Genomic DNA, 57,671 nt, shown 5'->3' with positions numbered 1-57,671 from the left:
AAATGGTACAGAAATTTCCTTCGTACCGGATGGTGATATATTCTTGCATTTCAAATACAGAAAAGAGTATATCGAAAGAATGCTCCGGAATTATGCATACCTGAATCCTGGGCTTAAAATTCTTTTCAACGGAGAAACCTATTTCTCTGAAAACGGTCTTAAAGATCTCCTTGAAGAAGAGCTGGAAAGTGAAACACTTTATCCTATTGTTCATTTGAAAGATGATGATATTGAAGTGGCAATTACCCATACTGACAAATCTCAGATGGAAACCTATTTCTCCTTTGTAAACGGACAGAATACCACGCAGGGTGGTACTCATCTTAATGCATTCCGTGAAGCTTATGTGAAGACGATCCGTGAGTTTTTTAATAAAAGTTTTGAAGCTTCTGATATCAGAAAGTCTATCATTGCTGCTATCTCCATCAATGTAGAAGAACCTGTTTTTGAGTCCCAGACCAAAACAAAACTGGGATCTAATGATATGGGTCCGAACGGACCTACCGTAAGAACTTTCATCATTGATTTCCTAAAAAGCAAACTGGATAACTTCTTACACAGGAACCCGGAAATTGCGGAAGCCATCCAACGAAAAATATTGATTTCCGAGAGAGAAAGAAAAGAACTTTCCGGAATTCAGAAACTGGCAAGGGAAAGAGCTAAAAAGGTTTCTCTGCACAACAAAAAACTTCGTGACTGCAGACAGCATTATAACGATCAGAAAGCCGAAAGAAAAGGAGATACTCAGATCTTCATTACCGAGGGAGATTCCGCATCAGGATCTATCACAAAATCCAGAGATGTAGAAACACAGGCTGTATTCTCATTGAAAGGTAAGCCATTGAACTGCTATGGTCTTACCAAGAAGGTGGTATATGAAAATGAAGAATTTAACCTTCTTCAGGCTGCTTTAAATATTGAAGAAAGTCTGGAAGACCTGAGATACAACCAGGTGATTATTGCGACCGATGCCGATGTTGATGGAATGCACATCCGTTTGCTGATGATTACTTTCTTCCTGCAGTTCTTCCCGGATCTGATTAAAAACGGACACCTGTACATTCTTCAGACTCCTTTATTCAGGGTAAGAAACAAGAAAGAAACAAGATACTGTTATTCAGAAGCCGAAAGAGTAAAAGCATTGAATGATCTGGGGAAAAATCCTGAAATCACACGATTTAAGGGATTAGGAGAAATTTCTCCGGATGAATTCAAGCATTTTATAGGTCAGGATATCAGATTGGAACCTGTAGTGTTAGGGAAAGACCAAACCATTGAACAGCTTCTGGAGTTTTATATGGGAAAAAATACTCCGGACAGACAAACTTTCATTCTTGAAAACCTTGTTGTGGAAGATGATACTGATATTGCTAAAAAAGAAATTCTGGATGAAGTAGAAAACTAGAAAAAAATTAAATATTAAAATTATCCTTGAGAACAATGCAGAGGGGTAAAAAAACACATTTTGAAGTAAGAAATTAGGAAACTTACAACAAAAAAATCAAATGAGACTAAGTAACCGTAATAAAGCATCAGTTTATAACTTTTTAAGCACCGTTCTTCTTATGATAATGGTACTTGGAATAATTCTATTTATAGCTAATAAATATAGATTTAATGCGCTGGATGATGAAAGTTATTTACTGATTATTGTTCCTATTATGATGCTGATTATCTTTTATATTTGCGGACGGCAGATTTTTGAATATGACAGCGATGGAGAAGCCCTGAATTTTAAAAACAGGAATATTATTCCTTTTTTAGATAAGCCTCTTCACGATGAATTTCCAAAATACAAGCTGTTAAAATATGATGTAGTCAGTATTTTATTTATCAAAAGATTATACATCACTGTTTCAAGTAAGAACAATGGATCGACTATACTGAAGTATCAGATCTCTTATTTGAACAGAAAAGAAGTAAACGATTTAAAACTCTCTCTGAACAAAGTAGTAAAAGCTAATAAAGAGAAAAAAGACAAAAAAGCAGATGACGACAGAAGAATATTCGCATGAGGGTGAAAGTTTAAAGAAGGTTTCCGGTCTGTATAAAGACTGGTTTCTGGATTATGCTTCCTATGTAATTTTGGACAGAGCTATCCCTTCGGTGTATGACGGTTTAAAACCCGTACAGCGAAGAATTATGCACTCTATGCGGGAACTGGAAGACGGCCGTTACAATAAAGTGGCGAACATCGTGGGAAATACCATGAAATACCACCCACACGGAGATGCTTCCATTACAGATGCCATGGTACAGGTAGGACAGAAAGAGCTGCTGATAGATACCCAGGGAAACTGGGGAAATATTTATACAGGAGATTCTGCAGCTGCTGCAAGATATATTGAAGCAAGGCTGACTCCTTTTGCCCTGGAAGTAGTTTTTAACCCTAAAACTACAGAATGGACGAAATCTTACGACGGAAGAAATAATGAACCTATCGACTTGCCGGTAAAATTTCCTTTGCTTCTTGCACAGGGAGTAGAAGGTATTGGGGTAGGACTTTCCACAAAAATACTTCCACATAACTTCAATGAGCTTATCAATGCATCGGTAGCTTATCTGAAAGGGAAGAGATTTGAGCTGTATCCGGACTTTTTAACAGCCGGTTATCTGGATGTTTCAGAATATAATGACGGCCACAGAGGAGGGAAAGTAAGAGCCAGAGCCAAAATTACCCAAACGGATAAGCACACTTTGGTGATTTCCGAACTTCCTTACTCGAAAACAACAACTGATCTTATTGATTCTATCTTAAAGGCCAACGAGAAAGGGAAGATCAAAATTAAAAAGATTGAGGATAATACTTCAGATAAAGTAGAAATCCTGATCCATATTCATAATGACGTTTCTCCGGATAAGACCATTGACGCCCTGTATGCATTCACAGACTGTCAGGTAACAATTTCTCCGAATGCCTGTGTGATTGTAGGCGACAAACCTATGTTCATGAATGTTTCCGATATTCTGAAAATGAATACGGACCATACCGTGTCATTATTGAAGAAGGAACTTGAAATTGAACTTCACGAACTTCAGGAAAGCTGGCATTTCTCTTCACTGGAAAGAATTTTTATTGAAAATAGGATCTATCACGATATCGAAGAGGTGAAAACCTGGGAAGATGTATTAAAGACCATTGATGCAGGATTAAAACCACATACCAAACATCTTTTAAGAGCCGTTACTGAAGAGGATATTTTAAAACTGACCGAAATCAGAATCAAGAGAATTTCAAGATTCGATTTAGATAAATTTAAAGAAAATATTGCATCACTGGAAGGTAAAATAGAACAGGTGAAATACCACCTGGCCAACCTGATCGCTTATGCTATCGATTATTATTTAAATATTCAGAAAAAGTACGGTAAAGACAGACAGAGAAAGACAGAGCTTAGAATTTTTGATACCATTGATGCTACAAAAGTTGCAGTGGCTAATGAAAAGTTCTATGCCAATTTTGAAGAAGGCTTTATCGGAACATCCCTGAAGAAAGACCAGTATCTGTTCGATTGCTCTGACATTGATGATATCATCATTTTCAGAAAAGACGGAAGCATGAAAGTGGTAAAAGTAGAGGCGAAAACATTTGTCGGGAAAGATATCCTCCACGTTGCCATATGGAAGAAAAATGATAAAAGAACAGTGTATAATATGATCTACCGCGAGGGAAGGGAAGGACCATATTATATGAAACGTTTCTCTGTAACCGGAGTAACAAGAAATACAGATTATCCGTTAGCTTCAGATAAAAAAGGTTCGGAAACACTCTATTTTTCAGCAAACCCCAATGGTGAAGCAGAAACAGTAACAGTACTTTTAAAACCAAATCCTAGAATCAGAAAGAACAAAATGGAGATCAATTTCTCCGAACTTGCCATCAAAGGACGTGATTCCAAAGGAAATCTGGTGACAAAGTATGCGGTAAAAAAAGTAGATATGAAGGAAGAAGGAGTTTCTACTCTGGCACCCAGAAAGATCTGGTTTGACGATACGGTAAGAAGACTGAATGCCGATGTAAGAGGAACATTACTGGGAAGCTTCAAAGGAGATGACAAAATTTTGACCATTAACACAAACGGAGAAGTAAAACTGGTGTCTTTTGATTTGGGTAACCGTTTTGATGATGAATATCTGGTTTTGGAAAAATGGAGACCGACACAGCCTATTACCTGTATTTATTATGATGGAGAAAAAGACATTTACTTCATCAAGAGATTTTTACTTGAAAATACGGTAAACGTACAGACTTTTATGCCTTCTGAACACCCGAAATCATTCATTGAAAATGTAATCGTTGCCAATGACGTGACTGCAGAAATCATTTTTGCGAAAGATAAAGGGAAAGAACGTGAAGCTGAAATAATAAATATTGATGAATTTATTGCCGTAAAAGGAATAAAGGCAATCGGAAATCAGTTTACAAAATTCAAAGTAAAAGCAATCAATATTACCATTCCTGAACCTGTAGAAGAAGAACCGGAAGTTTATGAAGATCCTGAACCCACAGGAGATACTGATGAGGACGGAGGAATTATAGGAGATCTGTTTCAGGGTGACGGGAATAGCGAAAATGAATAGACCATACAGTGTCTGTTTAATTATAACATAAGAAACATACGATGAATATAGTTGTTTTAATTATCATGGCGGCCACATGTATTTTTAGTTACATGGGATTCAACAATACAGCATTATTTGAAAAATATAAATTCAATGTTGGAGCCATTGCAAACCGTAAAGAATATATAAGGCTGATCAGTTCTGCATTTTTGCATGCAGACTTTATGCACTTATTTTTTAATATGCTTTCCCTGTATTTTTTCCAGGGAGTAGTCATTAGTTTCTTTGGAGAAACAGGATTTTTGATTCTTTATTTTGGATCAATGATTTTAGGAAATCTATTCAGTTTACAGATTTATAAAAACCAGCCTTGGTATTCTGCTATTGGAGCATCAGGAGCGGTTTCGGGAATTATTTTTGCATCCATAGCCATGGCACCGAATGAGATCAGTGTCAATTTCTTACCGGGATGGTTATTTGGAACATTATATTTCGGATATTCTGTATACATGATGCTGAATCCTAAACAATGGGATAATCTTGGCCATGCCGCTCACCTTGGAGGAGCTTTTTTCGGACTCGTTTACTCTATTGTAATGCATCCGCAGCTGGCCATGAGCAATATCCTTTTCTTAGGAATCATGTCGCTTCCGTTAATTTACCTTGGATATGAAATTTTTGTAAGGAAGCGAATAGGATAAAAGACTATTTTTGCTTAAAATATCAAAACCAATGAACACATCAGAGTTAAACAGTTTCATCGTGATACTTATCTATGGTTCATTGGTTTTGCTTTCTCTGCTGAAGCTGGCCAATCCTCTGAAAGTAAACCGTAAAGCCAATTTCTGGTTTGGAATATTTCTTTTTCTGTGGTCTACCTTCTGGCTGGATGAGGTTTTGTTTCTCATCACAGGTGTGGTGGTTGAGTTTCATTCTCTCTTTTTCGTCAGATGTATTCAGTTTTTCACCCCGATTGTTTTTTACTTGAGTGTATTGTTCTTTACCAATCCCTCTTTTACTTTCAAAATCAGAGATGTTAGATTTCTGTTACTTCCGGCAGCCTTCCTGTTGTGTCTTATCTTAGTAAAACTCGGTTATGAATCACCGTTTGAATATCTGAGTGTTATTCTGATCCTGATTCAGGCACTGTTTTACACCGGACTTTCTTATATTACCATCAGAAAACACCAGCGCAAGATTCAGCAGTTTTCTTCCAATACTGAAGGAATCAATCTGAATTGGCTTGAATATATCATTCTGGTACTTCTTATTGTGAATATCATTTATGTGATATATAATCTTTTCTATGATCCCAAATCACTGAATTTCTTTATCAATACTGTTTTTTTACTTGTGATCTACTGGGTGGGGTATTATTCTCTGAAACAAAGGGAAATCTATCCTTTAGAAGAAAAGCAGAGAGAAGAACTGATCTCTATCAATGAAGATTCCGATTCTGAGGAGATAAAGAGAAAACTAATCTCTGATGAAGAATTGGTAAAGATCAAAACCTCACTTGAAAGACTTATGGAAATACAGAAACCTTATCTTGACAGTGAACTTAATCTGATCAGGCTGGCCGAAATGCTGTCCGTTTCTACTCATCATCTGTCGTATGTCATCAATACGGGTTTTGGAAAGAATTTCTTCCAATATGTAAATGAATTCAGAGTAGAATATGCCCAAAAGCTTCTGAAGGAATCAAATAGTAAATTATCAATCCTGGGAATTGCTTACGAATCCGGATTCAATTCCAAAACTTCTTTTAATACAACTTTTAAAAAAGTGACGGGACAGACCCCCTCTGAATTCAAAAAATAAGTTCCGATTTATAAAGTTTTACTTTTGTTTTGGTTTAATTTATTGATTATTAAGTATTTAATCATTTTGTTTTTATTTCTCGAAAATCAGTTCGTTCAGATAATCCGGAACATGTAAGGATGTGTTTCATGATAGCTTTGTACCATAAAATGTAAACGTATGGATACCAAAGAATCATATGCTGTAGTCACAGGAGCTAGTCAGGGACTGGGCAAATCATTTGCTGAAAATCTGGCCAGGAAAAAGATCAATGTCATTCTTGTAAGCCTTCCGGATCAGAATCTTAAAGAGTTGTCCCGAGAGTTGGAAAAATTGTATGATGTAAAAGTTCATTACTACGAAACAGATCTTTCTGTCAATGATAATGTCATGAAGCTTACAGAATGGCTTAACCGTTCTTTTGATATTCATATCCTGATCAACAATGCAGGACTTGGAGGAACTAAAAAATTCACAGAAGCCTCTCCGGATTATATCAATACCATTCTGCAGGTCAATGTAACAGCAACTTCTCTGATTACGCACCAGTTGCTCCCCAATCTTTTAAAACAGCCCAAAGCCTATATTTTGAATGTATCCAGTATGGCCGCCTTTTCTCCCATAGGTTTTAAAACCGTATATCCTGCTTCCAAAAGCTTTATCCATTCATTTTCCAGAGGGCTGCATGAAGAATTGAAAGATACCAATGTCTTTGTAAGTGTGGTGAATCCAGGTGCCATGAAAACCAATACGGATGTCTGTAAAAGAATAGAAAAGCAAGGTTTCATAGGAAGACTGACCCTTTTAAATCCTGATAAAGTAGCATCATACTGTATTCGTCAGCTGTTTAAAAAAGATTCCGTAATTATGGTGAACCCTATCAGCTGGCTGATGATGAGAATTTTACCCATATGGATCAAACTTCCACTGATGACCCAGGCTATAAAAAGAGAAATTGAAGCATGAAAAAAGTATGTGTAACCGGAGCAACAGGACTTCTGGGAACTAATGTTATTATTAAATTATTACAAAATGGTTATTCTGTTATTGCTCTGGTGCGTAAGAAAAGTGGCTGGCTGGGCGAAGAAAACGAAAATCTAAAGCTGATGGAAGCAGATCTTTCATCCGATCTTTCATTGTTACTCAAAGATGTTGACTGTATCATTCATATCGCTGCAGAGACACGTCAGAATCTTATACGTTATGAAGAATACAGAAAAGTGAATTATGAAACAACTGTAAATCTGTTTACCTGTGCAGAATCAGCAGGTGTAAAAAAGTTTTTGTTCGTAAGCACGGCAAATACCTTAGGGTATGGAAATACGGCTTTCCGGGGAAATGAAAAGGCTCCGCAGCTATACCCCTTTACCCATTCACTGTATGCCCAAAGTAAGCTGGAAGCTGAAGATTATCTTTTAAAGAACTGTAACAATACAGACATTATTATCGTTAACCCAACTTTTATGATCGGAGCCTATGACAGTAAACCGAGTTCCGGGAAAATCATCTTTTGGACCTGGAAAAAGAAGTTGGTTTTTTATCCGAAAGGAGGGAAGAACTTTGTACATGTGGAAGATGCTGCCAACGGAATTTTAAATGCTGTTGAATACGGAAAGACTGATGAAAAATATCTCCTAGCCAATGAAAATTTGAGCTATAAAGAATTTTTTGAGAAAGTAAACAGGATTACCAATCAGAATCCAATCATGATAGCCATTCCGAACAGGGCTTTGAGTTTCCTTGGATTAATAGGCGACGGACTGAGAAAATTAAATGTAAAAACAAATCTCAGTAGCTCCAATATGAAGGCTCTGCAGATCTGTAACTATTATTCTAATCAGAAATCAATAAAAGAGTTAAGTGTTCAATATCAATCGGTTGATAAGGCAATCGAAGATGCTGTTCAGTATTTTATTGAAAATAAAAAACACTAATTTTCATTCTGTTGAAAATAAAAAACCAGCTTTTAAAAGCTGGTTTGTATCAAATTATCTTGTTATTTTCTGAGTTACATTTTTGTTGGAAATAACGCAGGCTTTGCTGCAGTTATTGGCACTTGAAACATTTACCTGTACCAGTGCCGGCAATGATCTGTATTCTTCCTTATTATAAGGAGCTTCAGCACCATTGCTTCCACCGCCTTTAATATCATACTGTACCTGGGCAACTCCTGTGAAGCCCACAGCAGGTTTGAAAGAAAGCGCTCCGGTAGTGGGAAAGTAGGTCCATGTTCCTTGGCTGTTAGTATAAACACCACCAGTTATATTCGGAATCAGAGCTCCATTATTATCCAAAAAACGAAACGAATTGAAATCAAGGTTATTATATGAAAGTGTTGGCGGGTTTTGACCACCTGCTGAAGAATAAGCCGCATCATTCAGCAAAGGATAATAAATTGATTTTATCCCCGGGCATCCTGCAAACAGATCATCTGTTACTTCTGCAGCATAAGGTCTGGTAACGCCTAAGTTTCTTAATAAATGTATATTTTTAGCCGCTCCTGTAGAAGCAGCAAATCCAATTCTGAAAGTTGAAGGTGCTGAGGTATCCAGAGTTCTTACCGTACTGTTGGATATTGTAGTTTCAGTATATTTCAGAGAAGTTGGATAATAATAATTATCAATTACTGTTTCTTTCACAGTTCCGTGCTGTATTTCCAGGGTTATATTGTAACCGCCAGCAGGATTGGGAACCAATGTGACATACGCTTTACGGAATTTTGCATCATTTTCATTGAGAGGAAAGGTTGTTCCGCCGCTTTCAATGCTGAATTGCTGAAGAGTTGTGTTTTTAATACCTATATATTTTCCCGTTGTAGTGTCCAGATAAGCAGATCTGTTATTACTGGAAGGAGCAGCATTGGTAGCTGTACTGTAAAGCAATGGATAGCCATTGTATCCCGCAGGTTCAGCTGATGAGAGGTACTGGTTTCCACGTTTACCTCTTAAAGAAATATTGCTACGCCCGTCAGCTAATGTTACGCCAAAAATTCCATTTCTGACTCTTTCACCTTGGTTAAAACTTGTTTTAAAGTTCCCGAATTCATCCAGTCCTATCCCAAGATAGGCCCCTCTAAGTCCTTCTGTGGATTCGCCTCCACGTACAAAACTATATCCTAATCCTCCACCAAAGTATCCGAGATTAAGCTGTTCCTTAGGAATAGATCCATCTACCAAAAATATAGAAATACCGTCTCCTCCGTTCGTATTTCCGCCATAGATAGCAAATTCAAACTCAAATTTGATTCCCTGATCACTTTTGAATATTTTATCAGCGAGTATAACCCCTCCCGAAATATTATTCACACTTCGGGTAAGCCGCAATCCATCTGTGGTAAAGGTGGCATCATTCTGTACTCCGCTGGTCGCTACTTTATAAGCTTCCTGAGGCTGTAATCCCTGTGTAAAATTGACAAAATACGGATAGCCCGTTCCTTGTTCATTCTGCGCCTGAATATTTTGTGAGAAAATAAATAAGAAAAGAATAAACAAAAACATTTTGTGTTGCACAATTGAGGTATTTCTTATCATAGCTCAGTTATTTAACAACAAAAACAATATTAATAAATGAACAGTCTGTGGCTGCAGCTTTTACGTCATAGGTCATTAAACCATCATCAGAAATAGAAATATTACTGAATACATTAGGATCAGCATCGGTCACATAGTAATAAATGTCTTTGCTTGATGGGAAAAAAGGAATAGATGCAGGAGCGCTGGTGCTCTTCGCTTTTGGAGACCCGAACTGGGTTTTATACAACGTATATAAATCTTTTGTTCTGCCCGTAGCGTTGGTAGAAGTGTCAAAAGAAACACTAGGCATGTAAAACATTTTTACAGCATTACTACTGATACATAGCCAATCAGGCTTGGTAGGTGTTCCGATATTCTGGCTTAAACATTTCTTATCAGTATCATAAATAAGAAGCGAGTTGGCCGGATTGGAAATAGCGTCTCTTTTTGCAGTAGTAAGTCTTGATATCAGCATTCCTTTGTTTTGACTGTAAACATCCAGAATAGCGCTTCCGTCAGGTGTAGATGTGTTAATCCCTATCTGTGCAAAAGAAAAAGAACTTACTAAAACGATTGGTAGAAATAATTTTTTAATCATGATGTCTTTAATAATTTTTTGTCTGTGTGTTGTATGTTTTTTTGTGTTGTTTTTTTTTATGAAATTACTTTCTGCCAGCTTAATTTATTTTGAAAATAATACCCTGTAACTCATCCAAACAATGAATTATACCATAATATAGCATGAAGACACCATCGGTTTCCAAAGTAACAGATACAACAAGCATATGTCATAGAGACAATCTATGTCTTATCTGAAAGAGTCGAAAAGAGAATTGAGTTAAGTAGCCTTATATAAAATATAAGTTTTTAGAATAGTAAAATTCATTGTCCTTGTGTTTTTGCAAATATACGAATAAACTACTTATTATGTGTGTTTTATGAGATTAATTTTAATTTAACTTTGTTTGTTGATTAAATCATTACTTATTGAATTAATTTTTTTGCGAATATGGTAAAATAAACAGATTATTTTTAACATTCAATCACTATATTTTTTTGAAATATGCTGTTTTGCAAAAAAAATGTAGATGTTAAAAAAATAGAATAAGTGATGTATTTTGGACGTAATCAGCTGAAAAAGAATTTATTTTGATAAATTAGCTAACGCATTTTCCAGTGATTTCAGAAAGTTTACGTGCTTTGTTTTGTTACTTTCAAAAATAAAGTCCTTCAGACTCTTGCTTTTGTATTTGTCGAAATCACCTACAATAGCCAGTCCGATACGATAGTTTGAGAATTTTTGAAGAATTTCACCTGCGATTTTTGTTTTTAAATCGAAGAATTCAGGAGTGATGTTTTTTTCATAGAGAATTACTTTGTCAAAACCTTGATAATAAACATTTCCCATCAGGTCCAGTCCATCCTGCACAGATTGGATAATAATATGATCAGAAATAACTTCTGCAATTTTTATCGTATTAATTTCGTGAGATTGAATAATCATCTTCTTTATTGAATATTTTTTTTGATATCATTTAAAAAGTTACCCAAAGGAAACGCTTCTCCCTGATTGGTAAGCGCTATAATACAGCTGTTATGTTCCAGATCTCTCCAGAATAAAGCTTTGAAGCCATTCAGACCGCCTGTATGCATTGCGGTTTTTCTACCCTTTTCATCTTCTATAAACCAGGCAAATCCATAGTTTGAAATCTGTCCGCCAGTTAGTTTTGCAGGGGTATACATAAGATCTGTATTTTCTTTACTGATTAAGGTATAATTCCGTAGGGCCTGATCAAATTTATACAGATCTTCAGGAGTAGAATAAATTCCGCCGTCACCAGTTGTTAAGATTGAATAATCATCAGGTTTCTTTTGCTGATTATATCCTGATGCCTTATTGGGGATCACTGTAGAAGATTCATACACATAGGTATTGTTCATCTTCAAAGGAATCATAATCTGCTCATTGATCAAAGTACCATAAGATTTCCCGGAAACTTTTTCGATAATCTGAGAAAGAATGATATATCCGCTGTTGCTGTATTTAAACTTACTGTCAGGAGTGAAATCAAGATTTTTAAGACTAAACAGCCAGTCAATCACTTCCTTATTGGTTAATCCTTTTTTCGAAAATAAATTCTCATAATCACTGATTCCCGATGTATGGTGCAAAAGCTGCCTGATGGTGATATTTTCAGCATATTCAGGAAGTTCAATGAACTGAGAAGCCTTATCATCCAGCTTCAACAAACCTTTTTGCTCTGAAATCATAATCGCTGCCGCAGTAAAAGCCTTGCTGAGAGAGGCAATATAAAAAGAAGTATTTTTATCAGACCGGAGCCTTTTTTCAATATTGCGGAAACCCAGGGCAGTATCACATACCATCCTGCCGTCTTTCACAATCAGAACAGAGCCGTTGAATTCTCCTTTCTTATAATATTCATTCACAACATCCTGAGGATGCTGTTTGCAGGATGTTAACGACAGAATCAGGGAAATACCAATGAAGGTATTCCATATCAAAGTTTTCATAGGTTAAGGGTCTGGAAGCAAAATTACTTATTTTCTTCCATAAATGAACCTGTCATTTTCAGATAAATCCTTCAATAATTGAGCGTTAGAGAAATATTGATAGAGTTCCAAGGTTTCCGGACCTAATTTCTGATTGATTTCTAAAAACAAAAGCCCGTCCTCATTCAGATGCTTCTTAGCATCTTCTGCTATTTTTTTGTAAAAGATCAGAGCATCGGAAGTAGGGGAGAAAAGAGCCATTTTAGGCTCAAATTCTTTCACAGAATCCGCAATTTCAATCTCTTCTTCAATACCTATATACGGCGGATTTGAAATAATAATATCAAAGCTTTCAATTGGCTCAAAATGGAGATAATCAGCATGAATGAATTGTATTTCCAATTGATGATAATCTGCATTTTTTCGGGCAGTCTCCAGTGCTTTTTCAGAAAAATCTATCGATGAAACTATAGCTTCAGGAAAATGTTTCTTTAAAACCAGAGGAATCACTCCACTGCCGGTTCCTATATCCAGAATCTTTAATCTCGGAATATTAAGCTTTAAACGTTGAATCTCTCTGATCGCAATTTCCAGCAGCTCTTCTGTTTCAGGGCGGGGAATGAGTACGTTTTCATCCACAAAGAACTTCATCCCATAAAACTCAGTTTCTCCGAGAATCTGTTGATAAGGTCTTCCTGTTTTAAGTTCTGAAACCAGGTGACCAAGTTTTTCTTCATCATCTGTCAGAAGTTCCTGCTCAGAAAATCTTCTTTGCTGGAAATGATCAAAACCTACGATCTGATGGATGAATAGGGAAGATAAAAAAATACTTTCCGATTCAGTGTAAAGACCGGAAAGTTCTGTTTTGAAATATTTTTTAAATGCTGAAATCGTCATTTATCTTGTAAAAACCAGTTTAGTATCTGTAGACTTCTCTTCATCAATTCTGTACCCCTCATAGTTGAATGCTTTTACATCTTCCAGGGTTTTAGCGTTAGTTTCAGCACAAAATCTTACCACAAGGCCTCTTGCATGCTTGGTGTATACAACGATAGTTTTCAGTTTTCCTTCTTTTAATTCGTAAAAATCAAAATCGATCACTTTATGATTCAGCTTTTTTCTGTCGATTACTTTTCCATATTCATTGCTGGCAAGGTGAAGAAGTATTTCTCCTTTTTTCATCTCAGAATTCAGTTGTTCTGTAATCTTTTCTCTCCAGAATCCATACAGGTTTTTGTATTGATCAAACTCAAAAGGACGTCCCATTTCCAGCCTGTAAAGCATTACTTTATCAGAAGGTTTCAGCAGACCATAAAGCCCGGAAAGCATTCTGTAGTTTTTCTGCAGGTAGTCTACCGCATTTTTATCCAGGGTTTTGGCATCCAGTCCTCTGTAAACTTCTCCTGTAAAAGCAAACATAGCCGGAGCAGATTCTTTAGCAGTAGGTTTGGGTTTCCATTTTTGATTTCTTTCCCAGTTTTCATCAGCCAGTTTGGATGATATTTCCATCAGCTCGGAAAGATATTTCGGAGATTTTTCTTTTAAATAAGACTGTATAAATGCTGCTTCTTCAATGAATCTGGGGGTAGAAGACTTCAACAGGTCCGTTGAGTTATCTACGTTCATTAATTTTGCAGGAGATGTTATAATTTTCATAATGTTAAAATACAGATAAATGTTTAATATTAATAAAATTCAGAGCCATCAGAGAGATGAAATCAATCATAAAATGACAGATGATCAGAATTTTAATATTTGAATAGCGTTTATAAAACAGGGCAAAAACAATTCCAATAAAGAAAGGCCCGAGAACCTGGCCTATAGTACCGTAAGTGCTGTGCAAAATTCCAAATAAAATGGCAGAAATAATAATTCCTGAAGTCGGATTATTGTAAATTTTTTCAATCCTTGGCTGTATATAGCCCCGCATCAGGAATTCTTCTGCAACAGCAGCCGTAAGGCACGTGGAAATAATTAAGAAATAATTGTTTCTAAAAACAGGTACAAGATTAAGAAGCTTATCACTTATTTTTTCAGGGATAAAAAACAGGATTATTGCATTCAGGACTGCTCCGCCAATTAAACAGATGAAGTATAGGCTCAGAACTGCTTTAATATAAAATAATACAGAATAAGAATTTTCTTTTTTTAATAAAAATGAACCTTTCTCAATAACTATACTATACAGAAATACGATGAGCAAAACGATCCAGATTACAATCCTGCTAAGAAAAAAACTGGTTGCTGTAATTCCTTTTATTCCCGTAATCAGAGTAATAACAGGAAAAGAATAAAGCATTGCTGCAGCCAAAAGCACAAATGTGAGTAAGATTCCTATAGAATATTTCCCATTAACCTCCATAATCCAATAACCCTAAACCTCCAATTTTTATATTTTGAATTAAATAATTCCTTTTCCCTGACGGATAATCTCCGGTTCTCCGGAAGTAAGGTCTACAATAGTGGATGCCACATTATCTCCATATCCTGAATCAATGACAATATCTACCAAATGATCATATTTCTCAGCAATCAGCTCAGGATCGGTAGAATATTCAATGATTTCATCATCATCTTTAATAGAAGTGGAAGCAATAGGGTGTCCCAGTTTTTCAACGATCAGTTGCGGAATCGGGTGATCCGGAACACGGATGCCAATCGTTTTATGACCTTTATAGGCCAAAGGTAAATTTTTGTTTGCTTCAAGGATAAAAGTGAATGGCCCGGGAAGATGACTTTTCAGAAATCTAAAAATCGAGGTATCAATTGGTCTTGTAAAGTCAGATAGATGGCTTAGATCATTACAGATAATAGAAAATTTTGACTTCTCAAGCTTCATTTTTTTGAGCTGAGCAAGTTTTTCCATGGCTTTTATATCAAAAATATTACAGCCTAAGGCATATATCGTATCAGAAGGATAGATAATCAGCCCGCCATTATTTAAAGTTTTAATAACCTCATTCACAAGATTTTCCTGTGGGTTGTCTGGGTAAATTTTTAATATTTTTGCCATAAAACAAAGATACAAATAATAAAATAGTTTTCATAAAAGTCCTTTATTTAAAAGAAAAATTAGGATTTGTAAAAAATATTCGTACCTTTGCAATCCAATATCGCGGGATGGAGCAGTAGGTAGCTCGTCGGGCTCATAACCCGAAGGTCATCGGTTCGAGTCCGGTTCCCGCTACTAAGCAAGTGCTTTCGGTAGGCACTCTAAAAATACACCGCGGGATGGAGCAGTAGGTAGCTCGTCGGGCTCATAACCCGAAGGTCATCGGTTCGAGTCCGGTTCCCGCTACTAAGTTAAGTGCTTTCGGTAGGCACTCTAAAAATACACCGCGGGATGGAGCAGTAGGTAGCTCGTCGGGCTCATAACCCGAAGGTCATCGGTTCGAGTCCGGTTCCCGCTACTAAGTAAGTGCTTTCGGTAGGCACTCTAAAAATACACCGCGGGATGGAGCAGTAGGTAGCTCGTCGGGCTCATAACCCGAAGGTCATCGGTTCGAGTCCGGTTCCCGCTACTAAACGAGAGAAGCAATAATATATTGCTTCTCTTTTTTTATATTTTATTCTGTCATTGCGAACAAAGTGAAATCTTAGGTTGCAATAACGCAAAGACTCAAGTTTATATTTGTATTATCAGAATGGTTTTAAGGGTATAGAGTAAATGTTTCCTGTTTCCATTTTTGATATGCTTCTCTCATACAATGTCCACAAGGACGATAATTACTTTGCAGAGCTTCTTTTTCATCTGTAAAGAAGACCCGGTTTTCCTTTTTCATTCTTTTTCCTGACCGGCAGCTGAGCAGTCCATAGATTTTCAGTTTTTTATTTCCTCCGAAACAAATCTCTCTGTTATGAATTTTACTTCTCAGACTTTCGGCTGATATTTGAGAATGTGAGAGCATATGATTAAAATTTTAAAGTTGAAACTTAACATAATAGGCAGCTGAGCTCAAATTAGCTGATTGCATCATGGAAAATAATTCCCAACGCATAGCGGTTTCCTTCTCTTACTTCACTTATTCCATGTTTCATATTGACTCTGTAATAGCCTTTGGTTCCTTTTTCCGGCTTAAATTGAGTCGTGAAGATGAGTACATCTCCTTTTTTGGGTTTTAAAACAATAGCTTTTGACTGTGCTCTCGGGATCTGCTGGGTAAGTACAAATTCCCCACCTGTAAAATCTTTGTCAGGTTCGCTGAGCATGAGTACGATTTGAATAGGAAAGTACACATCACCATATAAATCCTGATGTAAAGTATTAAAACCACCTTCTTTATATTTTAGAATTAGAGGAGTCGCTTTCTGCTGGCCATTAGTATGACATTGTTGTAAAAATTCCTGATGATCTAAAGGAAATTGTGTGTCAATATTCAGGGCTTTAAACCAGGAATTGGCAATCGGAGCCAGATACGGATAAATACCCGTTCGTAGGGTCTGAATTATTTCAGGAAGCGGGTAATCAAAATATTTATATTCGCCAAGGCCGAAACGATGTCTGGCCATGATCACTGTTTTACGGTAAAAACCGGGATTGTCATAATTTGACTTTACTATTTCGCATTCGTCCTGTGATAGCAGATCAGGAATTACTGCATATCCTTTTTCATGCATTGTTTCCATAAGGTGCTGCCAATCTGTATTTTTGATTTTATGAACAATATCTTTCATTGGTTTGATTTTATACTGCAAAAATCCGAAGTTGTTCAGGATAAGAAAATCCGAAACATGCGGTATTTATCTTCTTACTGAATTGCTGGACTATCAGGATAATATTAATCTGGATTATAAGGCTGGTACTGATTAAGACTACTTTTGCCCGGTTAATAAAATAAACATAACTATGAATTACATTATTAAAAAGGCAAGTCTTGAGGATCTTGATGAAACGGCAGAATTATTCAATCTTTACCGTGTTTTTTACAGACAGGAATCAGATATTGAAAAAGGAAAGGCTTTTCTCAAAGAACGGTTTTTAAACAGTGAATCGGATATTTTTCTTGTGATGGCTGAAGGAAGCGCTGTGGGATTTGTTCAGCTTTATAAGCTGTTTCATTATACCAGACTACAGAAGCAATGGCTGCTAAGTGATCTGTTTGTTCATCCCGATTACAGAGGGAAAGGTCTTTCTGTAGCATTAATTGACCGCAGTAAACAATGGTGTGAAGAGACAGGCGCATGCGGATTGATGCTGGAGACAGAAAAAACAAATGATATCGGAAATACATTATATCCGCGTTGCGGATTTGAATATGATGAACTCCATAATTACTACCAATGGTGGAAATAGGCACAAAAGTGAAGCATTACTTTTAGGTTGCAGGCTGGGAGTGGAAGCTTCCAGTCTCTTTTTTAGTAGTATTAGTTCTACAATGTCGGACATTTAATTCTACAGAGATTTTTATCTAATGGAAAGGCATAGTCCTATTTTTGTAAAGCTCTTACAGATCATGGGTAGGACAGTTGATCTGTAGAGTGTATGCAAAAAAATCTCTGCCGAATTTTCTACTTTTTCCCCAAGTTTTATGATTAGTACCACAAAACTGCTTTTTCCGGCGGAGATTTTTTGCTTTTGAATAAAAAAAGAGAACCGCAGTTGCAGTTCTCTTTTTTATGTTTTTTAATATGATTTTAGATATTATTGAGCCAGTTGAGCGTAAGGAGTAAGTTTGTTGTCATCAGACATGGTCTGTCCTAAAAAGTCTCTTTTCTGATCCGCTTTCATTCTCCCTGCAGCATCATTGGCATTGAAATAAGCTTCGCTCAATTTTGTAGCGATATCAGCAGGTTTGAAATCAAATTTAGTATCACCTTCTACACCAAGATATCCGTTCTTTCTTGTAAGGTTGGTAATATAATTGTTGTAGTTGATCATTGTACCTCTAAACATATTGTTATGGTATTCCATACATTTCTTAGCTTTTTTAGAAGAATTGTTCAGGATACAATTTTTCATATTGTTTCTGTATAAAAACCATTCAGATTCTAAAATACCATATTCTCTACCTACAGCAATCTTCCCATTATTCACAATATTATTATCCCCTTCTTTTGTGGAGATGGTCTGAAGATGCTGAATAACCAATGGAACGGTAGCTTCGATTTTTGATTTTGTATCCTTTAATATGCTCAGATCAGCAGCAGGAGAACCCTTCTTTTGTGCTGTAGTAACGTTAAAAATAAGCAGTAATAGTACAATCAATAAATTATATCTTTTCATGAGAAATTTTTAAAGCACTAAAATAAATATAATTTCCCGGTTAAAACAAATTCATTTTAATTTTATTTAATAAAATTTAACAAGTTTTAAGAATTTACACCTGAAATGATTCTTTTTCTGTGGATTAAGCAGGTGGGTATTTCACTCCTTTAAAAAATTAATATATTTTAATTAAAATTATATATTTGATTTTCAATTAGTTACAGTTATTTTTGTATTTATCACTAAAAAAGTAGTTGTTTGATTCAATTTTATTTCTACATTTGTATAACTAATTTCTTAGTGATATAGACTTGGATGGCTTTATATCACGATAATTGATAAATGAACAGGATATGAAAATTCAGACTTTAACAAAAGCAGAAGAGCAGGTAATGCAGTATTTATGGAAAATAGAAAAAGGATTCCTAAAGGATGTTCTTGATCTTTTCCCGGATCCGAAACCGCATACCAATACGGTCTCTACCATTTTAAAAGTATTGAAAGACAAAGAATTTGTAGACTATCGTGTACATGGAAGACAGCATGAGTATTTTCCGCTGGTTTCAAAAGAGCAGTATTCCGGAAAGACCATGAAAAGTCTGGTGAAAAACTATTTTAAAGGCTCCTACAAAAGTGCTGTTTCGTTTCTGGTAGAAAAAAACGAAATGACGGTAGAAGATCTTGAGATGTTATTGGATGAACTGAAAAACAAAGACTAGTACTTATGGAAGCAATACTTTTATACTTTGGAAAAATAATTTTATGTTCGGGTGTAACATTTTTGTATTACCAGTTGTCTTTAAAAGACAAGACATTCCATCATTATAACAGATTTTATCTGTTAGCGGCAATTGTGATATCACTGCTGCTGCCACTCATCAGAGTAGATGATTTTACGATAGAGGTAAATAATGATATGTATATGCTTCTTGACAAAATTCAGAATTTTAATTCAGAAAAAAATATAAACAATGGTAACCTTTATTTTAACATTATTTTTTCAGCTCTGGGACTGGTTTCTCTCTATTTTTTAGGGAAGCTTATCTACGGGATTTTCAAAATCCAGCAGTTTAAGAAACAGTTTCAGAAAGAAAGTTTTGACGGGATCAATTTTTACCGTACAGACCTTAACGAAGCCCCGTTTTCATACTTTAAGAACCTTTTCTGGAAGAATGCCATCACACTGCATTCTGATATCGGAAAACAGATTTTAAAGCATGAGATGGTACATATTGAGCAGAAACACTCTTTTGATAAGATTTTTATCGAGATTATTACTTCTGTTTTCTGGTTCAATCCGTTTTTTCATATCATCAAAAAAGAAATTAATCTCATCCACGAGTACCTGGCTGATAAAAAAGCCGTACAGCAATCGGACACCAAAGCATTTGCGCAGATGCTTTTAGCAAGCCACTTTTCCGGAACACAGTTGCCTGCTGCCAGTCCGTTTCTAAGTTCAAACCTTAAAAAAAGACTTAAAATGTTACAAAAACCAAAAACCAAGTTCGGATATGCGCGAAGAATTCTTGCATTGCCGGTGTTATTTACCGTAGCTTTTGCTTATCTGGTAAATGCGAAGAACAGAGAAATTGAAGAAACCAATCTTTCCATTAAAAAAGTAGTTTCAGAAATCAAAAAAGATACAGTAAGACCATCGGGTCAGGAAAAAATTACAGATCTGAAACCTGTCTCACCGGAAGATCATACAAAAGTGGCTGAGCTTGAGAAAAAGATTAAAGAAAAAGAGAAAGAGCTGAATGGATTGGATCCGGAAAGTGATGCCTTCAGTGATAAAATTGAAGAAATAAGTAACCTCGCATCAGAGATAGGAGAGATAGCTTCCAAAGTTGAAGTTGATCAGTATTTCAATTCTGCTGAATGGAAAAATCAGATGAAGGAACTTGAAAATATGGATCCTCTTGATAAAAAAGAGCTTCGTAAAATAGAAAGAGAGGCTAAAAAAGCGGGAAGAGAAGCTGCAAGGATGGTAAAAAAACTGCCTATTCCTCCTGCTCCCCCAGAAGAACCAAAAGAACCCAAAGCTCCAAAAGTAGTTTATTTTAAAAATAATAATACAGTCTACTATAAAGATCTGAATCCTAAAGATAAAGAAGATATACGTAAGGCGATGAAAGAGGCAAGAAAAGCTATGAAGGAAGCCAGAATTGAAGGAGAAAAAGCTAGAGTTGAAGGAGACAAAGCAAGAGCAGAAGGTGCTATAGCTCGCATACAGGGAGACAAGGCGAGAGCAGAAGGAGAGCGAATCAGAAAAGAAAGTGCGATCATAAGAATTGATGGAGAGAGGATAAGAAAAGAAAGCGAAAAAATACGTGTAGAAGCAGAAAAAGCAGCGCAGAATTTCAGAGCTGGTAACTTTACCATGACAACTTCTGCTCCTAACGTTATGGTAATGCATGCTGATTTTATCAAAAAAGACGGCAACGGAAACATCGCCATGAATGGGGTGAAAAAGTTTAGCATAAATGGCAGTGATGACCTGAAATACAAGTATTACATTGATGGAAGAGAAGTATCTAAAGATGAGGTTAATGCTTTGAATTCTGCCAATATTTCAAAAGTAATGGTCAACAGCCAGAAGAATGGGGAAGTGAAGAAAGGAGAAGTGAGAATTGAGACAAAGAAATAAAAGTTCCAAAAAAAGCTTTGTCAGTGTTTAATTGGCAGAGCTTTTTTACTAATATCCGGATAATATATAAATTATGAAAAAAAGTTACTTCATTTTATTAGCATTGTTAAGTGTGTTTGTGAACGCACAAGTGAACAGATTCTTTTATGACTACAAATATATTTCTGATTCTACCAATAAGGCAGACGTGAAAAGCGATGTTATGCTTTTGGATATTGATAAAAACGGATCCAAATATTACAGCCGCGATAAATTTGTTGCTGATTCAACAATGAAAGCTGATATCGCCAAGCAGATGAAAGGAGGATTTGGCGGAAGCATCAATATCAAGAGAAATATAAAGCCGGGGATGATTTCTTCTGCTGTCACGAAAAAGTATCCGGATTATAGTATCTCATTCTCTGAGAATATCGGAAATACGACTTATAAGATGCCCGAAGACCAAAAACCTGAATGGAAAATCTTACCTGAAAAACAGAAAATCGGAGAATATAATACCCAAAAAGCAACCACAAATTATGGAGGCAGAAGCTGGACAGCATGGTTCTCTACAGATATCCCGTTTCAGGATGGTCCGTATAAATTTTATGGATTGCCAGGACTTATCGTTAAAATAGAAGACAGTACAGGATCCCATATTATGACTTTAATAGGTAACAAAAAAACGGAAGCTGCATCCGAAGAAGATATTCAAATACCGGGTCTTACCACAATTGGTTTTGGGGGGAAAGAAATAGAAATCACTAAAAAGCAGTTTAAAAAAGCCTGGAAAGATTACCTTGTTGATCCTACAAAAGATATGAAACAAACCATTAGTACTCTTCCTGCAGGAGCCGTTGTGCATATGAAAAATCAGGATGGAAAAAGTATTGATACGAATGAAATGTACAGAGCTATTGAAAAAAGAGCAAAAGAAGAGCGGCTAAAAAATAACAATAAAATAGAACCGGAGCTTTATAAATAAACGGTTTATATTGGAATAAAATACAGTAAGGTTAACATAATCTTACTGTATTTTTTTTGTATTGTGTATCTTTATCAGGACTTTAAATTTCACATGATGACAGAAAAAGAAAAATGTGCAGCAGGACTTTTATACAATGCTAATTACGATAAAGAACTGATTCAGGAGCGTATTGCCTGCAAAGATCTGTGCCAGGAATATAATGGTCTCAAAAACTCAGATACAGAAATGAGATATGAGCTGCTCAGAAGAATAATCGGCAGTATAAAAGAAAATATCTGCATAGAGCCCAATTTCTGGTGTGATTACGGTTACAATATAAAAGTAGGTGAGAACTTCTACGCCAATCATAACCTTGTTATCTTAGATTGTGCCATAGTAGAATTTGGTGATAATGTATTTATCGGACCCAATTGCAGTTTCTATACAGCCGGCCATCCGCTTAATGCTAAACAAAGAAATGAAGGCCTTGAATATGCACACCCGATAAAAGTAGGAGATAATGTATGGCTGGGAGGAAATGTCGTTGTGCTTCCGGGAGTTTCCATTGGAAATAACTCGGTAATTGGTGCAGGAAGTGTTGTTACGAAAGATATTCCGGATCATGTAGTCGCTGTGGGAAATCCGTGTAAAGTTGTTAAAAAGATTACAGAACAGAATTAAAAACGATACCAAACTAACCATGAGAAAACTGATCATTTTACTGAATTTTATATTGGCTATATTTACTTATGCCCAGAATCAAAGATTTATTTATGAATACCAGTATGTTCTGGATTCCACAGCTAAGGATAAACCGGAAATGGAAATTATGCTTTTAGATGTTGCTGCCAAAGGATCAATATTTTACAGTAAAGATTCTTTTGAATCAGATTCTCTTATGACATCTGCTATGGAAAAACAGCTTCAGATGGGAGCTAAAGAATTAGATTTTTCAGGGATCAAATTCAAAGGCAAAATAAGTTATAGCGTTGAAAAGATGTATCCCGATTATTCAGTGAACTTGTTCACCAATCTTGCCGCTGACGAATATAGGGTACAAGATCTGAGAAAACAAGAATGGAAAATATATGCGGATAAAGCAGAGATAGGCGGATTTAAAGTACAAAAAGCAACAGGAGACTTTGCCGGAAGAAAATGGACAGCATGGTTTACAACAGACCTTCCCATTCAGGATGGTCCCTATAAATTTCATGGGCTTCCGGGATTAATAGTAAAACTTGAAGATGCTTCCCATACCCATTCATACGAATTAAAAGGCAATAAAAAACTTCCTGAAGGCTATGAATGGAAAAGTACCAAAGAAAAAGAACGATTTAATGCTCTTGTTACAGTGAATGAAACCAGATATAAAAAAGCTTTTAAAGACTATCTTGCTGACCCCATGAAAAGTGAAAAACAGATGCTGGCCCAGGGAATTGAAATTCAGGAAATAGATGAATCAGGAAAATTGATTCCTGCTGATAAAGCACAGAAAGAGAAAGAAATAAAAAGGAAGAATGACCTGAAAAAGCAAAATAATATTCTTGAGCTGGATCTACTGAAATAGAATAATCATTAAAAAATAAAAACCCGGAACATTGTTTCGGGTTTTTTATATCTGAATAAGAATCAGTTATTATGCTAATTTCTGAGAATCTGCAATGAACTGAGTCAATCCGCTGTCTGTTAATGGGTGCTTCAATAAGCTCAAGATCGGAGGCAGTGGAGATGTAATTACATCAGCTCCGATTTTAGCACAGTCGATGATGTGCATTGAGTGACGGATAGAAGCTGCTAAAATTTCAGTTTCGTACATATAATTATCAAAAATCAATCTGATTTCCTGGATAAGGTTCAGACCGTCTGTAGAAATATCATCTAGTCTTCCTAAGAACGGAGAAACATAAGTAGCTCCTGCTTTTGCTGCCAAAAGAGCCTGTCCCGGAGAGAAGATTAATGTACAGTTCGTTTTGATTCCTTTATCAGAAAAATATTTTAAAGCTTTGATACCGTCTTTGATCATTGGGATCTTTACAACGATATTAGGGTGAATAGCAGCCAATTCTTCTCCTTCTTTAATCATTTCTTCATACGTTGTAGAAAGAACTTCAGCAGAAATATCTCCGTCTACAAGTTCGCAGATCGTTTTGTAATGGTTTTTGATTGCTTCAGAACCCTGGATTCCTTCCTTTGCCATTAAAGAAGGGTTGGTAGTTACTCCATCTAAAATTCCAAGATCTCTGGCTTCCTTGATTTGCTCTAAATTAGCCGTGTCAATAAAAAATTTCATTTTGTTAAATAGATTTATTGGTACAAAGATAGGGAATTAATTGGGTTCTGAGATATGAATTTTGAGTTACGGGGTTCGGGTTTTCGGATATACGTGTGATAGAGTTGGAGGGTTTGAAAGTTTCGAGTTTGAGAATGGAAGGAATTATACACAGTAAAAAAATAATTTATATTGATCTTAAACAAATAGTTAATTTTGCACCTAACACCTAACACCTAACACCTAACACCTAACACCTAACACCTAAAATATTATCCATGAAAAGCAACAGTTTCACAGCCACATTAGAAATCATTGGAATTAATCCTTTTGTATTTGTTCCGAATGAGATTTTGGACAGGATTTTTGATGAATCAGGAAGGAATAAAAGCCCGATTCCGGTAAAAGGAACAGTGAACGGACAGGAATTTAAACAGAACCTGATGAAATACCTGGGAGAATGGAGACTGTACGTCAATCTGATAATGTTGAAGAATTCCCCGAAGAGGATTGGAGAAATCATTGAAGTTGTACTGGAATATGATAATTCCGACAGAAGTATTTCTATTCATCCCCATTTGGAAAAAGCAATTAAAGAAAGTCCCCTAGCAACGGAAAATTTTGAAAATCTGATTCCTTCAAGAAGGAATGAGCTGATTCGTTATATCAACAATTTGAAAACTGAAGCCAGCATCCAGCGGAACATTGAAAAAATTATCCGCCACTTACACGGTGAAACAGATTTTTTCGGAAAAACGATTGAATAAGAGAACCAGAATAAAGGTCAGAATTTTAAAAAAGCAAAGACCAAATTAAGCCTTCATTATTATTAAGTAAGCTAAGAAAGCAACAAAGTAGCTGATGAAGCTTTATGGTATGCATACGCTTAGAAGAATCAATGAAGTTGATTTGAACTTTGCTGCCCTAAAATATAAAGCAGGTAAAAATAAGCCTTTGCGTTAAATTTAAGCTAGATTGGATATAAATAAAAAATGCCGGAAATATACTTCCGGCATTTTACTTTTACTAAGAATTTAATGCTTTGCTAAGCTTTACAGCGTCCTGATTGCTGGGATCATATTGTAAAGATTTTGCAATATGCTCTTTTGCCTTATTAGGATCTGTCTGCTGTTCTGCAAAGGCAATATAGAAATAGGCGTAAGCCAGATTTTTCTTATTTTGCTCTACTTCTTCCGGTTTTACGGTGGCAATATACTTTTCATAAGCCAGTTTTGCATTGGCGTCATCTTTTGCAGACTGATAGGCATATGCCTGGCTGTAATAAGATGGAGCCCAATCCGGTAATAAAGCAGAGATTTTCTTCCAGGTATCAATGGCATTTGGCCAGTCTGAAGCTTCCTGATAAGCTGCTGCTAATTTGGCTAGAGATTCTGTATCCTTTGGATTGGCCTCAATTTGTTTTTTAAGACCATCAATTGTTGGATTGCTTGTTTGACTCGTTGCTGCCGAAGTTTCCGGTTGAGTCGTTTGCGCGTTTACAAGACTTACACTTCCTGCCAGTATTAAACCTAAAAATAGATTTCTACTATTAATTTTACTCATTTTCATAATCTTATATTTTAAAGTCAAAATCTAAAATTCAATAATAATTCCACAAAAAGTTAAATTTTAGAAGCTTTAAGGTTTTTTAGAAAATATTAACGGGAAACATGTTTTTTTTAGTTTAATTTTTGATTCGTTCATGTTTGAGATTATCTTTGTCATTCATTTTTTTATTAATAAATATAATTTCGTGGTATGAATATCATATTAGCTTCAACATCCACTCTTTTTGGTGGAGAATATCTGGAATACTTAAGAGAAGAATTAGTACAACTGTATAAAGGAATTGACGAAATTGTGTTTATTCCTTTCGCAAGACCAGGCGGAATGTCCCATGACGACTATACCGCAAAAGCACGTTCTTTCTTTGAAACCCTCCATATAAAAGTAAAAGGTCTTCATGAGTTTGAAGATAAAAAAGAAGCCCTTAACCAGGCCAAAGGGTACTTTACCGGTGGGGGAAATACTTTTTTATTGGTTAAAACATTACACGAGGAAGGGTTGATGTCTGTCTTAAAAGAAAATGTATCAGGAGGAAAAGCATATCTTGGATGCAGTGCCGGAAGCAATATCGGGGGACAGAATATGAAAACAACGAATGATATGCCGATCGTATATCCTCCAAGTTTTGACTGTATGGGACTGGTTCCTTTTAACATCAATCCGCATTATCTTGATCCGAATCCAGATTTGAAGCATAATGGAGAAACCAGAGAAACCCGTATTCAGGAGTTCCTTACCCAAAATGACATTAAAGTAGTAGGCCTTAGAGAAGGAAACTGGATCAGAAGAACAGCAGATTCCATTACGGTGGAAGGAAAGGAGCTGACAAGGATTTTTGAAAAAGGTAAAGAACCTTACGAGATAGAAGCAGGAAGCAGACTTTAATGAATAAAGAAGAGATCAGCCTTTTTGTTGAACGTAATCTGACCAATTTTTCAGTGAACAGTACCGGATGGGAACAGCTGATCCGGAAGCTGCTTTTTGAATTTGCCATCGCAGGCTGGAATATGAACCACCGTGTTTTTGGAAAAGAAAAATTTGGTGGATTGAGATGTTACACCTATTCTGAGGATGAAACCCTTAATAATAAGCTTAAAGCCATCAAAGATAAATATTCAGAATTGTCGGTAAAGACCTGTGAAATCTGTGGCAGTGAAGGTAAAATGAGAACAATAGATTCCTGGCAGACGACGCTGTGCCTGAATCATTTTCTGGAGCAGCAGCCTATTCTTGAAATTGATTATAAACAGAATATCAGGAGAAATAATACAATCATTCTGAATATCAGGAATATCATAAAAGCTGATCTGGAATATGACTTTCAAAGGGTATGGCTTTACACAGAAGAACAAGGAGAAACGTTTTATTTTTCATGGCAGGAACCTAATTATTACCTGCTTTTAAAAACAATTCCTCTTTCTCTTTTTCCGGAAGACAGACGAAATGAAATTTCAATGTTATTCCAAAGTTTGGATGGCTGTGAAATATGCGGTCATAAAGCTGTATATCAGAAAAGCTGTCTGCGCTGTCATAATGAGCAATGGAATGAATCCGGATATTTTATAGAAAATTACGGAGAAAAATCAAATTATATAAAAGAATGCCAGATGGATATTTTTATGGATGAAGAGGATTATGAAAAATATTTTATCTATGACCGGTCATTTGAAAAATTGTCTGGCTATCAGATTCTTTTCAGTTCCGATGATCTCAGAGAGTATGAAAAGCTTTTATTTTAACTATATTTGACTAGAATTTAAACAACGGAAAAGGTTCAGATACTGGTTGTGAAGTGTATTGAAAACCTTTGCATTTAGACCAAATAACAATTTAATGAAAAAAACACTTGCTGTTCTCACACTCTCTGTACAGATGGTTGCAGCGCAGAATATTGCCCAGAAACTGGATAAAGTAACCAAGGATCTCATGGATTCTTCAGGAACGGTTTCTTCCAGTTTATCATTTTATGTTTCAGATGAAAATGGCAATTTTATATATGAATATCAGGGAAGTAAAGGCCTTTCTACTGCTTCTACACAGAAAATTTTTACTGCTGGTGCTGCCCTGGAAACCTTAGGCAAAAATTATACTTTTACCACTACTTCAAGCTATTCTGGAAATATATCCGGAGGAACACTGAATGGAAACCTTTTCATCAGTTCCAATGGTGATCCTACATTAGGAAGCTGGAGATATGATGCCTATAAACCTGAGAATTTTAAAAAGAAGCTGATTGAGGCCCTTAAAAACTCAGGAATTACAAAAATATCCGGAGATCTGGTGATTGATGATTCTTATTTTGACCATCAGACCATTCCGGGAGGCTGGCCTTGGGATGATCTTGGAAATTATTACGGAGCCGGTGTATGGGGAATCAACTGGAAAGAAAACCAGTTTGATATCAATATTAACGGAACCGATTTTAAAAACTTTTCTTATCCTTTGGAAGGAGTGAAATGGCTGAATGATCTGAAAGCCGGGGGAAGTTCTGACCAGAGTCTTATCTTTACCGCACCTCATTCCGAGGTAGCGTTGATTAACGGAATGCTTCCGGCAGGGAAAACGGTTACGGTTTCCGGTTCTACACCTAATCCGCCTTTACAGCTGGCAGCAGAAGTGAAGCAATGGCTGAAAGAATCGGGAATTGAGATTTCAGGAAAAGCAATAACGAATTCACAGCTTGAAATAGAGGGAAAACAGGCATTGGAAGCGCCTAAAAATAATATTCTTTTGACTTATCAATCTCCGACGCTGGATAAGATTGTGTATTGGTTTCTAAGGAAAAGTATCAATCTGTATGGAGAAACATTGATTAAAACCTTGGGAAAAGAGAAAAAAGGAAATTCAAGTTTTAAAAGCGGAGTTTCTTATCTGAAAGAATTCTGGAAATCAAAAGGAATCAATCCTAATATGATCAATTTTGCAGACGGAAGCGGACTCTCACCACAGAATTATGTAGCAGCAAAAGCAGAAGTACAGGCCCTTTTGTATGCTAAAAAACAATCATGGTTTGAAGCGTACTACGATGGTTTCCCGGTTCAGGAGAATGGAATGAAGATGAAAAGCGGAACGATGAGAGATATCAAATCTTTTGCAGGATACCACACCGCAAAAGATGGCAAAAAATATGTGTTTTCAATTATTATCAACAACTACCAGGGAAGTGGAAATGCAGAACTGCAGAAAATTCTGAATGTTTTAAAATAAAATAACTTTGAGAAAATCCATACTTACCAGACTGAATAACTGGATCATTTTTGTTGTTATGACTACTTTGGTGATTGCTATTGTAGTGGCTTCAACATCACTCATTAATTTTCTCAGAAAAGAGGAGATCAAAAGGATCAGCCTTCTTTCCAAAGCAATAAGAATACAGCAGGAAGTAAAGACTCCGGATACGGATGTTCTGGATCTGCTGCCCGATATCCTTAATATCAACAACACTATTCCGTTCATCGTAACGGATAAATACAAAAACCCTATTCTGGATCTCGGATATTACAGAAATATTCCCGAAGCTACGATAAAGAATCCTGAGAAACTTCAGGACCTGATCCGGAATATGGAGAAGAATTATGATCCTATTGAGATCAAAGTGCCGGATGGTAATAATCAGTTTGTCTACTATGACAACTCGCGTATGCTTAATAATCTTCGGTATTCGCCTTATATTTTAGGATTGTTTATTCTATTGTATTTCGGTTTTTCATTCTGGTTTTTCAGGACGATCAAAAAGACAGATGAGGGGTATCTCTGGGCAGGTCTGGCTAAAGAAACGGCTCATCAGATCGGAACACCTTTATCTTCCATGATTGGCTGGATGGAAATTATGAAGCTTGATAATCCTGAATCGGAAGGAGTACATGAGATAGAAAAAGATATTGAAAGACTGAGAACGATCTCAGAACGATTCTCAAAAATAGGTTCTGTTCCTGAACTTAATGACAGAAATTTCAATGAAACCATTCAGGAGAATTATGATTATTTGAAAACCAGAATCTCCAGAAAAATTAATTTTACTTTGAATCTCCCGACCTATACGCTCTTGGTTCCCCACAATAAAATTCTGATGAGCTGGGTAATTGAAAATCTGGTAAAAAATGCTGTGGATGCGATGAAAGGTGAAGGAGCTATTACGATGTCAATTTTTGAAAGAAACAAAAATATTCTGATTGAAGTAAAAGACAACGGAAGCGGAATGACAAAACAGCAGGCAAGAAATGCTTTTAATCCCGGATATTCTACTAAAAAAAGAGGCTGGGGATTAGGATTGTCATTGGCAAGAAGAGTAATTCATGAATACCATAACGGAGATATTAAGATTTCTCAGACTGAAGTAGGAAAGGGAAGTACTTTTAGAATTACCATTAAGAAAGAATAAAGGTTGCAAGTGAAAATATTTTTTTTACAAAACATAAACCTTATAGGTTTCTAAAACCTATAAGGTTTAAATTAAATAAGTGATAATAATAAAATACAACATATAGTATTCAGTATTTAAAAACAAAAAGCGGGGAAATTTCCCCGCTTTTCTTATTATTTTTTACCAGTGAGCCACTGTGTTTGCAGTTTCAGTTCTTCCGGAGTAGGATTCGCCTTAAATGTAGGCGTTTCCATTGTCATTTTATCCAGAATAGCCTTTCCTTTCAGCGTCATTTTCTCTTTCTTACCGGCATTATCTCTTAAAATCGTTACCGTAACGTCCTGTCCGTCTTTGATGGTTCTGGTATAGCCAATAAAGTCCTGTACATTTTTGATGTCTACTGTTTTTCCATCCAGAGCAAGTACCTGGTCTGTGATTTTAAATCCGATACTTTTTGCAAATGGAGACAGGGCAGAATGATCATCAAAGGCAAAAGCATTGGTCTTTTCATCAAAGCCTGTTTGGTTCGGGTCTTTGATAAACCAGAAAAGAGGATGACTTTCCTGCTTTTGGATGTCTACACCTACCATTTTCAGATATTCTGCATAAGGAGTAGGCTGGTTTCCTGCAATATATTTATTGTAGAAATCTTTTACCTGAGGATATCCGGTTATCGTTACCAGTTCGTCAATCAGCTTATCATCTTTGAAAGGTTTGTTTTCTCCAAATCTTTGAGACAGTTTTCTGATCATGTCACGATATCCCATCTCTCCGTTGGAAAGTTTTCTAAGCTCAATATCAAGACACATGGCCAGAAGAGCCCCTTTTTCATAAACATTTCTGTACTGATCCTTGTAAGGTTCAACCAATACATTTTTACTCATTACCGTAAACGGCATCGTATCATCATAACTTTTGGAGTTGGCAATCTTCTCACCCATTCTTTGAAGGAACTGATCTTTATTGATAAGACCTTCCTGGATCTGGAACAGGTTGGCAAAATACTCCGTTCCACCTTCGTACATCCATAAATGCTGAGACATCTTCGGATCTGCATAATCGAAGTAGTGAATCTCTTCAGAATGAGTCTTCAGAGGATTTACCGTATGGAAAAACTCGTGGGAAACCACATCTGTAATGGTATTGTCGATAGCATCTTTCGGCATAGCTTCCGGAAGTACTACACTTGTGGATTCATGGTGTTCCAGCGCTCCGAAACCTTTTACTTTAGGTCCGTCACCTCCGGAAAGATAAAGCATGATCGCATACTTTTTATTGGTATTCATATCACCCAGGAATTTCTTCTGAGCAACCACCATTTTTTCCAGATTTTCTTTGAAATCGGCAGCTTTGTATTTTCCTGTTGGAGAATATACTCCCAGTACCAGATCCATTCCTCCTGCATTGAAGGTAATATAATCCGGTTTTGTATACATCAGTGGAGAATCTGTTACCTTAGCATAGTTCGCAAGGGTATAGGTGTCTGTAGCATCAGATTTGTCCTGGTCTACCAATGCTGTTGTTCCGTAGAAATCTGCTGGCTTCTGAACAGTCAGCTGATAAGGAACATCCTGCATATTATCAATATATCCAATAAATCCGTGAGTATTGATCATATATACTTTACCCGCCTCAATATCGGTTCCCGATGGAGAAAATACGGCTTTATGCTTTGAAGTATCTAATTCATCATCAAAACTGTCATTCACAAGATAAGAGATTTTGGAAAGACCCTGCGCGTTTTTCAATGAATAAGTATTGTCATTTACTTTAGTGAAAGTAAGTTCTTTGCCTTTATTATCGTAAAATTTGATCCCTTCGATGAATCTTCCATAGTCGTCTACAGAATAAGTACCCGGAACCGTTTTGGGAAAATGAAATTTAACATCCCCGGATTTCATTTTCGGAAATTCCATGGTAACGGCTACTTTATCATCTTTTACATTGACCAGATCAATGGTTGTTTTTATAGACTGAGCATTTGCTAAAAAAGAAGCAAAAATACCGAGACTAAGTACTGTTTTTCTCATTACGTTTACATTAATAATTAAATAGTTGCTCTTTTTGTCATTTTGTTACGGAAAAAGTATTAAACTTTTCTTAAAATTTTAAAGCAAAAAAAGAAAGGCAAATCTGCTGACTGCAAATTTGCCTTTTTCTTTTACTTCTTATTGGAATAATTAATATAATAATTAGGATTAAGTTCAACCAGAGCATCTTTCTTAAGCTTTACGGTCTGCCATTCTTCCGTTGGATTGATCGTTTGATCACCATTGATAATTATTGGTAATTTCAGATTTTTTACCACATCTGTATAACGGAACTTTAAAGTATCCCCATTTTGGATGTACTCAAGAGTAGGTATTTTTATCGTTCTCAGGTACTGATCAAAAACAGTAGAAAAGTCAATGCCGGATTTTGATGAAATATAATTTTCAATCTGCTGGGTGGTAACAGTCTGATGATAAAAATCTTTATTCAGTCCTCTCAGAATCTGTCTGAACTTTTCATCATTGTTAATCACCTGTCTTATTGTATGAATCATGTTGGCTCCCTTCGGATACATATCTCCGCTCCCTTCATTTCTTACGCCGTACTGACCAATAATAGGAACATCATTGTCTATCAATTTCCTGATCCCCTGAACATAGATTTCTGAAGATTTTTTGTCCATATATTTTTCTGTGAAAAGAGTCTCGGAATAGTTGGTGAAACTTTCATGGATCCACATATCAGCCTGATCTTTTGCTGTAATATTATTGGCGAACCATTCATGGCCGCTTTCATGAATAATGATGAAATCCCAGTTTAATCCAACTCCTGTCCCTGAAAGATCTCTTCCAAGATAGCCATTCTGATATTTGTTTCCATAGGCTACATTACTCTGATGTTCCATACCAAGGTGAGGAGACTCTACAAGTTTGTATGAATCTTCATAAAACGGATACGGGCCAAACCAGTATTCAAAGGCTGAGAGCATTGGTTTTACCTGCTGAAACTGTTTTTTCGCTTTATCCAGATTATAGTCAAGTACCCAATAATCCAGGTCCAGTTTTCCTTTTTCACCCTCAAATACATCTTTAAAATTTACATATTTTCCTATACTCGGGATAATGGAGTAGGCGTTGATAGGATTCTTCACTTCCCATGTATAAGTTGTTTTATTACCAACTGTTTTTTTATCAGTTAGCCTGCCGTTACCTACACCTACCAGATCATTAGGAGTTACAATTTTCATAATGACTCCGTTATCAGGTTCATCGCTCCAGATATCTTTGGTAGGAAGCCATATGGAAGCTCCTATTCCCTCGTCAGCAGCAGTCATCCATGGATTTCCTTGTTCATCTTTAGTAAAAACCCATCCGCCATCCCAAGGTGCTTTTTTAGCTATGGTGGGGTTTCCGGAATAAGTAACATTGATGGTATATTTTTCGCCTTTTTTGAATTTTTTATTCGTAGTAATGAAAACAAAGTCTCCGTCCTGTTTATAATTGGCAATAGGAAAGCTTCCTTCCACTTTATCAGCTTTCATCGGCTGTTGAAAGTCGATCTGGAAAACAGGATTGGTAATATCTTTGATGATCTCAAAGCTGATTATATTATTTCCTTTAATGCTTTTCTGCTCAAAATCCGGTTCTACGGAAAGATCATATTTTTTGACGTCCCAAAAATTCCTGAATTCAGTATTGGAGCCCTTTAAAGTATCCTGTTTGGTGAAAACCTTACCCTTTTCAAAGAACTGTCCGAAAACAAGTCCTGATGCAAATATCAGGGTATATGACAACTTTTTCATTTAAACTTTTATTAATAATCTTTTCAAAAGTATAAAATTAAATCAATAGCACATACCGGAAATGCAATAAAATATTGATTTTGGGAAGGCATAAAAAAAGCCCGGTCAATGCCGGGCTGTAAAAATTGTTAGATTTTATTTTTTGATGAATTTAAGGTTCGTAGTGGTTCCTTTATCTTCAATTGAAATAATATAAGCTCCAGTGCTTAATTTTGAAACCTGGATTTTATTATCGTTAATCTGGCCGTTCATTACTTTCTGACCTGCCATATTGGTAATGATAAACTGAGCTTTAGATGAAATCTGAGTGACATTCAATACATCACTTGCCGGGTTAGGGTAAATCTGAATTGAGCTCTTGTCTTTTATGGTCTCACTGGTAGAAAGCTGCTGTTGGATCAATACCGGATAATCCTCAACTTCACCATATTGCTGGTTGCTGCATCCGCTGTTTGGCTGGCTTTCATATCCAAGTACAACTCTCATAATTACATTTCCTCCCGTATAAGCATCTGCTGGTACTGAGAATGTTCCTGAAACAGGTGTTGCTATACTAGGTGCACTGGTGTAGATGACTTCCGATGAAGAGAATACTCCGTCTTTGTTGAAGTCTATCCATGCTGTTACTCCATCATTATACTGGGAACCTGTCCATCCTTTGCTAATACTTACATTGTTACCTGAGGATCCGGACATCAGGGTGATCAGTTTCGTAGGGTCTGTAGTGTAGTCTGTATAAGGAGTGTTGTTGCTGCTGTTTGAAACAGGGCTCATTCCCGCACCGGTTACGGTAACATTGGAAATATACTCATCCGCTGCATTTGTTCCAGTTATTGAACATTTAGTAAATGGAGATGTTGTAAAATTCGTTGATGCTGAATAAGAACCTACAGAGGCTCCACAAACATTCGCTACCTGTACTTCATATTGGGTGGCTTCAGTAAGGCCTGAGATGTTATAAGCATTGGTTGAAACAGGAACGGTAGTCCATGTTGCTGTTCCTACTTTTCTATACATTACAGAATACGTTGCACCCACTAAAGCTGTCCAGTTTACAGATGCTGAAGTTCTGGTAATACCTGTTACTGTAATACCTGCCGGAGCAGATGTTGTACAGGCACTTGCAGATGCAGAAACGGTGGCATTTCCAACAGCGTAGAACACATTATCAATTGCGCTTACTCTTATTTTTACGCTGGCACCTGTTGCCAAAGAAGAGAACGAAAACGGCTCGGCTCCGTCATTAGGTGTGGAAGCGTTAATTACCGTCCATGTAGTTCCATTGTCTGTAGTATAGTCTAATTTAACATTCTGTACATTATACGGAGCATTATTAGTGTTTACTACATCCCAGGTAACAGCTCCCGGAGTATTATTGTAAACTGTAGTTGATGTTACTTTGAAAGGACCTTCATTTCCTATATCCACTTTCGTCAGACTGCTTTGTGTCTGCTGTTGCGCAGCATTCGGATTATTATCTCTCACCGTTACCTTGAAATTCATAGTTCTTGGTATGTTGGATACGGTTTCCCAATCTGCAGCACTGGTAAGAGCACCATTAAGAACGTTTGTGAATTTAGGAAAATAACGTGTAGGGGAGGTTGTTGGCATTAGAGATCTGAAGTTTGCACCATTATTTCTGGTTGCACTTACTGGCCCAAAAGTAGAAGTAGCCAGGTCATATTGTTCCCATGTGTAAGTCATTGGATCATTTTGTGTATCTGCAGCAGAAGCTGTCAGTACAAAAGCGGTTCCTTTAGGAATCATTTTATTAGCCAATGGCTGTATAGAAGGCGGTGTATTGGCTACTGCTGTAATAGTGCCACAATCCTGAGCATTCACATATGCTCCTACTTCTTCAATGTTTTTGGTATGAAAATAAGCATCAGAATGCATCTGAACATTATAGTTGGTAATACCGGCGTATCCCATAATAGTAGACCCGGATCCCGGTTCCATGTGGGCACCATGTAAAGCAATAGACATTGTGTGCGCTGCACCGAACTGGTGACCGATTTCATGAGCCACAAAATCTATATCATAATTGTCTCCGAAAGGCTGATCTGGAGTGGATGGTGACGTGATTCCTGCACCTTTAGAAGTTGCATCATTGTTGCTTGCAGGATTTCTGCAGACATTTCCTACATCTCCGGCACTTCCACCACCACCTCTGTGACCAAAGAAATGTCCTATATCATATACATTGTTACCTACACCGGCAGTATTGGAAAGAGTTTGCTGAAGCTGCAGATTCCATGCACCGGGAGCACTATATGTTCCATTTGGATTTGTTATCACATTAGAATAAGGGTCTGTAGTAGGATCTGTAAATATGAGTTGTGGAAGATCCTGTACAATCATATGGATTCCAAAATCTTTTTCAAAAACACCATTTACACGGTTCATTGTAGCATTAATGCGGGCTGCAGCAGCAGGAACACCTCCTGCAAGTTGTGTGTATTCACCATTTACGGAGATGGCGATTCTATAGGTTCTGTATTTTTGTTCATTACTTTTATTAACATTACCTAGCCCGTTTAAAACATTTTTTGTTTTGAGCAGCTTATTCATTTCTTTCTTTGCCTTCTCAGGCTCAGAAGTTCTGCATTCAAAAGGATCTTCATGAGATTTGTTGGATTTGAAAAAGACTCCATATACATCCTTTTCTTTGTTGATAGGCTCTATGAATTCGTATTTGCCTGTATTGGAGTCAAAGGTCATAGATTGGAAATCGTTTGGTGCAGTACTGAACCGGATTTGCTTATGTGGGTTATCCAGTCCGATACCAGAATATGCTCCCAATTCATATCTGTCTGCCATAGACTTTTCTACTACAGGGGAGCTGTAAACTGAAAATCTTTCAATCCTTCCGTCGGCTGTAGGAAGGGAAACGATTACCGGGCTTCCTCCTTTTCCTGCTTCAGGAGTGTTTTTCAGTTGATCTCTCAATGCAGAAAGATCAAACTTGTAGGCATATTCTACCTTTACTTCTTTTCTTACTGGCGTGACTTTCTCCGAGACCGGTTCCCAGCGTTGTGCCTGTAAACCGCTCAGACTTAAGGCCAATGCACAGACGAAAATAATTTTCTTTTTCATATTTTTTATTTGTTATTGAAGTTTTAAATATAGTATGTTTTTTTAATCTTTTACTGATAATATCGTGTTAATTATTCCTAACTTTATAATATTAGCTAAATTTTATTCTTATTTTAAATTATATTAAGAATAAATATAATTAAGGTTGATTTTTTTAATAAAAAGCGCTATCATTCAATTGAATAATAGCGCTTAGATTTTTATTAGTGAAAATATTAGTTATTTCTGTACTGCCGGAAGATTTCCGTTACTTTTCTGTACTTTCTTATACGTGAATGTACACATCATAATACTGAATTCATACAGGATAAGCAGTGGAAATGCAGCCATCAGCATACTTAAAACGTCTGCCGGAGTAATGATTGCAGCAACTACCATAATCAAAACAATAGCGTGACGACGATATGTTTTCATAAATGTTGGGGTAAGGATTCCAATGCTGGTAAGGAAATAGATCAGAATTGGAAATAGGAAAATAACACCCATTCCTAAAACTACCTGTAAAAATAAGGTGGTATAATCACTTAAGTCATAAAGCGGAACGATAATGTCTGAAATTTTAAAAATAACCCCAAAATTTACTGCAAAGGGAAGGATCAGAAAATAACCGCATAATACTCCGGTCATGAAAAGAATCCATACCGCATTAATGATATAAATAGAATTTTTTCTCTCTCTCGGATGTAAAGCAGGGCCTATAAAACGCCACAATTCCCATACAATATAAGGAAATGCCGCTACCATTCCTCCAAAAACAGAAACAGCCATCATCACATTGAACTGCTGATACAATCTCTGTACACGAACAGGAAAGTCTTTTGGAAGGTGAATACTGTCTTCTCCTAAAATCATTCTTGAAAAATGATTAACCACTCTGAAGGTTGGGAAATCATTTCTGGTAGGGCCAAAAAAGATATGGTCCATAATCCAGTTAATATTAAAGCCAACCACAAAAGCCGCAATTATGATAGCAATAATCGAACGGATCAGATGCCCTCTTAATTCTCCTATATGCCCAAGAAAGGACATGTCTTTACCATCACTCACAGAATACAATTTTTAAAGCGCAAATTTATAAAAAAAATGACAGAAGTAAGCGTCTGCAGATTATTAGTTAAATTTTACTCTTAATCTGTACATCACCTTTCATGTATTAATCTCTGAACATTGGATTATATTTTCTAATTAATCCCTTCGTCCAGCAGTTTATGCAGATCTATAATCCCGAAATACTTTCCGTTTTCCGTTACAATAAGCTGGCCGATATTATTTTCCTTCAACGTTTTCATAGCTTCTTTGGCCAACGCATCTTTTTCAATAGTTCTTGGATGGGCAGACATAATATCTTTAGCCAATACCTTACTGATATCTTCTCCTTTCATCAGCATCCTTCTCAGATCTCCGTCTGTGATCACACCAATGATCTGATCCGAATGAGTTACCACTGTAATTCCGTGGCTTGATGCACTGATTGAGATAATGACATCTCTTATTGATGAATCTTCTGCAACCTGAGGTTTTTGAGAAGAAAGAAACTGCTCCACTTTTGAAGTCAGATTTTTTCCTAAGCTTCCTCCTGGATGGAATTTGGCAAAATCATTAGCCTTAAAATCATTCAACTCCATTAAAGCAACTGCCAAAGCATCTCCCAAAGCCATCTGGATGGTGGTAGAGCTGGTAGGTGCCAGTTTATTCGGACAGGCCTCAACGTCAACGTGAGTATCTAAAATAACTTCAGAAAACTCAGCCAGCTTACTCTTTTTATTTCCTGTCATCCCGATCAAGGCGGAAGAATAATCTTTTAAATAAGGAACCAGGTTGGCAATTTCAGGAGAATTTCCGGAATTTGAGATGCATAAAACAACATCCTGTTTCTGAATTACTCCCAGATCTCCATGGATAGCTTCTGAAGCATGCAGAAACTGTGAAGGTGTTCCCGTTGAGTTTAAGGTCGCTACAATTTTATTTCCTACATGGGCCGATTTTCCAATTCCTACCACAATAAGCTTTCCTTTTGCTGAGTTGATGATCTCTACTGCCTGTGCAAATTGATCATCAATTCTGTTTTTTAATTTTTCGAGTTCAGAAATCTCTATTTCTAAAGTGGTTTTTGCAATTGATATAATGTTGGTTCTATCCATTTTATGATAATAAGGTATACAAAAAAGTTTTTTAAAAACGTTATATTTTAAAAAGAATATTTAATATAAGTTTTATTTTTTATAAATTCGTTCGCTTTTATTTTAAGCAGAATTTTTATAACTTTGGGTGTGATGCAAATTTAGCAATAGAAAATTAGATGAGCGCAAAAAAAGCCAATTTATCAGGCGAATTGAAAAAGTATTTTGGGTTTTCTACATTTAAGGGCCAGCAGGAACAAATCATAGACAACCTTTTGAATGGGAAGGATATATTTGTTTTAATGCCTACAGGTGGTGGAAAATCATTATGTTATCAGCTTCCGGCACTTATTTCGGAAGGTACGGCAATTGTCGTTTCGCCCTTGATAGCGTTGATGAAGAATCAGGTAGATGCAGTAAACGGCCTTTCATCTGAGGATGGGGTAGCGCATGTATTAAATTCCTCATTAAACAAAACGCAGACCAAGCAGGTTTTTGACGATATCAAAAGCGGCAAAACCAAACTTCTGTATGTAGCTCCTGAATCATTAATAAAAGATGATTACCTGGATTTTTTGAAAGATGTGAAAATTTCTTTCTTTGCTATCGACGAAGCCCACTGTATTTCAGAGTGGGGACATGATTTCAGACCGGAATACAGGAATCTGAAACAGATTATAGACAGAATCGCCAATGTACCGGTGATTGCTTTAACGGCTACTGCTACTCCTAAGGTTCAGGATGATATCCAGAAGACTTTAGGAATGGCTAATGCATTAGTGTTCAAAGAAAGTTTCAACCGTCCTAATCTATATTATGAAGTATGTCCTAAAATCAATATAGATAAGGAAATTGTAAAGTTTATCAATCAGCGTAAAGGAAAATCAGGAATTGTATACTGCCTGAGCCGGAGAAAAGTTGAAGAATTTGCCCAGCTTCTGCAGGTAAACGGAATCAACGCGCTTCCTTACCACGCGGGTCTTGACCAGAAAGTGAGAGTTGCCAATCAGGATAAATTCCTGATGGAGGAAGTAGATGTAATTGTTGCAACCATTGCCTTTGGGATGGGAATTGATAAGCCGGATGTACGTTTTGTGATTCACTACGACTTCCCAAAATCATTGGAAAGCTATTACCAGGAAACCGGAAGAGCAGGAAGAGACGGAGGAGAAGGCCACTGCCTGGCATTCTACGACCCTAAAGATATTGAAAAATTAGAAAAATTTCTGGCACAAAAACCCGTTTCAGAAAGAGAAATCGGATTGCAGCTTTTAAATGAAGTGGTAGGTTATGCTGAAACTTCAATGAGCAGAAGACAATATATCCTGTATTATTTTGGAGAAAGCTTCGATCCTGTAAATGGAGACGGAGCCAATATGTGTGACAACTCATCCAATCCGCCAAAAGTAAAAGATGCCACTGCAGACTTAGAAAAATCACTGGAATTAATTAATGATACAGGAGAAAAATTTAAGTCTAAAGATCTTATTTCCGTGATCGTAGGAAAAGAAAATGCAGTGACAAAATCTTACAAACTTGAGCAAAGTTCTCACTTTGGCTTTGGAAAAGAAGAAAAAGATAATTACTGGAAAACAATTCTGAGACAGGCAACCGTTCAGAATTTTTTACAAAAAGATATTGAGACTTACGGCGTTTTAAAGATTACAGAAAAAGGCAAAACAGTCCTGAATGGTACTTCTAAAGATGTATTCTTAATCGCTGAAGACAGAGAATTTGACCTTACCCAGGCAAAAGCTGAGAGCGATCAGGTACAGCAGCAGGCTAGCGGGGGTATGGATCAGAACCTTTTTAATCTGTTGAAAGAACTTAGAAAGAAGGTTGCCAAAAAACATGGAATTCCACCATATACCGTGTTTATGGATCCAAGTTTGGAGGATATGACTGTTCAGTATCCGATTACAGTAGATGAAATTACCAAAATATATGGAGTAGGCGAAGGAAAAGCTAAAAAGTATGGTAAAGAATTCGCTGATTACATCAAAACATATGTAGAAGACAACAATATAGAACGTACTCAGGATATGGTATTGAAACAGGTGGCCAATAAATCGAGCCATAAAGTTTTCATTATCCAGAGTACTGATAAAAAGATTGACCTTGAAGATATTGCAAGAGCCAAAAACCTTTCTATGGATGAACTTCTGAAAGAAATGGAAAGAATCGTTTATCAGGGAACAAAGCTGAATATCGACTATTATATTGAAGATAATTTTGATGAAGACATCGTAGACGGATTTATGGAGTTTATGAATGAATCTGAAAGTGACAGCATGAAAGTATTGCTGGATGAATTCGGAGATGAACTTTCTGATGAAGAAGTGAGAATGCTGAGAATTAAATTTATCAGTGACGTTGCAAACTAATATGACTTTAAACAATAACGAAATCATTTTAAAAGAAATTCTTCCTAAGAAGAGTTTCTTTTTTAATATGACAGAAAAGTTGAGAACGGCTTTTTCTGTATTTTACTTAGCAATTGCAGTATTTCTTATTACGAGTATCCTAAATTCCGGTTTTTGGCTTTTTTCAATAATAGGGATAGGTGTTTTTTGTAGTGCTTTGTATATTACCATTTTCAGATGGATTGTCAAATATTGGAGACTTAAAAACAACTATTATATTATTACAAACCAGAGAATAGCTATTGTGGAAAAGGCAAATGGGAAGATTTTAAAGTACAAAAATTTGCATGAAATAGATCAGGTGAATGCTGAAATGAACACGAAGCATTTTGGCAATATTATCTTTGGGGAGCCTGAAAATATTTTTGGAAGGAATGATGAAAAATTTTCTTTTTTTGGAAAAAGAGGAGTTAATTTTGCTGAAGATAAATATGCATTTATAAGCGTGGAAAATATTAACGAAATTATTCCTGTATTTAATGAGTTAGGCTTGAAGGTTAATAAAACTTTTTACTAACTTTACACTGATGAAAAAGATATCTGTCATATTTATTCTGCCGGACTTAGAAACCGGGGGAGCAGAAAGGATTGTTACTACTATTGCGAATCATCTTTCCAGAGATCGGTTTGAACCCAAGATTTTGCTGTTACGTAAACAAGGCGGATATTTGAATTTTCTGAAAAAAGATGTTGAAATTATCGATATCAATACCGAAAGAATAAGACATTCTTTAAAGCCTATTTTAGGGGAAATCTACCGAAGAAAACCAGATATTGTTTTCTCAGGCTTCGGAGAGGTAAATGCTTACTTGTCCCTATTCATCAAACTCTTTCCAAGAACGAAATTCATTGCCCGGGAAACCAATGTTGTTACCCAGCATGTAACCCGTAAGGAGATTAAGTTTTTCTATAATTTCTACAATAACTATCAGAGAATCATTGCGCAGAGTGACGATATGATGAAGGATCTTGTTGATAATTTTAATATTAAAAAGAAAAAAATTGTCAAGATCAATAATCCTGTAGACTTTGATTTTATTGAAGATAAAATGGCCCTGTCTTTAAAGCCCGAATGCTTCAAATACAATTATAAAAATGTAGTGGCCATTGGAAACTTATCGTCCAGAAAAGGGTTTGATAACCTGTTGAAGGTTTTTTCCCGACTGAAGAATGAAAATATTATGCTTCATATTCTGGGTGATGGGAAAGATAAGGACATTTTACATCAGACCAAAGAGCTCTTAGGATTAAAAAAAGTGATTTTTCATGGCAGACAGGATAATCCCTACCAATATCTGAAATATGCGGATTTATTTGTACTTTCTTCAAGATACGAAGGATTTCCCAATGTACTTCTGGAAGCGGGGGCCTGTGGAACTTATTCTCTGGCCAACAACTGCCCGGGAGGAATCAATGAAATTATCCAGCATAATGTAAACGGTGAAGTTGCCAATATTGAAAACTATGATGGTTTTGCCCAGCAGATTGTAAAAGTATTGCAGAACAATTACAATAGAGATGCAATAAGAAACTCTATTAAATCAAGGTTTTCAAAGAATATTATTTTGGATAAATACGAAAAGGTATTGCTGGATTTAATGAAGTAGTATTGCCGGACTATTTGTCTTATGGTTTTTTATTTTCTTAAATTTGGGCAATAAAATAGATCGTAATGAATAAAGTCCCGAAAATAGGATGTGCTTGTGAAAAACCTGACTTCAATTATACAGAGTTTAGAAGTTCCGAATTAGGTATAGATCATACGAACGGAAGATATGGAGAAGTTTCTATTCAACAATGCAAACTATGTCAGAGAATATGGATTCATTATCTTGTTGAAAATGAAAGTTTTTCCAAGTCGGGAAGATGGTACAAAGGAATTGTTTCAAAAAAAGACCGTTCACAGATAACCCCGGAAAATGCAGTAGAGTATCTTGAAAGCCTTGAATGGTATGTATATGGCGGTTCATTTTTCGAAAGTACAGGTACATTCGGACAAGGAAAATTGAATGTATAATATTTCGTGCTGATTTAATAAAAATAAGCAGTAAAATTAAATACCCAATCAATGAAACCATTTATAATTGTTATTTTGATGCTGAATTCTGTTGTAATCATGGCTCAGCAGAAGACGATCTCCAGAAAAGAATTATTAAAGACTGCTCTTGATCAGAGTGTTAAGTCAGCAGAAATTCAGGAAATAACAATGGCTGCAGGTCTGCCCGCCCCCAAACATGTACATCCATGCCCGGTAGTGGGAATCATCAAGTCCGGAGAAGCTGTTTTTCAGATAGAAGGGCAGAAAAGCATTCTTCTTCGTGAAGGAGATGCTTTCTATGAACCTAAAAATACTACGATTCTCCATTTTGATAATGCATCAGCAGAGAAACCATTGGTCTTCACAGCAATTTATTTGAAGGAGGGGAGTGAGGAAAATATAAAATTCATAAAATAACATTTTTCATAAAACTAAAGCATATAATTATCATTTTTAAAATTGATAAAACTCACTTTGGTGCTTGGTAATTTATATGTAAATTTGTGAGAATTAAGATAGATAATAATAAACAAATTCATAGAATAACATGAGTCAATTCGATGTTACCGTAATAGGTTCTGGTCCCGGTGGTTATGTTGCTGCTATCCGTGCAGCACAATTAGGTTTCAAAACAGCAATTATTGAAAAATATTCAACTTTAGGCGGAACTTGTCTTAACGTTGGATGTATTCCGTCAAAAGCGCTTCTTGACAGCTCTGAACATTTCGAAAATGCAAAACACAATTTTGCAGGTCACGGAATTATCATCAATGAGCCGCAAGCGGATATTGCAAGAATGATCGAACGTAAAAACGAAGTGATCAAGCAAAATACAGATGGAATCAGCTACCTGATGAACAAAAACAAAATTACTGTTTTTGAAGGCGTGGGAAGCTTCGAATCTGCCACTCAGATTAAAGTGACAAAAAATGACGGTTCTTCTGAAACCATCGAATCCAAATATACAATCATTGCAACAGGTTCTAAACCATCTGCACTACCTTTCATCTCTTTAGACAAAGAAAGAGTGATTACTTCTACGGAAGCTTTAAACCTTAAAGAAATTCCTAAACATTTAGTAGTAATCGGTGGAGGTGTTATTGGTCTTGAACTAGGTTCTGTATACCTAAGATTAGGAGCTCAGGTAACTGTTGTAGAATTTATGGATAAAATCATCCCTGGAATGGATGGAGCTTTAAGCAAAGAATTGACTAAAGTTCTTAAAAAACAAGGAATGAAGTTTATGCTTTCTACTGCGGTTTCTGCGGTTGAAAGAAATGGAGATACTGTAAAAATCACCGCTAAAGATAAAAAAGGAGAAGAAGTAGTAGTTGAAGGAGATTACTGTTTAGTTTCTGTGGGAAGAAAACCTTATACAGATGGTCTTGGCCTTGAAAAAGCAGGGGTAGAGCTTGACGAAAGAGGAAGAGTAAAAGTAAATGACCACCTACAAACTAATGTTGCTAACATCTATGCGATCGGTGACGTTATCAAAGGTGCTATGCTGGCTCACAAAGCTGAAGAAGAAGGAGTTTTTGTTGCTGAAACATTAGCAGGACAAAAACCTCACATCAACTATAACCTGATTCCTGGTGTTGTTTATACATGGCCGGAAGTTGCAGGAGTTGGTAAAACTGAAGAGCAGCTGAAAGAAGAAGGGGTGGCTTACAAAGTAGGTTCTTTCCCAATGAGAGCATTAGGCAGAAGCCGTGCAAGTGGTGATGTTGATGGTCTTGTTAAGATTATTGCAGACGAAAAAACAGATGAGGTTTTAGGAATGCACATCATCGGAGCAAGAGCTGCTGACCTTATTGCTGAAGGAGTAATTGCTATGGAATTCCGTGCAAGTGCTGAAGATATCGCAAGAAGTTCTCATGCTCACCCAACGTATGCAGAAGCTATTAAAGAAGCTGCATTGGATGCTACAGGAAAAAGACCAATCCATATGTAATAATTGATTAAAAGATTTAATCATTTAAATATTTAAAAATTAAAGGCTGTTTCTCTTGATACAGCCTTTTTTATGTGGCTTTTGGCATGAAAATGGAGCTGGTTTTTTGAAAATTTCATGTATGAAAAAGATTTTTATCAGTGGGATGCTTTTAGCGGGGATCAGCTCTTTTGCCCAGGAAGCAGGTAAGGTTGGAGAGTTATTAAAGAATGAAGCTTCTACCTCAGAAATGAGATCTCCCAAAAGTTTAAATGAAAGAAATAAAACTCCTGATGGGAGGAGACCTGGAAATAATACGATTCCTCAGAGCAATAGAAATACACATCCCAATTATCAGTGGAACAGAAACTATGGCTATGCGGAAGTTTTTCTGAGAATTCCTGAGCAAGGCTTTTTTACTGTTGAAATTGGAGATCAGATGATAGCCAATGGTTTCGGCAAATACAGGTTCTTTGATTTGTCGTCAGGAAGAATGCCTGTTTCTATCTACGAAAATGGTTTTCTGATTTACAGAACTACGCTTATGCTTCGCAATAATAACAGAATGGTGCTGGATTTTTTTACCAACGAAGGTTTATATCTACTGGATTCTTATCCCGTTCAGGGCCAATATGGCTTCAATGACTGGAATGATGTATGGAACAATCCTTACGGAAACCAGTCCGGAGATGGATATAATCAGGGTAATGTAATGGATAATAATTCTTTCCGTCAGTTTTTTGATATGATGATGAGGGATGAGAAGTTTGATGATGGTAAGATAGCCATGATCAATCAGCAGATGCGCACTTCAATGTTTACTTCTGCGCAGATAAGAGATCTGGTAAAAGCCCTTAGTTTTGATAATAAAAAGTTGGCACTGGCAAAGTCTATGTACCGAAATTGTGCCGATAAAAACAGGTATTTCATGGTGTATGATGCCTTTGATTTTGAAAGCAGCAAACAGGAACTGATGGATTATATTTCAAATTTATAATATTCAATAGGAACGGTCTTTAGCCCGTTTTTATTTTTTATAACAATTCCATTGGTTTCAGCCAAAGCCTATGTTTTTGATTATATTATTTTCAGATTATCGTAAAACTTAGAATGTTTCGGAGCAATATTGAACTGTATTCCAAAGGTTACTCCTTTAAAATATTTATCTCTGTGAATAGGAAAAGCATATCCGCTATTCAGAAATATAGCATTAAATAACGAGACACCTATTCTTGGTTCTAATGAATAAGGATTGCCAGATATTCCAAACAGAAATCCGGCACGGATAAAGTTGATATTCATCTCCGGAATAAATTTATCTGTGTCATTAACATGGGTGTAAAGCAGAGACGGTCCCAGAATAACAGAACCATCATAGCTATCTCCAAATCTGTATTCTAATCCTGCCTGCAGAACATTTCTTCCGGTATATCGGTAAGAAATATTTATTGCTGTTTTTTCCAATAGCTGAGCTTTTGAAAAGACAACAGAAAAAAGTTAAGACAGAATAAAATATTGTTTCATGTTTTGTTTTTTATTCAAATGTACATGTTTTACAGCCTTTATAAAAGGTTAATAAGAATCATCCGAAGATTATAATGGTATTGACTAGGTTGGCATCTTCAAATTTCCGTACCTTTGTCAGCTAATTTTATCATCAATGCAACTCGGAAAAACTCAGACTTTAACAATTTCAGAACAAATTAATTCAGGATGGATCCTCGTGGACGAATCCGGAGAAAAAGCTTTTCTGCCTAAAATCTTTACTCAGGATGAAAAAAAAATAGGCGATGAAGTTGAAGTTTTTGTATACCAGGATGACGATAAATTAAAGGCAACTACTGAAATTCCATTGGCTGAAGTAGGAGAATTTGCGGTGATGAGCTGCGTACAGAGTCTTCCAACCGGAGCTTTTATGGATTGGGGAATTATTAAAGATTTATTTATCCCTTACAAACAGCAGAAAACCAAAATCATCGAAGGCAAAAGATATCTGGTTTATGTTTATGTAGACGAAGATATGGAGCTGATTACAGGTACTACAAAGTTCAAGAGAAATCCGCAGTATAATGATCTTCCGTTTCAGAAAGGAGACAAAGTAGATCTGCTTATGATGAACGAAAGTGAGCTGGGCTGGAACGTTATCATCAACAAACAGTACATTGGTTTGATATATGCTTCCGATGTTTTCAAAAAATTATATCCATTATCTGAAGAAAGCGGGTATATCAAAACTATACGTGAAGACGGAAAAATAGATATTTCCTTACAGCCTGAAGGATTTGAAAATATTGACGAGTTCAAACAGAAAATCCTGACCAAACTTGAAGAAAATTATGGACTTCTTTATGTTTCAGATAAATCTTCTCCTGAAGAAATTCAAAATGAACTTCATATGAGTAAGAAAAACTTTAAAAAAGCGATCGGAGGACTTTATAAAGATAAGATCATCGATATTCTTGAAGATAAGATCAAATTATTATAAAAAAAACGAGCAGAAATTTCTGCTCGTTTTTTTGTTATTCACTGTTTTTGATCAGAAGTCATCCATTGTAGATTCTTCCGTCAGAAAAGCTCTTTCCACTAATCCTGCCTAAAGAGAAACCTTTCTTTAGATATTTCCTATTACAACTTTTACATGTAAAAACATGATGGATGTCATAACAATTATGTTTAATTTTTTTGTTTAACAATTTTGTCAAAAATAAATTTTAGTATAAATTTGCACAAATTTGTTTAACAAAAATGTCAAATCAAGCAAAAAAAGACCAAACACAGGAATTGATCAAGGAGACAGCGAAGAATTTGTTCTTTGTGAAAGGAAAATTTGATGCTACTACGCAGGAGATTGCAGATGAAGCAGGAGTGAACAGGACCCTTATTAACTACTATTTCCGTTCAAGAGATAAGCTGATTCAGATCATCTTTGATGAAGCGCAACGAGTAGAACAGGAAAAATCGAAGATCATTCAGAATTCTGATCTGCCTTTTAAAGAAAAGATCAGCCAATTCATAGAAAGCAGTCTTTCTACGAGCCTTCAGTATCCGTATCTGGAAACGTATATCGTATCGCAGATCAATAAAGGAACCTGCCATCAAAGAGAAATTGAAGAAGATATCCTGAATGATATGTATAAGGATATCGAAAAAGAAATGGAATTGGGAAATATAGAAAAAATGGCACCTGTTCAGTTTATTCTTAATATGGTTGCTCTATTAGTATTCCCAAGTGCCATAAGACCATTATTTATGGAGAATTTATTAATTAATGATGAAGAATATGATAAGATTATTTCTGAACGAAAAGAGATTATTATCAATATGTTGTTCAAAAACTAAAAAAAACTAAAGTATTTCTGAAAATGATTCGTCATTTAGAAATAAATAATGACTGAAAATTAAATAAAAAATAAACGAAGTATAAAATTATGAATAGAAAACGTATAACTGCTACAAAGCTAAAAATTGGGATAGCTTCAGCATTTATGATTTTCGGCTCTACATTGATGTCTGCCCAGCAGCAGGTTTCCCTGCAGGAAGCTATAAAACAGGCACTTCAGAATAAGGCAGAAGCTAAAAAAGCTGCTTTACAGATAAAAAAAGCCGAATACAAGATTGATGAGGCCAGAGCCGGTGCTCTTCCACAGGTCAGTGCGACGGCGGGTTTAACTTATAACCCGATTATTCAGGAATCTTTGCTGGAATTTGGAGGAGAAAAAATCAGAGCTCAGTTTGGGCAGCCTTGGGGTTCAACAGCTTCTGTACAACTTCAGCAGGCAATTTTTGATCAAAGAGTATTTACAGGACTTAAAGCTGCAAAATCAACAAGAGAGTTTTATGTACTGAATGCTCAGTTAACCAACGAACAGATTATTGAAAATGTAGCAACAGCTTATTATCAGGTATTTGTACAGGAGGAAAACCTTAAAACGGTAACGGCCAGCTATGCCAACACTGAAAAAGTAAGAAATGTTATTAAAAGTTTGGTTGATAACGGTTTGGCAAAATCAATTGATTTAGACAGAACAAATGTTCAGCTTACGAATATTGGTTCCAATAAGCAGACTTTAATCAACTCTGTTGAACTTTCAAAAAATGCTCTGAAGTTTTATATGGGAATCCCGATTTCTACAGACATCGAGCTTGAAGAAAAAGAGATTGAACCAAAACCTGAGCTGATTGCAAGCAACGTAAATCTTAATGATCGTACAGAGATCAAAGTTTTAAATAAAAACAGGGAGCTTTTGGTTTTCAATAAAAAAGCAACCGAAGCCTATCTTTATCCATCAGTAAATCTTACTGCGAACTACGGATGGGGAGCAAACGGAGCAAAATTCCCGCTGACAAACGGTCTTAGTAAGGGCGTTCTTTGGAGTGATTATTCAGCAATTGGGTTGAATGTAAATATTCCTATTTTCACGGGAGGAGCTACCAAAGCAAAAATCAATCAGGCTGAAATTGATATTCAGGATCTTGATGTTGATATTGAAAATACTCAGTTGAGCTTAAGTTTAGATTATAAAAATGCAGTTACCAATATGGAAAATGCATTGATTAATATTGAAAGCATGAAAGATAATGTAGGATTGGCAGAAAGAGTTCAGAAAAATACCCAGTCAAATTATCAATATGGGTTAGCAACCCTTACAGAGGTGCTGGATTCTGAAAATGCTTTGACACAGGCAAAACAGAACTATTCTAATGCATTGCTGGATTACAAACAGGCAGAGATCAAGCTGATAAAAGCAAAGGGTGAACTAAACACACTACAAAACTTATAATAAACTAAAATGAAAAAAACTTTAATATATATCATCGTAGCAGCAGTACTGGTAGGTTTAGCCGCTTACAAGATTGCCGGGAACAAAGAAAAGCAGACGCAGGAAGTAAAAGAAGTTGCCAAGCAGGTAGATAAAATCAATGTTAATATTGTAACCGTTACAAGAGAAAATATTGATACAGATTACTCTGCCAACGGGACTTTCATTCCTAAGCAGGAAATGAACCAATCCTCTGAAATTGCCGGACGTATTGTAAGCGTTTTGGTAAAAGAAGGTTCAAGAGTAAGTGCAGGCCAGGTGTTGGCAACGATCAAGAGAGACGCTATCGAAGTGGATGTTACACAGGCTCAGAATAATTTGCAAAATGCGATTATCGATAATCAGCGTTATGAAAATGCCTTTAAAACAGGAGGTGTTACAAAACAACAGGTTGATAACTCAAGACTTCAGCTGAAAAATGCACAGGCAGCTGTGAAAGCTCAGGGAGTAAGAGTGAATGACACCAGCATCCGTGCAGGTATCAGCGGAACAATCAATAAAAAGTTGGTAGAACCCGGAACAGTTGTTTCAGTAGGAACTTCTATGTTTGAAATCGTTAATATCAACAGCTTAAAACTTTCTGTTTTAGTGGATGAGAGCCAGATCGGGAAAATCCAGTTAGGTCAGGAAGTTCCGATTAAAGTAAATGTTTTGCCTGAAGATTCTTTCGCAGGTAGAATTACATTTATCGCTCCTAAAAGTGATGCTTCTTTGAATTTCCCTGTGGAAATTGAAGTTCAGAACAGAGGAAACCTAAAAGCGGGGATGTACGCAACAGCTAAATTCAGTACAAATAATGGTGCAGAAACTCAGAATATGATGACGGTTCCTGCAGAAGCCTTTGTAAACGGAGTAAGTTCAGGACAATTATTCGTTGTTCAGAATGGTGTTGCTAAATTGATTAAAGTAACCATCGGAAAAGTTTACGGAGATAAAGTTCAGGTTCTAAGTGGACTGAATGGAGGAGAGCAGGTAGTAACCAGCGGACAGATCAACCTGGATAACGGATCTAAAGTGAACATTATAAAGTAGCAGATCTATGAAGTTAGCAGAAATATCGATTAAAAGACCCTCGCTGGTAATTGTATTATTTACAATTCTGACGCTGGGAGGTATCCTGAGTTATACGCTCATGGGATACGAATTGATTCCGAAGTTTGAAACCAACATGGTAACAATTTCTACGGTGTATCCGGGAGCTTCACCTGCAGAGGTGGAAACATCCGTGACCCGAAAGATTGAAGATGCCGTAGGTTCCCTGGAAAACGTAAAAAAAGTAGAATCTTCTTCATATGAGAGTTTATCCGTAATCATGGTTCAGCTGAACGATGGTGCCGATGTAGACTACGCTTTGAATGATGCCCAGAGAAAGGTAAATGCTATCCTTGCAGACCTTCCGGATGACGTGAAAGCACCCTCTCTGAATAAATTCTCTTTAGATGATCTACCAATTATCACGATGAGTATTTCATCTGATAAGCTGAACAGTAAGGACCTTTATGACTTACTGGATAAAAAGATTGAACCTATTTTCTCCCGTGTAAACGGTGTGGCCCAGGTTGACCTTGTAGGTGGACAGGAGAGAGAAATTCAGGTGAACCTTGATGAGAAAAAACTGCAGGGGTACGGACTTTCAATCGGAGACGTACAACAGTCAATTCTTTCCTCAAACCTTGACTTCCCTACAGGAAGTTTGAAAACGAGAACTACAAAATCTACGATCAGATTATCAGGAAAGTATAAGTCTACTGAAGAAATGAACAATCTTGTAGTTTCCAATAAAAATGGAGCTCAGGTACGTTTGTCTGATATTGCAACCGTTTTTGACTCTCAGAAAGATGTTGAAAAAGTAGCGAGATTCAACCAGTTCCCAACTATTTTGATGCAGGTTAAAAAACAATCTGATGCGAATGCCGTTGCGGTATCTGAAAGTGTTCAGAAAACAATTAAAACAGTAGAAGAAGCATACAAAGTTCAGGGAGTAAAAGTAAAAATCGTAAACGATACTACAGAATTTACCCTTGAATCAGCAAACCACGTTATTTTCGACTTATTCTTAGCGATTATCCTTGTGGCAATTGTGATGTTATTATTCCTTCACAGTATCAGAAACGCGTTTATTGTAATGGTTTCTATCCCGGCTTCATTGGTGGCAGCGTTCATCGGAATGAACTTAATGGGATATACTTTGAACCTGATGAGCTTACTGGGATTATCCCTTGTGGTAGGTATCCTTGTGGATGATGCGATCGTAGTGCTGGAGAACATTTACCGTCACATGGAGATGGGTAAAAGTAAAATCAGAGCTGCGTATGACGGAGCTTCAGAAATTGGATTTACCGTTGCTGCGATTACATTGGTAATTGTGGTGGTATTCTTGCCGATTGCAATGAGTTCAGGTCTTGTGGCCAATATCCTGGCACAGTTCTGCGTCACGGTAGTTATTGCAACCCTATTATCATTGCTGGCTTCATTTACCATCATTCCTTGGTTATCATCAAGATTCGGTAAATTGGAACATTTGACAGGTAAAAACTGGTTTGAAAAATTCATTCTTTGGTTTGAAGGATTAATCGACAAGTTTACACACTGGATCACAGGTATCCTTGAATGGTGTCTGAAAACGACCTTAAGAAGAATATCAACAGTGGTTATTACATTCATTGTCTTAATCAGTTCATTTATGCTGGTAGCATTTGGTTTCATTGGAGGTGAATTCTTCCCGCCAATCGATCGTGGTCAGTTCCTTGTACAAATGGAATTATCAAAAGATGCAACCGTTGAAAAAACAAACCAGTTAACATTAGATGTTGAGAAGTTTTTAAGAAATGATAAAGATGTTGTAGACCTTATTACAACCGTTGGACAGCAGTCTACAGGTTTTGGTGGAGCGCAGGCAACCACTTATCAATCTGAAGTTCAGGTAAACTTAACAGATAAGTCTGAACGTTCTGAAAGTACCAATATCAAAGCGGCGAAAATAAAAAGGCAGTTAGAGGAGAAATTCACAGGAGTTGAGTTTAAAACAGCTCCAATCGGTATCATGGGTGCTGAAAATGCTCCTATTGAAATGGTAGTAACCGCTGCTGATAACGCTACCGCTGTAAAAGAAGCAACAAGAATCTTAGAACTACTGAAGAAAGTTCCCGGAGCTGTAGATGCGGAATTATCAACAGATACAGGGAGCCCGGAAGTTCAGGTAAGTATTGACAGAGATAAAATGTCTTCTCTAGGTTTAAATCTTTCAAGTGTAGGACAGACAATGCAGACTGCATTCAACGGAAACACAGACGGGAAATTCAGAGCCGGAGAATATGAATATGATATTAATATCCGTTTTGGAGACGTCAACAGACAATCCATTGATGATGTTAAAAACCTTATGTTTACAAACCCTCAGGGGCAGCAGGTTCGTTTAAGCCAGTTTGCTGAAGTGAAAATGGGTTCAGGACCAAGCTTACTTGAACGTAGAGATAAATCTCCTTCTGTAAAAGTAAGAGCAAAAGCAGTAGGTAGACCGGTAGGGGACGTAGCTAATGAGTGGGCAAACCAGTTCATGAACAGCACCAAAAAACCTGTAGGTGTAGATTATATCTGGAGTGGAGATATGGAGAACCAGCAGGAAGGTTTCGGTACGTTAGGAATTGCTTTATTGGCAGCTATCGTATTGGTATACCTGGTAATGGTTTCACTATATGACAGTTTCGTATATCCTTTCGTGGTATTGTTCTCAATTCCGTTAGCGATGATCGGAGTTATGGTGATTCTTGCACTAACAGCCAACTCACTGAACATCTTCACCATGTTAGGGATGATCATGTTGATTGGTCTGGTAGCGAAGAATGCGATCCTTATCGTTGACTTTACCAATGCAAGAAAAGCCGCGGGTGCTAATACCCACGATGCCTTAGTACAAGCCAACCACGCACGTCTTCGTCCGATCCTGATGACAACGATTGCGATGATCTTCGGTATGTTACCGATCGCATTGGCAACTGGTGCAGGAGCTGAGATGAACAAAGGTCTTGCATGGGTAGTAATCGGTGGTTTGACATCGTCTTTATTCCTTACCTTGATCATTGTACCGGTAGTTTACTCTCTATTTGACTCTGTTCTACGCAGAATGGGTAAAGATACCAAAGTAGACTATGAAGCTGAAATGAAAGCAGAGTATGTACACAGAGAACTGAATGAAGACGGATTTACTCCGAAGCATTTAGATAAATAAAAATTAAACCTTTAATTGACCGAAAGTGCCTCAGATTTTCTGAGGCGCTTTTTGTTTGTAATTCCCGGTGATTTCTAATAATTATTTTTAAAGTATATTTGCCATCCATTGTTTTACATTGGACACATTTAGGCAAATTTTGAAAACCTATAAAAATTATAAACACAAATGAAAAAATTAATTTTGCTATCTTTATTGTATTGCACTAACATGGGTGCGCAGAACTTATACTGTACAATGACAAGTTATTCTAATAACGTCATGTACGATTATATGAATAAACTGAATAATAACAGCGGGGCACAAATGTCATCAAACTATTTGTTCAGTAATGGCAGTTCAAATATTGGCAGTGCATCATTCGACTCTTCTTCAAACATGATTTTTACTCTTAATTCAAGTTTGAATGTATTGGGTAAATATAATGTCGGAAATGATACATTTTCATCATTACAGCTTCCTTGGCCTGCCAATACCGCAGAACTGTATGTAAATGTTGCCATGGCTAACGGAAGATTATTTGCTGTTAAAGAAAGTTCTTCCAATATTGTTTCTGTGTGTGAATTTAATAAACTAACAGGAAATCTTATTTCTGAACATATTTATACAACGCCTTCCCTTAGCGGTTTTTCGGATTTTGCCTTTTGCCAGGAAACCAACGAACTTGTACTTTTGGTGAATAGTAAAATTGTTAAATATAACATTACAACAGGGAGTGAAACATCATTCAATTTACCTTCAGCAGGTTATACCAGTATTGTGCCTGTAAATCAGAAGCTTTATGTTACAAAGCAGAATACTGTTTCAGGAAATATAGTGTTTACTATAGAATCTTATCAATTATCCACTGGTAACCTGGTCAGTTCCAATGTGCTTTCCACAACCTTTACAGAGGTGGATGAGGGAATCAGTAACTTATGTTTCCTGGGAGTTACCAACGAACTTGTAGGTACCATAAGTTCACAGAATGAAATCAGGTTGCTGAAATTCAATATCGGTACATATGCTGAGAGCTTAACCCATCTTTTTTGGGGACCTTATTATTTTTTAGGAGACATGGTGGCCACTACTCCTATGCCTACATTATCAACACATGAAAATCTGGATAAAATCAAAAGTAAGAAAATAAAGAATGTTTATGATATATCAGGGAAGAAAATTTCTCCCGATACCAAAGATCAGATAATCATTCTGGAATATGAAGATGGAACCCATAAAAAGGTATTTCAAAAGAGATAAAAATCCATTGAGAATTCCGGTCATAAAAAAGGCTTCCCGTATACACAGGAAGCCTTTATATATTATATCTGAAAGAAATTATTCTGCCATAGCCTCTCCGGACTTTCTGTAGACAAAGTTTCCGTAGATATGTCTTCTTGCAAAACGGCTTGGTGAATCAGCATTGACCATCTTGATGTAGGTATTTCTTGGAACTCCCATATACTCATACATGTTTCCATTCAAATGTTGAACAGTCAAAATTGATTTTTCAAGATAAAAATCCTGAATATTAGATTTTGTAGTCGTTTCTGTGTATTCTTCTTTATATTTATCCTGCGTTTCAGAATTAATGCTTACCAAAAAGTGATATGCTTCAATCACAGACTTGCTTTTTTCTTCAGCTTCTATTTTTCCGGCTTCATCATTAATGAATTTATCAGGATGTGTATCTTTCATCACATTTCTGTAAATAGTCTTTAATTCTTTTAAAGTAACATTTTTATCTACTCCAAGAAGTGTTCTGTGTTCACCAATTTTTTTCATATCTCTAACCCTTATTTTCGGGGTGCAAAATTAAGCAATTAAATTCAAAAAACCATAACTTATTCATTATTAATTTATTTCGTAGACTGTAAAGTGAAAAAATTATCGTAGGTACAGACAGGTAGAATTTGTATAGTTAACCCTTAGAGTTAATTAAACCCAGAATACAGATTTTTATTAAGTTTAAAATAAATAAATCCGTTCTTAAAATCAATAACGGTGTCAAATCTTTTTAAAAACTGATTGCCAAAAAATCCCGCCATTTTTTCCGTTGCATCAATTCCTTCTGTAGAGCGTGAGAGTGTAATCGGGAGGTTATAAAGATATTTTTGGGCGAATTTTGCAGCCGGACAAAGCACTACAGGCATTTCATACACTGAACCATCAGAACCTCTTGCTGTAGCTTTGCCTATGGTTTTCATCATTTTTGCCAACCCGTTATTTTCGGCAAAAGGAGAAGCTATCGTAAGAACATCATCCGCTCCGCTGTCAAGTCCGAAAAATCCTGAATATTCTTTACCATTCATTATTAGACTGCTTTCTACAGCAGGATAGTTGTCAATCATGTGAAGCCTTAGCCTTTCATATCCCGCTAAATCAATAGACCGGTCATTTTCTTCGTAAAACCGGATTTCTTTTTTATGATAATCAAGTTCAATGATTTTTCCTTTCATAAGGTCTGTTCCGAAAACCCCGTCAAAATTGGCAGAATCATAGGGTATAAGAGTAAGCAGGATCTCTTTCTTCTGGATATCCCCAAACTGCACCGTATTGTGGCTGCTGTAATCAACGGTATTTACCCCGTTTGAACCTTTGTTTTCAGACTGCCCATCAATAGCAAGGGGTATTTTTTTCTTTGCATTGATATTGATGACGGAACCATCGGCACCTGTATCGAAAAGAAATTTTATACTGTCAGTTTTATTGACTTTGCAATAGATGTAAACGGAATTATTTTCCAGGGAAAAAGGAAGGATAATGGGCCCCTTTTGGGCTGACGTTGCTATCGAAAATAACAAGATCAGAAAAATAACAATGAGTTTCATGGAATTAGTTTTATATAAACGAAAATAATTG

General features: G+C 36.4%; 52 protein-coding genes and 4 tRNA genes (1 of these 56 only partly in view). 35 read left to right on the top strand and 21 right to left on the bottom strand.

The window, feature by feature from the left end:
- The 7 genes from FW781_RS03025 to FW781_RS02995 form a co-directional block, all read left to right on the top strand.
- A protein-coding gene (locus FW781_RS03025; protein WP_149386049.1) for a DNA topoisomerase IV subunit B crosses the window boundary here: on the top strand, positions 1-1,405 show its 3' portion. It extends 482 nt beyond the left edge of the window; only the last 1,405 of its 1,887 coding nucleotides appear in the window; the start codon falls outside the window, past its left edge; its stop codon occupies positions 1,403-1,405.
- Between the two features lie 100 nt (positions 1,406-1,505).
- Positions 1,506-2,015 carry a hypothetical protein gene (locus FW781_RS03020; protein WP_149386048.1) on the top strand — a complete coding sequence of 170 codons (510 nt, stop codon included), beginning with the start codon at positions 1,506-1,508 and terminating at the stop codon, positions 2,013-2,015.
- Positions 1,990-4,581, top strand: a complete 2,592-nt coding sequence (locus FW781_RS03015; RefSeq protein ID WP_149386047.1) for a DNA gyrase/topoisomerase IV subunit A — start codon at positions 1,990-1,992, stop codon at positions 4,579-4,581. The genes FW781_RS03020 and FW781_RS03015 overlap by 26 nt, the downstream gene beginning before the upstream one ends.
- Before the next feature lie 41 nt (positions 4,582-4,622).
- Entirely contained in the window at positions 4,623-5,264 is a 642-nt protein-coding gene (locus FW781_RS03010) for a rhomboid family intramembrane serine protease (protein ID WP_077416750.1), read from the top strand.
- Positions 5,265-5,295: 31 nt separating this feature from the next.
- Positions 5,296-6,384: a helix-turn-helix domain-containing protein gene (locus tag FW781_RS03005; protein ID WP_149386046.1), complete on the top strand. Its 1,089-nt coding sequence runs from the start codon at positions 5,296-5,298 to the stop codon at positions 6,382-6,384.
- Between the two features lie 159 nt (positions 6,385-6,543).
- Positions 6,544-7,329 (top strand): SDR family NAD(P)-dependent oxidoreductase, encoded by a 786-nt coding sequence (locus FW781_RS03000; RefSeq protein WP_149386045.1) that lies wholly within the window; start codon positions 6,544-6,546, stop codon positions 7,327-7,329.
- A complete protein-coding gene (locus FW781_RS02995) occupies positions 7,326-8,297 on the top strand; it encodes an NAD-dependent epimerase/dehydratase family protein (RefSeq protein ID WP_149386044.1) in 972 nt (323 codons plus the stop codon). The genes FW781_RS03000 and FW781_RS02995 overlap by 4 nt, the downstream gene beginning before the upstream one ends.
- Before the next feature lie 54 nt (positions 8,298-8,351).
- Here FW781_RS02995 and FW781_RS02990 read toward each other — a convergent pair whose 3' ends face one another.
- The 8 genes from FW781_RS02990 to FW781_RS02955 all read right to left on the bottom strand — a co-directional run bounded on the left by FW781_RS02990 (position 8,352) and on the right by FW781_RS02955 (position 15,399).
- Entirely contained in the window at positions 8,352-9,893 is a 1,542-nt protein-coding gene (locus tag FW781_RS02990; RefSeq protein ID WP_228720126.1) for an L-type lectin family protein, read from the bottom strand.
- A 7-nt stretch (positions 9,894-9,900) separates the two neighbouring features.
- Complete coding sequence (locus FW781_RS02985; protein ID WP_149386043.1) at positions 9,901-10,473, bottom strand: hypothetical protein; 573 nt, start codon at positions 10,471-10,473, stop codon at positions 9,901-9,903.
- Positions 10,474-11,019: 546 nt separating this feature from the next.
- Positions 11,020-11,379, bottom strand: coding sequence for a DUF4180 domain-containing protein (locus FW781_RS02980; RefSeq protein WP_149386042.1), 360 nt, complete (start codon positions 11,377-11,379; stop codon positions 11,020-11,022).
- 5 nt (positions 11,380-11,384) lie between these two features.
- Positions 11,385-12,407, bottom strand: a complete 1,023-nt coding sequence (locus FW781_RS02975; protein WP_149386041.1) for a serine hydrolase domain-containing protein — start codon at positions 12,405-12,407, stop codon at positions 11,385-11,387.
- A gap of 27 nt (positions 12,408-12,434) precedes the next feature.
- Positions 12,435-13,283 carry a peptide chain release factor N(5)-glutamine methyltransferase gene (gene prmC / locus FW781_RS02970; protein ID WP_149386040.1) on the bottom strand — a complete coding sequence of 283 codons (849 nt, stop codon included), beginning with the start codon at positions 13,281-13,283 and terminating at the stop codon, positions 12,435-12,437.
- Positions 13,284-14,042: a peroxide stress protein YaaA gene (gene yaaA, locus FW781_RS02965; RefSeq protein WP_149386039.1), complete on the bottom strand. Its 759-nt coding sequence runs from the start codon at positions 14,040-14,042 to the stop codon at positions 13,284-13,286.
- Positions 14,043-14,046: 4 nt separating this feature from the next.
- Positions 14,047-14,748 carry a CPBP family intramembrane glutamic endopeptidase gene (locus FW781_RS02960; RefSeq protein WP_149386038.1) on the bottom strand — a complete coding sequence of 234 codons (702 nt, stop codon included), beginning with the start codon at positions 14,746-14,748 and terminating at the stop codon, positions 14,047-14,049.
- A gap of 39 nt (positions 14,749-14,787) precedes the next feature.
- Positions 14,788-15,399: an L-threonylcarbamoyladenylate synthase gene (locus tag FW781_RS02955; RefSeq protein ID WP_047421778.1), complete on the bottom strand. Its 612-nt coding sequence runs from the start codon at positions 15,397-15,399 to the stop codon at positions 14,788-14,790.
- A 101-nt stretch (positions 15,400-15,500) separates the two neighbouring features.
- Here FW781_RS02955 and FW781_RS02950 point away from each other — a divergent pair.
- The 4 genes from FW781_RS02950 (at position 15,501) to FW781_RS02935 (ending at position 15,907) form a co-directional block, all read left to right on the top strand.
- A tRNA-Met gene (locus FW781_RS02950) sits at positions 15,501-15,573 on the top strand.
- A 38-nt stretch (positions 15,574-15,611) separates the two neighbouring features.
- A tRNA-Met gene (locus FW781_RS02945) sits at positions 15,612-15,684 on the top strand.
- A gap of 39 nt (positions 15,685-15,723) precedes the next feature.
- Positions 15,724-15,796 (top strand) — tRNA-Met (locus tag FW781_RS02940).
- Positions 15,797-15,834: 38 nt separating this feature from the next.
- Positions 15,835-15,907, top strand: a tRNA-Met gene (locus tag FW781_RS02935).
- 129 nt (positions 15,908-16,036) lie between these two features.
- Here FW781_RS02935 and FW781_RS02930 read toward each other — a convergent pair.
- Positions 16,037-16,294, bottom strand: coding sequence for an Ada metal-binding domain-containing protein (locus FW781_RS02930; protein ID WP_149386037.1), 258 nt, complete (start codon positions 16,292-16,294; stop codon positions 16,037-16,039).
- Positions 16,295-16,346: 52 nt separating this feature from the next.
- A complete protein-coding gene (locus FW781_RS02925; RefSeq protein ID WP_149386036.1) occupies positions 16,347-17,060 on the bottom strand; it encodes a 2OG-Fe(II) oxygenase in 714 nt (237 codons plus the stop codon).
- Between the two features lie 172 nt (positions 17,061-17,232).
- Between FW781_RS02925 and FW781_RS02920 the strand changes: the two genes are divergently transcribed.
- Positions 17,233-17,679 (top strand): GNAT family N-acetyltransferase, encoded by a 447-nt coding sequence (locus FW781_RS02920; protein WP_149386035.1) that lies wholly within the window; start codon positions 17,233-17,235, stop codon positions 17,677-17,679.
- Positions 17,680-18,027: 348 nt separating this feature from the next.
- Here FW781_RS02920 and FW781_RS02915 read toward each other — a convergent pair whose 3' ends face one another.
- The gene (locus FW781_RS02915) at positions 18,028-18,609 is read right to left on the bottom strand and encodes a hypothetical protein (RefSeq protein WP_149386034.1); all 582 of its coding nucleotides are present in this window, start codon (positions 18,607-18,609) and stop codon (positions 18,028-18,030) included.
- A gap of 335 nt (positions 18,610-18,944) precedes the next feature.
- Between FW781_RS02915 and FW781_RS02910 the strand changes: the two genes are divergently transcribed.
- From FW781_RS02910 to FW781_RS02890, 5 genes are all read left to right on the top strand, one after another.
- On the top strand, positions 18,945-19,310 hold the full coding sequence (locus tag FW781_RS02910; RefSeq protein ID WP_047385363.1) for a BlaI/MecI/CopY family transcriptional regulator: 366 nt from the start codon (positions 18,945-18,947) through the stop codon (positions 19,308-19,310).
- 5 nt (positions 19,311-19,315) lie between these two features.
- The gene (locus tag FW781_RS02905) at positions 19,316-21,238 is read left to right on the top strand and encodes a M56 family metallopeptidase (protein ID WP_149386033.1); all 1,923 of its coding nucleotides are present in this window, start codon (positions 19,316-19,318) and stop codon (positions 21,236-21,238) included.
- Between the two features lie 73 nt (positions 21,239-21,311).
- Positions 21,312-22,202, top strand: a complete 891-nt coding sequence (locus FW781_RS02900; protein ID WP_149386032.1) for a GLPGLI family protein — start codon at positions 21,312-21,314, stop codon at positions 22,200-22,202.
- 96 nt (positions 22,203-22,298) lie between these two features.
- Positions 22,299-22,865, top strand: a complete 567-nt coding sequence (locus tag FW781_RS02895; protein WP_149386031.1) for a sugar O-acetyltransferase — start codon at positions 22,299-22,301, stop codon at positions 22,863-22,865.
- 19 nt (positions 22,866-22,884) lie between these two features.
- Positions 22,885-23,751, top strand: a complete 867-nt coding sequence (locus tag FW781_RS02890; RefSeq protein WP_149386030.1) for a GLPGLI family protein — start codon at positions 22,885-22,887, stop codon at positions 23,749-23,751.
- A 69-nt stretch (positions 23,752-23,820) separates the two neighbouring features.
- On the opposite strand, the gene fsa is transcribed toward FW781_RS02890, so the two are convergent.
- Entirely contained in the window at positions 23,821-24,474 is a 654-nt protein-coding gene (gene fsa, locus FW781_RS02885; protein ID WP_149386029.1) for a fructose-6-phosphate aldolase, read from the bottom strand.
- A gap of 257 nt (positions 24,475-24,731) precedes the next feature.
- Between fsa and FW781_RS02880 the strand changes: the two genes are divergently transcribed.
- Entirely contained in the window at positions 24,732-25,220 is a 489-nt protein-coding gene (locus tag FW781_RS02880; protein ID WP_149386028.1) for a YdeI/OmpD-associated family protein, read from the top strand.
- Positions 25,221-25,479: 259 nt separating this feature from the next.
- Here FW781_RS02880 and FW781_RS02875 read toward each other — a convergent pair whose 3' ends face one another.
- Complete coding sequence (locus tag FW781_RS02875; protein ID WP_228720125.1) at positions 25,480-26,016, bottom strand: tetratricopeptide repeat protein; 537 nt, start codon at positions 26,014-26,016, stop codon at positions 25,480-25,482.
- Positions 26,017-26,211: 195 nt separating this feature from the next.
- Here FW781_RS02875 and pepE point away from each other — a divergent pair, with 195 nt between their 5' ends.
- From pepE to FW781_RS02855, 4 genes are all read left to right on the top strand, one after another.
- Complete coding sequence (gene pepE / locus FW781_RS02870) at positions 26,212-26,904, top strand: dipeptidase PepE (RefSeq protein WP_149386026.1); 693 nt, start codon at positions 26,212-26,214, stop codon at positions 26,902-26,904.
- Positions 26,904-27,758, top strand: coding sequence for a hypothetical protein (locus FW781_RS02865; protein WP_149386025.1), 855 nt, complete (start codon positions 26,904-26,906; stop codon positions 27,756-27,758). The genes pepE and FW781_RS02865 overlap by 1 nt, the downstream gene beginning before the upstream one ends.
- Positions 27,759-27,852: 94 nt before the next feature.
- Positions 27,853-29,226 (top strand): D-alanyl-D-alanine carboxypeptidase/D-alanyl-D-alanine endopeptidase, encoded by a 1,374-nt coding sequence (dacB, locus tag FW781_RS02860; RefSeq protein WP_149386024.1) that lies wholly within the window; start codon positions 27,853-27,855, stop codon positions 29,224-29,226.
- Between the two features lie 7 nt (positions 29,227-29,233).
- Complete coding sequence (locus FW781_RS02855; protein ID WP_149386023.1) at positions 29,234-30,400, top strand: sensor histidine kinase; 1,167 nt, start codon at positions 29,234-29,236, stop codon at positions 30,398-30,400.
- Between the two features lie 155 nt (positions 30,401-30,555).
- On the opposite strand, the gene FW781_RS02850 is transcribed toward FW781_RS02855, so the two are convergent.
- From FW781_RS02850 to FW781_RS02830, 5 genes are all read right to left on the bottom strand, one after another.
- Entirely contained in the window at positions 30,556-32,412 is a 1,857-nt protein-coding gene (locus FW781_RS02850) for a M61 family metallopeptidase (protein WP_149386022.1), read from the bottom strand.
- A 131-nt stretch (positions 32,413-32,543) separates the two neighbouring features.
- Positions 32,544-34,175: a M1 family metallopeptidase gene (locus FW781_RS02845; RefSeq protein WP_149386021.1), complete on the bottom strand. Its 1,632-nt coding sequence runs from the start codon at positions 34,173-34,175 to the stop codon at positions 32,544-32,546.
- A gap of 135 nt (positions 34,176-34,310) precedes the next feature.
- A complete protein-coding gene (locus tag FW781_RS02840; RefSeq protein WP_149386020.1) occupies positions 34,311-37,271 on the bottom strand; it encodes a reprolysin-like metallopeptidase in 2,961 nt (986 codons plus the stop codon).
- 219 nt (positions 37,272-37,490) lie between these two features.
- Positions 37,491-38,318 (bottom strand): twin-arginine translocase subunit TatC, encoded by an 828-nt coding sequence (tatC, locus tag FW781_RS02835; RefSeq protein WP_172625647.1) that lies wholly within the window; start codon positions 38,316-38,318, stop codon positions 37,491-37,493.
- A 134-nt stretch (positions 38,319-38,452) separates the two neighbouring features.
- Entirely contained in the window at positions 38,453-39,412 is a 960-nt protein-coding gene (locus tag FW781_RS02830; protein WP_149386019.1) for a KpsF/GutQ family sugar-phosphate isomerase, read from the bottom strand.
- 158 nt (positions 39,413-39,570) lie between these two features.
- Here FW781_RS02830 and recQ point away from each other — a divergent pair, with 158 nt between their 5' ends.
- The 7 genes from recQ to FW781_RS02795 all read left to right on the top strand — a co-directional run bounded on the left by recQ (position 39,571) and on the right by FW781_RS02795 (position 46,779).
- On the top strand, positions 39,571-41,775 hold the full coding sequence (recQ, locus tag FW781_RS02825; protein ID WP_149386018.1) for a DNA helicase RecQ: 2,205 nt from the start codon (positions 39,571-39,573) through the stop codon (positions 41,773-41,775).
- A 1-nt stretch (position 41,776) separates the two neighbouring features.
- Positions 41,777-42,331, top strand: coding sequence for a hypothetical protein (locus FW781_RS02820; protein ID WP_149386017.1), 555 nt, complete (start codon positions 41,777-41,779; stop codon positions 42,329-42,331).
- Positions 42,332-42,341: 10 nt separating this feature from the next.
- A complete protein-coding gene (locus FW781_RS02815) occupies positions 42,342-43,421 on the top strand; it encodes a glycosyltransferase (RefSeq protein ID WP_149386016.1) in 1,080 nt (359 codons plus the stop codon).
- 65 nt (positions 43,422-43,486) lie between these two features.
- Positions 43,487-43,831, top strand: a complete 345-nt coding sequence (locus FW781_RS02810; RefSeq protein ID WP_149386015.1) for a hypothetical protein — start codon at positions 43,487-43,489, stop codon at positions 43,829-43,831.
- A gap of 51 nt (positions 43,832-43,882) precedes the next feature.
- On the top strand, positions 43,883-44,269 hold the full coding sequence (locus FW781_RS02805; protein WP_149386014.1) for a cupin domain-containing protein: 387 nt from the start codon (positions 43,883-43,885) through the stop codon (positions 44,267-44,269).
- A 130-nt stretch (positions 44,270-44,399) separates the two neighbouring features.
- Complete coding sequence (gene lpdA, locus FW781_RS02800) at positions 44,400-45,803, top strand: dihydrolipoyl dehydrogenase (protein WP_047374277.1); 1,404 nt, start codon at positions 44,400-44,402, stop codon at positions 45,801-45,803.
- A gap of 121 nt (positions 45,804-45,924) precedes the next feature.
- Positions 45,925-46,779, top strand: a complete 855-nt coding sequence (locus tag FW781_RS02795) for a DUF4476 domain-containing protein (RefSeq protein WP_149386013.1) — start codon at positions 45,925-45,927, stop codon at positions 46,777-46,779.
- An 80-nt stretch (positions 46,780-46,859) separates the two neighbouring features.
- Here FW781_RS02795 and FW781_RS02790 read toward each other — a convergent pair whose 3' ends face one another.
- Positions 46,860-47,246 carry a hypothetical protein gene (locus FW781_RS02790; protein ID WP_228720124.1) on the bottom strand — a complete coding sequence of 129 codons (387 nt, stop codon included), beginning with the start codon at positions 47,244-47,246 and terminating at the stop codon, positions 46,860-46,862.
- A 196-nt stretch (positions 47,247-47,442) separates the two neighbouring features.
- Between FW781_RS02790 and FW781_RS02785 the strand changes: the two genes are divergently transcribed.
- From FW781_RS02785 to FW781_RS02760, 6 genes are all read left to right on the top strand, one after another.
- Positions 47,443-48,267: a CvfB family protein gene (locus FW781_RS02785; RefSeq protein ID WP_149386012.1), complete on the top strand. Its 825-nt coding sequence runs from the start codon at positions 47,443-47,445 to the stop codon at positions 48,265-48,267.
- A 260-nt stretch (positions 48,268-48,527) separates the two neighbouring features.
- Entirely contained in the window at positions 48,528-49,121 is a 594-nt protein-coding gene (locus FW781_RS02780; RefSeq protein ID WP_034695556.1) for a TetR/AcrR family transcriptional regulator, read from the top strand.
- A gap of 89 nt (positions 49,122-49,210) precedes the next feature.
- Positions 49,211-50,563, top strand: a complete 1,353-nt coding sequence (locus tag FW781_RS02775; protein WP_047385339.1) for a TolC family protein — start codon at positions 49,211-49,213, stop codon at positions 50,561-50,563.
- Positions 50,564-50,572: 9 nt separating this feature from the next.
- Entirely contained in the window at positions 50,573-51,634 is a 1,062-nt protein-coding gene (locus FW781_RS02770) for an efflux RND transporter periplasmic adaptor subunit (protein ID WP_047385338.1), read from the top strand.
- Between the two features lie 7 nt (positions 51,635-51,641).
- The gene (locus tag FW781_RS02765) at positions 51,642-54,830 is read left to right on the top strand and encodes an efflux RND transporter permease subunit (protein ID WP_047385337.1); all 3,189 of its coding nucleotides are present in this window, start codon (positions 51,642-51,644) and stop codon (positions 54,828-54,830) included.
- A gap of 168 nt (positions 54,831-54,998) precedes the next feature.
- Positions 54,999-56,069 (top strand): hypothetical protein, encoded by a 1,071-nt coding sequence (locus tag FW781_RS02760; RefSeq protein ID WP_149386011.1) that lies wholly within the window; start codon positions 54,999-55,001, stop codon positions 56,067-56,069.
- Positions 56,070-56,147: 78 nt separating this feature from the next.
- Here the strand turns inward: FW781_RS02760 and FW781_RS02755 are convergent, their stop codons facing one another.
- A complete protein-coding gene (locus tag FW781_RS02755) occupies positions 56,148-56,594 on the bottom strand; it encodes a KTSC domain-containing protein (protein WP_047425278.1) in 447 nt (148 codons plus the stop codon).
- Between the two features lie 149 nt (positions 56,595-56,743).
- The gene (locus FW781_RS02750) at positions 56,744-57,640 is read right to left on the bottom strand and encodes an aspartyl protease family protein (protein WP_149386010.1); all 897 of its coding nucleotides are present in this window, start codon (positions 57,638-57,640) and stop codon (positions 56,744-56,746) included.
- Positions 57,641-57,671 lie beyond the last annotated feature (31 nt).

Source organism: Chryseobacterium panacisoli, assembly GCF_008274625.1.
Lineage (GTDB): Bacteria > Bacteroidota > Bacteroidia > Flavobacteriales > Weeksellaceae > Chryseobacterium > Chryseobacterium panacisoli.
This window is presented reverse-complemented; position numbering and strand designations above follow the sequence as displayed.

Bases quoted from the DNA above. Each gene is read 5' to 3' on its own strand.
- FW781_RS02775 (WP_047385339.1), top strand. From the start codon at position 49,211: ATGAATAGAAAACGTATAACTGCTACAAAGCTAAAAATTGGGATAGCT.
- FW781_RS02915 (WP_149386034.1), bottom strand. From the start codon at position 18,609: ATGAAAAGATATAATTTATTGATTGTACTATTACTGCTTATTTTTAAC.
- FW781_RS02850 (WP_149386022.1), bottom strand. From the start codon at position 32,412: ATGAGAAAAACAGTACTTAGTCTCGGTATTTTTGCTTCTTTTTTAGCA.
- FW781_RS02805 (WP_149386014.1), top strand. From the start codon at position 43,883: ATGAAACCATTTATAATTGTTATTTTGATGCTGAATTCTGTTGTAATC.
- FW781_RS03020 (WP_149386048.1), top strand. From the start codon at position 1,506: ATGAGACTAAGTAACCGTAATAAAGCATCAGTTTATAACTTTTTAAGC.
- FW781_RS03000 (WP_149386045.1), top strand. From the start codon at position 6,544: ATGGATACCAAAGAATCATATGCTGTAGTCACAGGAGCTAGTCAGGGA.
- FW781_RS02755 (WP_047425278.1), bottom strand. From the start codon at position 56,594: ATGAAAAAAATTGGTGAACACAGAACACTTCTTGGAGTAGATAAAAAT.
- dacB (WP_149386024.1), top strand. From the start codon at position 27,853: ATGAAAAAAACACTTGCTGTTCTCACACTCTCTGTACAGATGGTTGCA.
- FW781_RS02750 (WP_149386010.1), bottom strand. From the start codon at position 57,640: ATGAAACTCATTGTTATTTTTCTGATCTTGTTATTTTCGATAGCAACG.
- FW781_RS02865 (WP_149386025.1), top strand. From the start codon at position 26,904: ATGAATAAAGAAGAGATCAGCCTTTTTGTTGAACGTAATCTGACCAAT.
- yaaA (WP_149386039.1), bottom strand. From the start codon at position 14,042: ATGAAAATTATAACATCTCCTGCAAAATTAATGAACGTAGATAACTCA.
- FW781_RS03010 (WP_077416750.1), top strand. From the start codon at position 4,623: ATGAATATAGTTGTTTTAATTATCATGGCGGCCACATGTATTTTTAGT.
- FW781_RS02895 (WP_149386031.1), top strand. From the start codon at position 22,299: ATGACAGAAAAAGAAAAATGTGCAGCAGGACTTTTATACAATGCTAAT.
- FW781_RS02985 (WP_149386043.1), bottom strand. From the start codon at position 10,473: ATGATTAAAAAATTATTTCTACCAATCGTTTTAGTAAGTTCTTTTTCT.
- FW781_RS02795 (WP_149386013.1), top strand. From the start codon at position 45,925: ATGAAAAAGATTTTTATCAGTGGGATGCTTTTAGCGGGGATCAGCTCT.
- FW781_RS02980 (WP_149386042.1), bottom strand. From the start codon at position 11,379: ATGATTATTCAATCTCACGAAATTAATACGATAAAAATTGCAGAAGTT.
- lpdA (WP_047374277.1), top strand. From the start codon at position 44,400: ATGAGTCAATTCGATGTTACCGTAATAGGTTCTGGTCCCGGTGGTTAT.
- FW781_RS02770 (WP_047385338.1), top strand. From the start codon at position 50,573: ATGAAAAAAACTTTAATATATATCATCGTAGCAGCAGTACTGGTAGGT.
- FW781_RS02910 (WP_047385363.1), top strand. From the start codon at position 18,945: ATGAAAATTCAGACTTTAACAAAAGCAGAAGAGCAGGTAATGCAGTAT.
- FW781_RS02840 (WP_149386020.1), bottom strand. From the start codon at position 37,271: ATGAAAAAGAAAATTATTTTCGTCTGTGCATTGGCCTTAAGTCTGAGC.
- FW781_RS02760 (WP_149386011.1), top strand. From the start codon at position 54,999: ATGAAAAAATTAATTTTGCTATCTTTATTGTATTGCACTAACATGGGT.
- recQ (WP_149386018.1), top strand. From the start codon at position 39,571: ATGAGCGCAAAAAAAGCCAATTTATCAGGCGAATTGAAAAAGTATTTT.
- FW781_RS02780 (WP_034695556.1), top strand. From the start codon at position 48,528: ATGTCAAATCAAGCAAAAAAAGACCAAACACAGGAATTGATCAAGGAG.
- prmC (WP_149386040.1), bottom strand. From the start codon at position 13,283: ATGACGATTTCAGCATTTAAAAAATATTTCAAAACAGAACTTTCCGGT.
- FW781_RS02930 (WP_149386037.1), bottom strand. From the start codon at position 16,294: ATGCTCTCACATTCTCAAATATCAGCCGAAAGTCTGAGAAGTAAAATT.
- FW781_RS02975 (WP_149386041.1), bottom strand. From the start codon at position 12,407: ATGAAAACTTTGATATGGAATACCTTCATTGGTATTTCCCTGATTCTG.
- FW781_RS02820 (WP_149386017.1), top strand. From the start codon at position 41,777: ATGACTTTAAACAATAACGAAATCATTTTAAAAGAAATTCTTCCTAAG.
- FW781_RS03005 (WP_149386046.1), top strand. From the start codon at position 5,296: ATGAACACATCAGAGTTAAACAGTTTCATCGTGATACTTATCTATGGT.
- FW781_RS02990 (WP_228720126.1), bottom strand. From the start codon at position 9,893: ATGATAAGAAATACCTCAATTGTGCAACACAAAATGTTTTTGTTTATT.
- FW781_RS02810 (WP_149386015.1), top strand. From the start codon at position 43,487: ATGAATAAAGTCCCGAAAATAGGATGTGCTTGTGAAAAACCTGACTTC.
- FW781_RS02830 (WP_149386019.1), bottom strand. From the start codon at position 39,412: ATGGATAGAACCAACATTATATCAATTGCAAAAACCACTTTAGAAATA.
- pepE (WP_149386026.1), top strand. From the start codon at position 26,212: ATGAATATCATATTAGCTTCAACATCCACTCTTTTTGGTGGAGAATAT.
- FW781_RS02845 (WP_149386021.1), bottom strand. From the start codon at position 34,175: ATGAAAAAGTTGTCATATACCCTGATATTTGCATCAGGACTTGTTTTC.
- FW781_RS02900 (WP_149386032.1), top strand. From the start codon at position 21,312: ATGAAAAAAAGTTACTTCATTTTATTAGCATTGTTAAGTGTGTTTGTG.
- FW781_RS02920 (WP_149386035.1), top strand. From the start codon at position 17,233: ATGAATTACATTATTAAAAAGGCAAGTCTTGAGGATCTTGATGAAACG.
- fsa (WP_149386029.1), bottom strand. From the start codon at position 24,474: ATGAAATTTTTTATTGACACGGCTAATTTAGAGCAAATCAAGGAAGCC.
- FW781_RS02995 (WP_149386044.1), top strand. From the start codon at position 7,326: ATGAAAAAAGTATGTGTAACCGGAGCAACAGGACTTCTGGGAACTAAT.
- FW781_RS02890 (WP_149386030.1), top strand. From the start codon at position 22,885: ATGAGAAAACTGATCATTTTACTGAATTTTATATTGGCTATATTTACT.
- FW781_RS02785 (WP_149386012.1), top strand. From the start codon at position 47,443: ATGCAACTCGGAAAAACTCAGACTTTAACAATTTCAGAACAAATTAAT.
- FW781_RS02765 (WP_047385337.1), top strand. From the start codon at position 51,642: ATGAAGTTAGCAGAAATATCGATTAAAAGACCCTCGCTGGTAATTGTA.
- FW781_RS02955 (WP_047421778.1), bottom strand. From the start codon at position 15,399: ATGGCAAAAATATTAAAAATTTACCCAGACAACCCACAGGAAAATCTT.
- FW781_RS02960 (WP_149386038.1), bottom strand. From the start codon at position 14,748: ATGGAGGTTAATGGGAAATATTCTATAGGAATCTTACTCACATTTGTG.
- FW781_RS02875 (WP_228720125.1), bottom strand. From the start codon at position 26,016: ATGAGTAAAATTAATAGTAGAAATCTATTTTTAGGTTTAATACTGGCA.
- FW781_RS02925 (WP_149386036.1), bottom strand. From the start codon at position 17,060: ATGAAAGATATTGTTCATAAAATCAAAAATACAGATTGGCAGCACCTT.
- FW781_RS03015 (WP_149386047.1), top strand. From the start codon at position 1,990: ATGACGACAGAAGAATATTCGCATGAGGGTGAAAGTTTAAAGAAGGTT.
- FW781_RS02905 (WP_149386033.1), top strand. From the start codon at position 19,316: ATGGAAGCAATACTTTTATACTTTGGAAAAATAATTTTATGTTCGGGT.
- FW781_RS02880 (WP_149386028.1), top strand. From the start codon at position 24,732: ATGAAAAGCAACAGTTTCACAGCCACATTAGAAATCATTGGAATTAAT.
- FW781_RS02815 (WP_149386016.1), top strand. From the start codon at position 42,342: ATGAAAAAGATATCTGTCATATTTATTCTGCCGGACTTAGAAACCGGG.